This is a genomic window from Stenotrophomonas sp. IS26, from assembly GCF_054188265.1.
The window spans coordinates 1-42,741 of the sequence record NZ_JBSZJV010000028.1 but is presented as its reverse complement, the minus strand read 5'-3'; the positions used below and the strand labels follow the sequence as shown (position 1 = coordinate 42,741).

45 protein-coding genes and 1 pseudogene are annotated in these 42,741 nt (G+C 66.9%); 24 read left to right on the top strand and 22 right to left on the bottom strand.

Features of this window, described 5'->3' with window-relative positions:
• Both ACW6W5_RS17015 and ACW6W5_RS17010 read left to right on the top strand, forming a co-directional pair.
• A partial coding sequence (locus ACW6W5_RS17015; protein ID WP_193222865.1) for a YadA-like family protein occupies window positions 1-438 on the top strand: 438 nt, incomplete at its 5' end.
• A gap of 353 nt (window positions 439-791) precedes the next feature.
• Window positions 792-1,412 (top strand): hypothetical protein, encoded by a 621-nt coding sequence (locus tag ACW6W5_RS17010; protein ID WP_152154272.1) that lies wholly within the window; start codon window positions 792-794, stop codon window positions 1,410-1,412.
• Window positions 1,413-1,532: 120 nt separating this feature from the next.
• Here the strand turns inward: ACW6W5_RS17010 and ACW6W5_RS17005 are convergent, their stop codons facing one another.
• Together ACW6W5_RS17005 and ACW6W5_RS17000 are read right to left on the bottom strand one after the other, a co-directional pair.
• On the bottom strand, window positions 1,533-2,159 hold the full coding sequence (locus ACW6W5_RS17005; protein ID WP_193222866.1) for a hypothetical protein: 627 nt from the start codon (window positions 2,157-2,159) through the stop codon (window positions 1,533-1,535).
• Between the two features lie 169 nt (window positions 2,160-2,328).
• Window positions 2,329-4,713 (bottom strand): ATP-binding protein, encoded by a 2,385-nt coding sequence (locus ACW6W5_RS17000; RefSeq protein ID WP_193222867.1) that lies wholly within the window; start codon window positions 4,711-4,713, stop codon window positions 2,329-2,331.
• A 247-nt stretch (window positions 4,714-4,960) separates the two neighbouring features.
• On the opposite strand from ACW6W5_RS17000, the gene ACW6W5_RS16995 reads away from it, so the two are divergent.
• The 13 genes from ACW6W5_RS16995 to ACW6W5_RS16935 all read left to right on the top strand — a co-directional run bounded on the left by ACW6W5_RS16995 (window position 4,961) and on the right by ACW6W5_RS16935 (window position 14,942).
• Window positions 4,961-5,596 (top strand): LuxR C-terminal-related transcriptional regulator, encoded by a 636-nt coding sequence (locus ACW6W5_RS16995; protein WP_193222868.1) that lies wholly within the window; start codon window positions 4,961-4,963, stop codon window positions 5,594-5,596.
• A gap of 153 nt (window positions 5,597-5,749) precedes the next feature.
• Window positions 5,750-8,380 carry a fimbria/pilus outer membrane usher protein gene (locus tag ACW6W5_RS16990; protein WP_152154281.1) on the top strand — a complete coding sequence of 877 codons (2,631 nt, stop codon included), beginning with the start codon at window positions 5,750-5,752 and terminating at the stop codon, window positions 8,378-8,380.
• Window positions 8,377-8,934 (top strand): fimbrial protein, encoded by a 558-nt coding sequence (locus ACW6W5_RS16985; protein ID WP_121036918.1) that lies wholly within the window; start codon window positions 8,377-8,379, stop codon window positions 8,932-8,934. The genes ACW6W5_RS16990 and ACW6W5_RS16985 overlap by 4 nt, the downstream gene beginning before the upstream one ends.
• Before the next feature lie 3 nt (window positions 8,935-8,937).
• Window positions 8,938-9,471, top strand: a complete 534-nt coding sequence (locus ACW6W5_RS16980) for a hypothetical protein (protein ID WP_121036917.1) — start codon at window positions 8,938-8,940, stop codon at window positions 9,469-9,471.
• A gap of 5 nt (window positions 9,472-9,476) precedes the next feature.
• Window positions 9,477-10,019 (top strand): fimbrial protein, encoded by a 543-nt coding sequence (locus tag ACW6W5_RS16975; protein ID WP_193222869.1) that lies wholly within the window; start codon window positions 9,477-9,479, stop codon window positions 10,017-10,019.
• A gap of 8 nt (window positions 10,020-10,027) precedes the next feature.
• Window positions 10,028-10,558 carry a fimbrial protein gene (locus ACW6W5_RS16970; RefSeq protein WP_183073632.1) on the top strand — a complete coding sequence of 177 codons (531 nt, stop codon included), beginning with the start codon at window positions 10,028-10,030 and terminating at the stop codon, window positions 10,556-10,558.
• 7 nt (window positions 10,559-10,565) lie between these two features.
• Window positions 10,566-11,096: a fimbrial protein gene (locus ACW6W5_RS16965; protein ID WP_152154286.1), complete on the top strand. Its 531-nt coding sequence runs from the start codon at window positions 10,566-10,568 to the stop codon at window positions 11,094-11,096.
• Window positions 11,097-11,134: 38 nt separating this feature from the next.
• Entirely contained in the window at window positions 11,135-11,629 is a 495-nt protein-coding gene (locus tag ACW6W5_RS16960) for a fimbrial protein (protein WP_193222870.1), read from the top strand.
• Window positions 11,626-12,168 carry a fimbrial protein gene (locus ACW6W5_RS16955; protein WP_152154289.1) on the top strand — a complete coding sequence of 181 codons (543 nt, stop codon included), beginning with the start codon at window positions 11,626-11,628 and terminating at the stop codon, window positions 12,166-12,168. The genes ACW6W5_RS16960 and ACW6W5_RS16955 overlap by 4 nt, the downstream gene beginning before the upstream one ends.
• Window positions 12,169-12,244: 76 nt before the next feature.
• Window positions 12,245-12,763: a fimbrial protein gene (locus ACW6W5_RS16950; RefSeq protein WP_152154291.1), complete on the top strand. Its 519-nt coding sequence runs from the start codon at window positions 12,245-12,247 to the stop codon at window positions 12,761-12,763.
• Window positions 12,764-12,842: 79 nt separating this feature from the next.
• Window positions 12,843-13,583: a fimbrial biogenesis chaperone gene (locus ACW6W5_RS16945; protein ID WP_183073630.1), complete on the top strand. Its 741-nt coding sequence runs from the start codon at window positions 12,843-12,845 to the stop codon at window positions 13,581-13,583.
• 50 nt (window positions 13,584-13,633) lie between these two features.
• Complete coding sequence (locus ACW6W5_RS16940; RefSeq protein ID WP_152154295.1) at window positions 13,634-14,548, top strand: fimbrial protein; 915 nt, start codon at window positions 13,634-13,636, stop codon at window positions 14,546-14,548.
• 148 nt (window positions 14,549-14,696) lie between these two features.
• Window positions 14,697-14,942, top strand: coding sequence for a hypothetical protein (locus ACW6W5_RS16935; RefSeq protein ID WP_121036908.1), 246 nt, complete (start codon window positions 14,697-14,699; stop codon window positions 14,940-14,942).
• Window positions 14,943-14,950: 8 nt separating this feature from the next.
• Here the strand turns inward: ACW6W5_RS16935 and ACW6W5_RS16930 are convergent, their stop codons facing one another.
• From ACW6W5_RS16930 to mdcA, 9 genes are all read right to left on the bottom strand, one after another.
• A complete protein-coding gene (locus ACW6W5_RS16930; RefSeq protein WP_121036907.1) occupies window positions 14,951-15,670 on the bottom strand; it encodes a GntR family transcriptional regulator in 720 nt (239 codons plus the stop codon).
• A gap of 75 nt (window positions 15,671-15,745) precedes the next feature.
• A complete protein-coding gene (locus ACW6W5_RS16925) occupies window positions 15,746-17,089 on the bottom strand; it encodes an SLC13 family permease (RefSeq protein ID WP_019184589.1) in 1,344 nt (447 codons plus the stop codon).
• An 87-nt stretch (window positions 17,090-17,176) separates the two neighbouring features.
• Window positions 17,177-18,094 (bottom strand): malonate decarboxylase subunit epsilon, encoded by a 918-nt coding sequence (gene mdcH, locus ACW6W5_RS16920; RefSeq protein WP_152154297.1) that lies wholly within the window; start codon window positions 18,092-18,094, stop codon window positions 17,177-17,179.
• A complete protein-coding gene (gene mdcB / locus ACW6W5_RS16915) occupies window positions 18,091-18,957 on the bottom strand; it encodes a triphosphoribosyl-dephospho-CoA synthase MdcB (RefSeq protein ID WP_152154299.1) in 867 nt (288 codons plus the stop codon). Before mdcB ends, mdcH begins: the two co-directional genes overlap by 4 nt.
• The gene (mdcG, locus tag ACW6W5_RS16910; RefSeq protein WP_152154301.1) at window positions 18,954-19,592 is read right to left on the bottom strand and encodes a malonate decarboxylase holo-[acyl-carrier-protein] synthase; all 639 of its coding nucleotides are present in this window, start codon (window positions 19,590-19,592) and stop codon (window positions 18,954-18,956) included. Before mdcG ends, mdcB begins: the two co-directional genes overlap by 4 nt.
• Window positions 19,593-19,595: 3 nt before the next feature.
• Window positions 19,596-20,300, bottom strand: a complete 705-nt coding sequence (mdcE, locus tag ACW6W5_RS16905) for a biotin-independent malonate decarboxylase subunit gamma (RefSeq protein ID WP_121036903.1) — start codon at window positions 20,298-20,300, stop codon at window positions 19,596-19,598.
• Window positions 20,291-21,187, bottom strand: a complete 897-nt coding sequence (locus ACW6W5_RS16900) for a biotin-independent malonate decarboxylase subunit beta (RefSeq protein ID WP_152154302.1) — start codon at window positions 21,185-21,187, stop codon at window positions 20,291-20,293. Before ACW6W5_RS16900 ends, mdcE begins: the two co-directional genes overlap by 10 nt.
• Window positions 21,184-21,504: a malonate decarboxylase acyl carrier protein gene (gene mdcC, locus ACW6W5_RS16895; RefSeq protein WP_121036901.1), complete on the bottom strand. Its 321-nt coding sequence runs from the start codon at window positions 21,502-21,504 to the stop codon at window positions 21,184-21,186. Before mdcC ends, ACW6W5_RS16900 begins: the two co-directional genes overlap by 4 nt.
• Before the next feature lie 10 nt (window positions 21,505-21,514).
• Window positions 21,515-23,158 carry a malonate decarboxylase subunit alpha gene (gene mdcA, locus ACW6W5_RS16890; protein ID WP_152154304.1) on the bottom strand — a complete coding sequence of 548 codons (1,644 nt, stop codon included), beginning with the start codon at window positions 23,156-23,158 and terminating at the stop codon, window positions 21,515-21,517.
• 240 nt (window positions 23,159-23,398) lie between these two features.
• Between mdcA and ACW6W5_RS16885 the strand changes: the two genes are divergently transcribed.
• Window positions 23,399-23,566, top strand: a complete 168-nt coding sequence (locus tag ACW6W5_RS16885) for a helix-turn-helix domain-containing transcriptional regulator (RefSeq protein WP_226956713.1) — start codon at window positions 23,399-23,401, stop codon at window positions 23,564-23,566.
• A gap of 39 nt (window positions 23,567-23,605) precedes the next feature.
• Here the strand turns inward: ACW6W5_RS16885 and ACW6W5_RS16880 are convergent, their stop codons facing one another.
• From ACW6W5_RS16880 to ACW6W5_RS16855, 6 genes are all read right to left on the bottom strand, one after another.
• Complete coding sequence (locus ACW6W5_RS16880; protein WP_121036898.1) at window positions 23,606-24,211, bottom strand: DUF2894 domain-containing protein; 606 nt, start codon at window positions 24,209-24,211, stop codon at window positions 23,606-23,608.
• Window positions 24,201-24,848, bottom strand: a complete 648-nt coding sequence (locus ACW6W5_RS16875; protein WP_121036897.1) for an OmpA family protein — start codon at window positions 24,846-24,848, stop codon at window positions 24,201-24,203. The genes ACW6W5_RS16880 and ACW6W5_RS16875 overlap by 11 nt, the downstream gene beginning before the upstream one ends.
• A complete protein-coding gene (locus ACW6W5_RS16870; protein WP_152154306.1) occupies window positions 24,845-27,250 on the bottom strand; it encodes a DUF802 domain-containing protein in 2,406 nt (801 codons plus the stop codon). The genes ACW6W5_RS16875 and ACW6W5_RS16870 overlap by 4 nt, the downstream gene beginning before the upstream one ends.
• Window positions 27,251-27,260: 10 nt before the next feature.
• Window positions 27,261-27,938: a DUF3348 domain-containing protein gene (locus tag ACW6W5_RS16865; protein ID WP_121036895.1), complete on the bottom strand. Its 678-nt coding sequence runs from the start codon at window positions 27,936-27,938 to the stop codon at window positions 27,261-27,263.
• Between the two features lie 78 nt (window positions 27,939-28,016).
• Entirely contained in the window at window positions 28,017-29,201 is a 1,185-nt protein-coding gene (locus ACW6W5_RS16860) for a hypothetical protein (protein ID WP_152154308.1), read from the bottom strand.
• Between the two features lie 76 nt (window positions 29,202-29,277).
• Complete coding sequence (locus ACW6W5_RS16855) at window positions 29,278-30,402, bottom strand: MFS transporter (protein WP_226956714.1); 1,125 nt, start codon at window positions 30,400-30,402, stop codon at window positions 29,278-29,280.
• 376 nt (window positions 30,403-30,778) lie between these two features.
• On the opposite strand from ACW6W5_RS16855, the gene ACW6W5_RS16850 reads away from it, so the two are divergent.
• From ACW6W5_RS16850 to ACW6W5_RS16825, 6 genes are all read left to right on the top strand, one after another.
• Entirely contained in the window at window positions 30,779-31,192 is a 414-nt protein-coding gene (locus tag ACW6W5_RS16850; RefSeq protein ID WP_152154312.1) for a host attachment family protein, read from the top strand.
• 9 nt (window positions 31,193-31,201) lie between these two features.
• On the top strand, window positions 31,202-31,531 hold the full coding sequence (locus ACW6W5_RS16845) for a thioredoxin family protein (RefSeq protein WP_152154314.1): 330 nt from the start codon (window positions 31,202-31,204) through the stop codon (window positions 31,529-31,531).
• A gap of 280 nt (window positions 31,532-31,811) precedes the next feature.
• The gene (proP, locus tag ACW6W5_RS16840; RefSeq protein ID WP_152154316.1) at window positions 31,812-33,299 is read left to right on the top strand and encodes a glycine betaine/L-proline transporter ProP; all 1,488 of its coding nucleotides are present in this window, start codon (window positions 31,812-31,814) and stop codon (window positions 33,297-33,299) included.
• 106 nt (window positions 33,300-33,405) lie between these two features.
• A complete protein-coding gene (locus ACW6W5_RS16835; protein ID WP_152154318.1) occupies window positions 33,406-35,748 on the top strand; it encodes a GH92 family glycosyl hydrolase in 2,343 nt (780 codons plus the stop codon).
• 92 nt (window positions 35,749-35,840) lie between these two features.
• Window positions 35,841-36,182 carry a type II toxin-antitoxin system prevent-host-death family antitoxin gene (locus ACW6W5_RS16830; RefSeq protein ID WP_121036888.1) on the top strand — a complete coding sequence of 114 codons (342 nt, stop codon included), beginning with the start codon at window positions 35,841-35,843 and terminating at the stop codon, window positions 36,180-36,182.
• Between the two features lie 3 nt (window positions 36,183-36,185).
• Window positions 36,186-36,809: a hypothetical protein gene (locus ACW6W5_RS16825; RefSeq protein WP_121036887.1), complete on the top strand. Its 624-nt coding sequence runs from the start codon at window positions 36,186-36,188 to the stop codon at window positions 36,807-36,809.
• A gap of 32 nt (window positions 36,810-36,841) precedes the next feature.
• Here ACW6W5_RS16825 and ACW6W5_RS16820 read toward each other — a convergent pair whose 3' ends face one another.
• The 4 genes from ACW6W5_RS16820 to ACW6W5_RS16805 form a co-directional block, all read right to left on the bottom strand.
• Complete coding sequence (locus ACW6W5_RS16820) at window positions 36,842-37,921, bottom strand: catalase family protein (RefSeq protein WP_152154320.1); 1,080 nt, start codon at window positions 37,919-37,921, stop codon at window positions 36,842-36,844.
• A gap of 23 nt (window positions 37,922-37,944) precedes the next feature.
• On the bottom strand, window positions 37,945-38,442 hold the full coding sequence (locus ACW6W5_RS16815) for a YciE/YciF ferroxidase family protein (protein ID WP_121036885.1): 498 nt from the start codon (window positions 38,440-38,442) through the stop codon (window positions 37,945-37,947).
• A gap of 89 nt (window positions 38,443-38,531) precedes the next feature.
• Window positions 38,532-39,110, bottom strand: coding sequence for a M23 family metallopeptidase (locus ACW6W5_RS16810; protein ID WP_121036884.1), 579 nt, complete (start codon window positions 39,108-39,110; stop codon window positions 38,532-38,534).
• A complete protein-coding gene (locus ACW6W5_RS16805) occupies window positions 39,107-39,727 on the bottom strand; it encodes a DNA-3-methyladenine glycosylase (RefSeq protein ID WP_152154322.1) in 621 nt (206 codons plus the stop codon). The genes ACW6W5_RS16810 and ACW6W5_RS16805 overlap by 4 nt, the downstream gene beginning before the upstream one ends.
• Before the next feature lie 181 nt (window positions 39,728-39,908).
• Here ACW6W5_RS16805 and xth point away from each other — a divergent pair.
• Window positions 39,909-40,709, top strand: a pseudogene (gene xth / locus ACW6W5_RS16800) (exodeoxyribonuclease III); the annotation flags it as partial.
• A gap of 80 nt (window positions 40,710-40,789) precedes the next feature.
• Window positions 40,790-41,587 (top strand): AraC family transcriptional regulator, encoded by a 798-nt coding sequence (locus tag ACW6W5_RS16795; protein ID WP_152154324.1) that lies wholly within the window; start codon window positions 40,790-40,792, stop codon window positions 41,585-41,587.
• A 10-nt stretch (window positions 41,588-41,597) separates the two neighbouring features.
• Here ACW6W5_RS16795 and ACW6W5_RS16790 read toward each other — a convergent pair whose 3' ends face one another.
• A complete protein-coding gene (locus ACW6W5_RS16790; protein ID WP_458233666.1) occupies window positions 41,598-42,740 on the bottom strand; it encodes an MFS transporter in 1,143 nt (380 codons plus the stop codon).
• Between the last annotated feature and the right edge of the window lies 1 nt (window position 42,741).

Below are 42,741 nucleotides of genomic sequence, written 5' to 3'. Positions count from 1 at the left end.
GTGGTCAAGGCCGAGGGGGACAACGCCGTGGCCGTGGGCAGCGAAGGCAAGGAGCGCAGCGTCCGCCACGTGGCCAAGGGCACGGCCGATACCGATGCGGTCAATGTCCGCCAGCTCAATGACGTACTCACGCAGTCCAACGAGTACACCGATCTGGCGGTGGAGGGCTTGAACAAGCGCCTGGATGGCATGGACAAGCGTTTCAACCGGATGGCGGCGATGAGCAGTGCGCAGAGTGCGATGGCGATGAACACCGCCGGCCTGAATACCTACAACCGCCTCGGCGCGGGTGTGGGCCATTCCGATGGCGAATCGGCACTGGCGGTGGGCTACCAGCGGGTGATGAACGAGCGTGGCTCGGCCACCTTCAGCCTCAATGGCGCCTTCACCAACAGCGGTGAGAAGACCGTCGGTGTGGGCGTGGGTATCGGCTGGTAAGCGGCACGTAGCCCTGCGGCTTGTATAGGCTGCCCGGGTCGGTATGACTGCGCAGCCGGTAAGGGCGCTTGATCTGGCGCGGTTCGCTTCTGGCGGGCCGCGCCTTTTTTTTGTGCGGCGTGCGCGGCCATTTTTCATTGGTGTTGTATGGAAGTCGGGCGAGGGGTGCCATTAGCGTGATGGTGAGGCGCGCGCACTCCGCGCGATGCCCCTTGCGGTGGAGGCGCGTGAATGAGTGATCGCACCCGGGGAGTGGCCGTGGCAACCGTGGGGGAGGCCGGCCTATGATCGGTTCGCAGGCGTCTGGACGCGCCTTGGCCGGGGCTGGGCGGCCCGGTTCCGGGGGCGGGAGAGTGGACCACCGTGTCGCACTGCGTGTGGTGTCGTTCGCCATCGCCCTTGCCGGTGCATGGGCCGGTTGGACACTGCTGTCCGCCCCCAAGCTGCAGGTGACTCCCGAGGCCGCGCACGTCTGGATGCTGGCGCTGGACGACCGCATCCGCAAGCGCGCGCAGGCAAGTTACGAAGGGCCGGAGGTGCTCCGCTTTCACCAGCGCGTCGCGGGGCCAGGCACCGCGGAGGGCGCGGGCCCCGGGGCTCACCGAATACAGCAGGTCCGTGGTGTGCTGCTGGAGCCGGCCGCGTTGCGCTACCAGCAGAAACTGCTGCAGGACATCGCAGCCCTGATCCTGGCGCTGGACGAATGCGGCGAGCTGCACTGCCGTGAGGTGGATGCGTATGTTGCGATGCTGGGGGCGGTGCGCGAGCACAGTACCGATGCGGTGTGGCGCAGCGCGGCCCAGCCAGACTGGGGCGGTCCGCATGGCCATGAGGTGTGCCACATCCAGGACGTGCATGCGTACCGCGATACGCTGTGGGACATCGTCGGCATCCATGCCGATCTTTCCAGCCGCTACTATCACCAGCACCGGGCAGTGACCGTGCTGCAACTGCTGCAGCGCCGCCTGTTCTGATAGCCAAAGGGGTCCCGGTGCCCGTCTGCCTTTTGTGTATGCGTGGCAGGGCATGCGCCTCGAGAGGCGCGAAGGGTGAGCTATCGGCGGCTTGGCCGCGTCAGACTCATCAGGCAAGTGTCATATCGCGATCGCATTGGACCTCTTCGGTTCATCAGCGGATACCGGAACAACCAGACGGCCAGTACCAAGACGACACCGCCGGCGCCCCTTTTTACGGCGGGGATCAGATTTGCTGCGCCACGCTTTCCGTGGTCGGTTGGATAGCAACGAAGGTGGTACGTCAGCCGGCCAATTCTGCGTGGCACAGCGTTTCATCTCGAGTTCAACAAGGTTGATGTCCATCTTGCCCAGCACGAGCCCATAAACAGCGAGGAATGCGTCCGCATGTCCAGTGGCGCCATAGCCGGCCTCGTAGAGAACGGCATGGGTGAGCTCGTGGGCCACTGTCAGCTGGAACGGGTCTGCTCCCCACTCGACGAACTCGCGTTCACAGGCTTGGCCGATGGTGATCCTGCGGGCCTGCATGTTGAAGGTTGCTTTCCCAGAAGCCAGGCCTAGCTGGTCGAACACGAGCGTGGGCACCGATGCCGTCAATGTCCGCCAGCTCAACGACGTGCTCACGCAGTCCAACGAGTACACCGGTATGGCGGTGGAGGGCTTGAACAAACGCCTGGATGGCATGGACAAGCGCTTCAACCGCATGGCGGCCATGAGCAGCGCAAAGAGTGCGATGGCGATGAACACCGCCGGCCTGAATACCTACAACCGCCGAGGAATCACTGCTCGCGCTGCAAGGCGAGGGCGGCGGCTTCGCCGACGTCAATCACTACAGCACCGCGCTGTGGGAGATCGTGGATATCCATGCCGAGATGACCGAGGCCTTTGAGCGCGAGCACCGTTTCGTGACCGTGCTTCAGTTGGTGCTCGGAGGCACGCCGTCCACGCCATCGGCCGGGGCCGGGCTGAGACTGGCCACCAGTGCCCAGACCTGCGCATCGGCGGGGTCGCCGTTGATGGCATGCGCTTTCAGGCAGCGCTGTAGTTCGCACAGAGTGGGCACGGTGTCCACGTCGCCCACCATCGAGGCCGCGCCCTGCATGCGGTGCGCCATGGCCAGCGCACCGCGCCAGTTCTGCACACGGATCGAAACCTCCAGCCCGGTCCGGTCGAGCTGCATCTGGTGATGGTAGATTTCCATCACGCTCACGCCTTGCTGTACGGGCACGACGGGCGCCTTCGCATCACGCACCGGTGCGCCGCTGGCGGCATCGAAGGCGACCCAGTCGATGGGCTTGCCAAGATAGACATCGACCCCGGCGCGGCGGTAGGCCGCGCGGTCCATCACGTCGGTGGCGGCGGAGACAGACAGCAGCCTTGCGGGCGGCCAATCGTGGCGGCGTTCGATCGCGCGGATCTCCTGGGCGATATCGCTGCCATCGGCGTCCATCAGGTCGCCATCCACGGTGATGATGCCGAACGGCCCCTCTTGATTCATGAGGCGGATCGCCGCGGCACCGGAGCTGGCGATGACCGTCTCGAACCCCAGCCCGCGCAGCCGGCGGACCATGATGTTGGCGATCGCGGGTTGATCCTCGATCACCAGTGCGCAGGCCACCTTGGGTGCAGAGGCCCGGAGGAGGGGCGAGGTCATCTCCGGCGCGGTATCGCCGAGTTGCCCGCGTAGCGTGGCCACGAAGGTCGCACCCGATCCTGGCCGGCTGGAGACGGTCACGTTCCCGCCGTGCGCGCGCGCGATACGTCGGCACAGGGAGAGTCCGATGCCGGCGCCGTGTTTGAGCTGGCCGGTGCGGGTGGCGCTGAAAGGCTCGAAGATGCGTGCCATGTCGTGGGCTGGAATCCCGGGGCCGACATCGGTCACGCGAAGCACGACCGTTCCGGTGTTACCGACGCCAGGCAAGAAGCAGAGCCCGATCGTCACCTCGCCGTGGTCACTGAACTTGATGGCGTTGGAGATCAGGTTGCTGGCGATATGGTGCAGGGCGCGCGCATCGCAACGCGCCTGCAGCGTAGCCTCACCGTCCATCTGCAGCACCAGGTGAAGCCCCTTGCAGCGGGCCAGCGGCCGCATCGCCGAGAGGCATTCGGCCACGATGCCGTGGGCGTTGTGCAGGAAAGCGGCATCGGCATGCTCGGGCGCATCACGGAACATGAACTCCAACGCGTTTGTCAGGGTGTGCTTCAGCGCATCGGCAGCCGACCGGGCCGATTGGAACAGCCGGTTGCGTTCGTCCGGGTCCGCCTCGGCCTCCAGCAGATCGATGGCTGAAATGACCGAGGCCGCGCCGTTGCGGACTTCATGATTGACCAGGGTCAGGATGCGCGCTGCACTGGCCTGGCGTGAGGCCAGTGAGCGCGCATTGCGCTGCGACTGGGCGACGGCCAGCAGGAACGCCAGCAGGAACAGGCCGAGCAGTGTGATAGGCACGCGGTAGTGGGACAGCACCGCCCGCAGTGTGGGTGGAGAGCGGTACAGCGTGTTCAACCAGCGCTCCAGGATGTCCTGGCGGGTATCCAATGGCAGCGAGAGGAAGGTCTGGTGCGCCATGGCAATCTCGCCGGCGCGCTGCGGCAGCGAGGCCACCCGCATCTCCACCGGTGGGCCATCCGAAACCAGATGCACCTCCAGCCGCTCGCCGAAGCGCTTGCGCGCCAGCGGCGCCAGCACGGCATCCACACCGAGCGCGGCGTCGATGCCACCGCTGTCCACCGCCTCGAGCATCGCATCGACGCTGGGCAGGGGATACACGTCGATACCGGGGAAGTGCTCAGCCAGATAGCCGCGATACTCCCCATGGCCGATCACGCCCACGCGCATCCCGCTCATCGCCGACAGCGCGCGAAAGGCCGCTGTCGGGCGCGTGACCATGACCGTGGTGCCGCTGTAGAAGGACGGCGAGACCGCGGCGGTGTCGGGCAGCATCGTGGCGGTGGAGGGCAGGGAGAAGGCCATTCCGTCCACCTGCCCGTTGTGCAGCAGCAGGACTGCACGCTCGATGGAGGGCGCGGTGACCAGCTTCAGCGTGAGCCCGGACAGCGCCTCGACTGCCTCCAGATAGGCACCGGGCCCGCCTTGCGCGGCATCCCCGGCCAGGCCGTGCTGGCTGGCCATCTGCGGGCCGATGGCCAGGCTGAAGGGCGTGCGCTGTGCCGTCGGGGAGGACAGGACCAGCCAGAGCAGGCTGCCGGCGATAGCGAAGGTGGCCGTGAGCCATGCCACGCGCCACGGGCTTTGTCGCCGGCCGGTGGTGCGGAAAGGGGAGGAAGCACGCGGGTCCATGCACCAGTCATCCGACAAAAATATCCCCCACAGATACGCCGGCATCGCACGGCGGGGTATGCAACAAGTACGAAAGTTCCACCCAGCATGGCGTCTCCGCAGGCCGCGTCACAAAGCCATACCCGTCGCCTCCCGGCGTTCATATGAACCCGATTTTCATAGTGCTTGCATGGCGATGCGGTTCCCGATTCGTCATGGTGATCGAAGGACGGGGCTGGCGTCAGCGCCCAGAGGGAATGGACACTCCATGGCAACACGCATTGTGGTCATCAGTGACCACCCGCTCACTGTGTTTTCCCTTTGTTGCCTGCTCGGCAGCGTGCCGGCGTGCCGGGTGGTCGACGATGCCGGCAGCTGGTCGGCATTCCGCGAGCGGGTCGGGGAGGATGAGCCCGAGTTGGTGATCCTCGATCTGCCTGCCTGCATCCGTCAGGGTGCGGAGGCAGTGGAGATGATCGGTGCCGTGCGTGGGCAGACCAGCGCAGCGGTCATGGTGTTGACCGACAGCGCCCACTCCGACGGGTTGGCGAACCTGCTGGACGCCGGGGCATCGGCCATCGTGCAGCGCCGCGCGCCGCTGGCGGTTTATCTGGACGCAATGACATCCGTCATTGCCGGGCGCCGCTATGTGCATGACGGTTGGGCGGAACGCACCTTTGACCAGGACGCACCGCGGCAACCCCCTTTGTCGGCGTTGTCGCGATGCGAGCGGCAGGTATTGGCGCTGATCGCCAAGGGCAACTCGGTCAGCGAGATCGCCGGATGTCAGGCCAAAACCGTCAGCACGGTGAGTCGGCAGAAGCGCACGGGGATGCGTAAGTTAGGCGCTGCCAATGACAGAGAGCTTTTCGATTTACTGCGTGCGCATCCAACAGATCGCTGACTGAATGGAAACGGCGCCAGGCTGAACAATTGCAGTGACGCCGCTGTGTTTTGCAAGTTCTTGCATGTACCTGCCCGCAGGCCGCTGCCACTCTCGCCGCACTTCCGCTGACCTGGTCCCGCTTTGAGCGGGCAACACCCCGTGCCGATACGCATGAGCCCATCGCTTTCCCATCGCGCGCCGCATCGGCAGCGTCGGGGAGGCGCGCGTGTCAGCACATTGGCGGCGGCGCTGGCCGGCTGCTGGCATGGTCTGGCCATGGCCAGTGGCAATGGGGCACCGGTGGAGCTGGCATTCAATGCCGATTTCCTCATGGACGGCGCCAGCGATGCCGATCTGGAGCGCTTCCGCCACGGTAATCCGGTTGAAGCGGGCGAATACGATCTGGACGTCCACCTCAATGACAGCTTCCTGGGCCGTCACGGCATCACGTTCCATCCCGGCGCCGATCCTCTGCGTGCCGAGGCCTGCCTGCCGCGCACGCTGCTGGAAGACGGCGGCGTCAAAGCCGAGCACCTGCAGCAGGACGTGCGCGGTTGCGTGCCGCTGGTCGGCCGCGTTGAACACGCCCAGGCGCATTTCGATACCCACGCGCTGCGCTTGAACCTGAGCGTACCGCAGCAGGCGTTGGAGACCCAGGCGCGTGGCACGGTCAACCCGGGGCAGTGGGACCCTGGTGTCACCGTCGGCATGCTGGATTACGACTTCAACGCGCAGCGCAATGACAGCGGTGTGGCAGCGTACGCAGGCCTGTCCTTCGGCTTCAACCACGGGCCGTGGCGGCTGCGCCATCGGGGCACATGGCGGCGGCACGAGGGCGACAGCGGCTACCAGGCCGGGCATACGTATCTGCAGCGGGATGTGGTGCGCTGGCGCAGCCAGTTGCTGGTGGGGCAATCCATGACCACCGGCGAACTGTTCGACAGCATTGCCTTCACCGGGGCGCAGCTGTCCAGCGATGAGCAGATGCTGCCCGATGCCCTGCGCGGTTATGCGCCCCTGATCCGCGGCATGGCGCGCTCGGCGGCTACCGTCACCGTGCGCCAGAGTGGTTATGTGATCCATGAGATCCGGGTGGCAGCCGGGCCGTTCCTGATCGATGACCTGTACCCCTCCAATTACGGCGGCGATCTTGACGTGGTGGTCACTGAGGCCGATGGCAGCGAGCAGCGCTTCTCGGTGAACTTCGCCGCGGTGCCGCAGGCACTGCGGCAAGGTGCCTGGCGCTACAGCCTGGCGGGGGGGCGTCGACGCACCTCCGGTGAGCATGATGGGCTGTCCGACCCGGTGTTCTTCCAGGGCACCTGGGGCAGGGGCATGAACAACTGGCTCACCCTGCTCGCCGGTACTCAGGCCACGCAGGGCTACCACGCCGCACTGGCTGGCGCGGCAATCAACACGTCCATTGGCGCGTTCGGCGCAGACCTGACGCACTCGCAGGTAACGCTCAACGGCCATGGCGTGCGCCGGGGCAACAGCGTGCGCGTCAACTACCAGCGGCACATGGCCAGTACCGGCACCAACATCGGCTTGGCCACCTATCGCTACAGCAGTGGCGACTTCGTCACCCTGGAAGAGGCGATGCAGTGGCGCGCCAAGCCGGGCGACGCGTCCGGCCAGGCCATCCTGCAGCGCGCCAAGCGCCGCATCCAGCTGGATTTCTCGCAGCAACTGGGCACGCGCTCGTCTGCCTTCGTGCGTGCCAGCCATGTCAGCTACTGGGGCGCAGCCCAGGCACAGACCGACTACCAGATCGGCCTGCAGAGCCGTTGGCGGCGTGTCAGCTGGAGCCTGAGTGCGATGCGCGTGCGCTCGAGCACCGGCCGCCGTGATGACCAGTTCCAGGCACAGTTCGAGGTGCCGCTGGGGGGCACCGAGCGCCCGGCCTCGGTCAGCCTGTCGCTGGCGCAGCAGCAGGGAGGCACCAGCCAGTATGTCAATGTCAGTGGCCGGGCCCCCGGCTCGCTGCCGGTTGACTACGGCGCGGGTCTGTCGCGCTCGCCCGATGGCAGCAAGAGCGCCAATCTCAGCGCGCAGCTGCAGACGCCGCTGGCGCGCGTCAGTGCCGGCTACATGTACAGCGAGCACGATCAGCGGATCACCGCCGGTGCATCCGGTGCGGTGGTATGGCATCCGGGCGGCCTCAATCTGGGGCCATCGCTGGGCAACACGTTCGGCATTGTTCGCGTGGACGGTGGCAAGGGGGCCCGCGTCGGCATCAACGGCGCCAGAGTGGGCCGCAACGGCTATGCCCTGTTGCCCGGCCTGAGCCCGTACCGCTGGAACGAGGTGACCATCGCCTCGGACGGCCTGTCACTGGACCTGACGCTGCTGCAGAACAGCCGCCGGGTGGCCCCCACGGCGGGCGCAGCGGTGGCGCTCTCGTTCGAAACGCAGCAGCGGCACGCCGCGTTCGCCTACGTGACCCACCCCGACGGCAGCGCGCTGACCCACTTCGGCAGCCAGGTGTACGACAGCGAAGGCGCCGTGGTCGGCGTGGTGGGGCAGGGCGGCATTGTCCACCTCCATGCGCCGATCAACGGTTGGCTGACCGTGGGCACCGGCACCACGGTGCACTGTGTGATGCAGTTCAGCCAGGCCGAGGTGCGCAGGGAGCGCGGCCAGCGCTGGGCCGAATCGGTCTGCCAGGACAGCGCGACCACGGCCGGTGATGACCACCAGCCCCCTGCTGCACCAGCACCACCCGTAACACCCCTCATCGAGCAGGCCGCCTCCGCGGCTGATCTCACCGTTCCTCTTATTACTTCGACAGGATATCCATGACCACCACCTTCGCATACGCGGCCCGGGCGGGCACCGCGCTCATCGCCCTGGCGCTCACCGCCTTTCCGGCGGCTGCACAGAGTCGCGCCACCGCCAACTTCGCATTGACTGGCCAGATCGAGGCCGGCACCTGCGCCATTGGCGCAGTCAACCGCACCATGCCCACCGCCTCGGCCAGCGACTTTCCCAATGTCGCGGCCACCGCCGGCGGTGCGACACCCAGCTTTGATACGTTCAATCTTGCGCTGACCGGCTGCAGCGGCGTGACCGGTGCCACGATCACCTTTGGTGCGGCCGCCGATGCAGCTGATGGCCAGGCCGACGCGTTCAAGAACAAGGCAGCGACCAACCCGGCGCCGTATACCGGCCTGCTGTTGAAGGAGACCAACTGCGCCACCGGCGCAACCGTCACGCCGGGCAAGACCTTGAACCGCACTTTCGCCACCGCCACCCACAACGTGCCGTTGTGCGCGCAGTACTACAAGCTCGCGGGCGGGCTGGTCACCAAGGGCGCGATCAGTACGGCCTTCACTCTCACCGTGACGTTCCTCTGAGCCATGGCAAGTCTGCATCCGTTACTGCTGCTCGGCCTGGTGCTGCCCGGAGCCGCGCTGGCCCAGGCGGGGGGCACCGCCAGCTTCGCCATGGGCGGGCAGATCGAGGCCGGTACGTGCGCGGTGGGCTCTGTGGCCAGGACGTTGCCTGAGGTGACGGCCAACGTCTTTCCGCAGAGCGCAGAGGGAACCGCTGGTGTCCCATCCAGCTACACGGCGTTCGCACTTTCTCTTACCCGCTGTGCGGGTGTGCTGGGCGCGGAATTCGTGATGGGCACCCCTGCCGATGGCGAGCCAACGCATAGCAATCTGTTCCGGAACAAGGCGGCGGATGCAGCGCCGTTTGCCGCCATCTGGCTGAAGGCGGGCACCTGCGCGTCCTCAAGCACGATCACGCCCGGCGCGCCGTTCTCCCGTGATTTCTCCACGCCGGAGTACGAGCTGTTGCTGTGTGCGCAGTATGCCAAGTACCGCGGCGGCCTGGTGACCCAGGGCGGCATCAGCACCGATTTCACCGTGACGATTACCTACCGATGAGGGTCATGATGCGCATAGTGTGCCTCCTGCCGTTGCTGATGCTGGTGAGCGTGCTGCCTGCGCGTGCGCAGAGCACCGGCACATCCAACGTCGCGCTTACGGGCCGGATCCAGCCGGGCACCTGCACGGTGGCGGCGGTCAATGAACGCTTTCCAACCGTCATGGCGAACACGTTCAACAACAATCCCGCAAGCGAGAACAGCAATGCCGCCAGCTGGCTACCGTTCAATCTCACATTGACCGGTTGTGCAGGAGTGACCGGCGCAACGCTGGTGTTCGGGACAGCCGCAGATGCAGAGCCATCCCGCGCGTCGATGTTCCGGAACAAGGCTACGGCGGATGCCGCACCGTACGCGGCTATCTGGCTGCGGCCCACCACCGATTGCGCCACTGGCGGAACCATCGCGCCCGCCAGTACGCGCAACGAAACCATCAGTGGGTCGACCCACGAGGTGCCGCTGTGCGCGCTGTACGTCAAGCTTGCCGGCGGCGTGGTCACGCGGGGTGCGATCAGCACCCGCTTCACCGTCACGATCACCTACCAATGAGGGCGCGCATGACCCTCGCCAAGGCGCTGGTCACCGTGCTGCTCGCGGCGCCGCTGCCGGCGGCGGCACAGGAGATTTCGAGGGCGCGCATCGATCTCAACGGCACGCTCCTGGCCGGTACGTGCACCGCGACGGCCGTGTCGAAGAACATGCCCGCCGTGGGCGTGAATGCTTTCCCGCAGACCGCCGCCGGCAAGGGGGGGGCCGCGGCCAGCTATACCGATTTCACGATCAATCTGACGGCCTGCTCGTCCGTCACCGGCGCGACGTTCGTCTTCGGCACCGATGCGGACCGTCACGCCACCGAACGCGACAGCTTCCGCAACAAAGGCGCTGGTGGATCGCCCTACATCGCCATCTGGTTGCGCGGCAGCTGCAGCGCAGGGCCGACCTATCAGCCTGCGCAGGCCGTCACAAAGACCTTCACCACAGCAACCTATTCGTTTCCGCTGTGCGCCCAGTACTACAAGTCCGCCGGCGGTCTGGTCACGCAGGGCCCTGCCAGTACCAGTTTCATCGTCACGATCACCTACCAATGAGGCCGGGATGAACCTTCTCAACTGCCTTCCGCTACTGGCGATGTGTGTCTGCCCGCTGGCCGCGGCGCAGAGCACCGTGCGCGTTGATCTCAATGGGAGCATCCAGGCAGGTACCTGCACGGCGGCTGCGGTGAGCAAGACCATTCCCGCAGTGGGTGCCAATGTCTTCCCCCAGGTAGCAGGAAACACCGGCGCCGCCGCTGCCAGCTACACGAATTTCGAGATCGCCTTGACCGGTTGCTCGGGTGTTACCGGGGCGACGTTCCAGATGGGGGCGGTGGCCGATGCCAGCACCCAGGCCAATGTGTTCCGGAACAAGGCCACCAATGGCGCGCCGTTCACCGGCTACTGGATCAAGGAGGGTACCGGCCGCTGCGCCAGCGGCACCACCGTTGCCCCGGGCGCGGCCATCACCAGGAACTTCACGGGTGCCACGTACCAGCTCTACCTGTGCGCCCAGTACGTGAAGATCGCCGGCGGCCTGGTGTCGATGGGCCCGCTGTCCACCAATTTCACCGTCACCATCACTTACCGCTGAGGCCTTCCATCATGCGATTTCCTGCCTGCATTGCGATCATGGTGTCCGGGCTCCTGCTGGCTCCCGTGCACGCACAGAACGTCAGCCTGACCGGGACCGTTCGCCCGGGTACCTGCACCCTCAACAATCCCACCCACACCATGCCCCCGGTGAGTGCCGACAAGTTTCCGGCCACGGCCGGCGGTGGTGTGGCGGACAGCTACACGCCGTTCTCGCTGGCGCTGACAGCATGCAGTGGCGTCAAAGGTGCGCGCCTCACCTTCGGCGCCGCCGCCGATGCAGCACCTGCACCGAATGCCACGATCTTCCGCAACAAACTGACCACCGGCGCTGCCCCCAATACCGGCATCTGGCTGCAGGAGGGCGCATGCTCGGCCACCGGTACCACCGTGGCACCGGGCAGCACACTGGCGCGCACCTTCAGCGGTACCCATACCGAAGCGCTGTGCGCGCAGTACACCAAGGTGGGCACCGGTGAGGTCACCGCAGGTGACATCAGCAGCACCTTTACCGTGACTGTCGATTACCAATGAGCCGCACGCGCGCCAGCGCAGCGCAGCGGTGCCGCAGTGCCACCGCGCTGTGCGTGATCCTCCTGCCCTGGCCGCGGCCTGCGTTGGCCGACGGTGTGGTCGATCTGGCCGGCAGCGTGCGTCCCGGCACGTGTGAGGTACACAGCGAGGACCAGGCCAAACGGGTGGACCTGCCCAGGGTGCAGTTGCACGTGATCGGGGCGGCCACCGGCGTGGTGGCCGCCACGGCACTGGACTGGGAATTCCGCCTGGTCAATTGCCGCGGCGTGCGCCGGGTTGCGCTGGTGTTTGCCGGCCCCCCGCATGCCGCCGGTCAGCCGCAATACGCCAACCACGGCACTGCCACCGGCGTGAGTCTGCACCTGGTGGAGCAGGGCTCGGAGGCTGTGATGCCGGCCGCCGGTCACCACGCCAGCCTGGCGGTGGCCAGCGGCGCGGCGACATATCAGGGCCGCAGCTACTTCTATCGGCACAACGGCAGCCCCCTCCAGCACGGCAGCTTCAAAAGCGCCGCCACGGTCGTGGTGACCTACGACTGAAACCTACGCGCCGATCTGTCGCTTGAGCAGGCCGGACCACTGCATATCCCTCAAGCCCACTTCAAAGGAATTTCCCATGAAACGACCCATGACCGCCCTGCTGTTCGCCGCCCTGCTGCTGCCCGCGCTGGCCTCGGCCAACACCATCGATTTCGACGGCGAGCTGGTGGCCAGTACCTGCACCGTCACGGCGGCGGCGAAGGTTGACGTCAAGTTCGGCAAGCTGGATGTATCGGCACTGTCGGCCGCCGGCAATGAGACCGGCCGCGCCTCGATGCCGATCACGCTCACCTGCCCGGGCGCAGCGCCCACCGGCACGGTGGCGGTGCGCTTTGAGAGCCCCACGCTTGGGGACAACGCCACCGGCAACCTGCGCCTGACTGCCGCCAGCACCGCCAAGAATGTGCAGATCGGTATCGACAACGCCGCCGGCACCCGCCAGATCATCAATGGCCTGCCGACCGCCGATTCGTTCGTGCCGATCACCACCGGTGCGGTGAAGCTGGACTACACCGCGGTCTACGTTGCCGTTGGCGGCGCGGCCGGTGCGGGCACCGCCAAATCCAATGCCACCTTCACGGTTGCCTATCCCTGATCCCACGCAGCCCGGGGCCGCAGCTGCGGCTCCGGCGAGGCGGGCGCCCGGCCAGGCCGGGCCTGACTGGAGTTTCCTCATGCATCGCTTTTCTTTCCGCCCGCTGTTGGCCGCTGCCTTGATGGCCGGCGCATCCATGGCCATCGTTCCCCACGCCCATGCCGGCGTGGTGATTGTCGGCACCCGCATCATCTTTGATGCCAACGATAAGGACCGCACCATCCAGCTCAACAACCAGGACGATGCGCCCGCCATGGTGCAGGCCTGGATCGATGCGGGTGACGCCGACGCCAAGGCCAGTGAGATCCGGGTGCCGTTCGTGCTGACCCCGCCGCTGGCGCGCATAGAGCCGCGGCAGGGCCAATCGCTGCGGCTGCTGCATACGCCGCAGGCGATGCCAGAGTTGCCGACGGACCGTGAGTCGGTGTTCTATTTCAACGTGCTGGAGATTCCCCCACGCCGCGAGGCTGCGCCGGATGAGAATCTGCTGCAGCTGGCCGTGCGCAGCCGCATCAAACTGTTCTATCGCCCCGTGGGCCTGGAGGGCAAGCCGCGCGAGGCGGCCGCCAACCTGCGGTGGAGCAGAGGGCGCGATGCCGATGGTGAGTACCTTGAGGCGCACAACCCCAGCCGCTATCACGTCTCGCTTGCGACGGCCTCGGTGGGCGGTGCCAGCGTGACTGAGCCGGGCATGATTGCGCCGGGCAGTTCGCTGCGCATGGCGCTGGACAAGGCGCCGGGTGCAGGGCAGGCCGTGCAGTTCGACTGGATCGACGATTTTGGTGGGCACCTGAGCGCGTCGGCGGCGCTGGCGCAGTGAGCGGGTGGGCCGCGGCAGGCCTGCGATGGCGCAGCTGGCTGGCCGCCAGTGTGCTGCTGGTGCTGAGCGCGCCAGCGTGGGCGGATTGCAATGCGAGCAACCCCGGGGTAAGAGCGCTCGCCGCGCCCACCAACGTGCCTTTACCGGCGATTGGCCAGACGGTATCGACCAGCAACGGCACCAGTTTTACGTTCTCAGGGTGCTCCAAGGGGATCCGTATTCACCTCACGATGTCGGCCGGGTCCACGGATGCGGCCACCCTGGCCCATTACGATACATACAGTGCCGATGTGTTCGGCGTGCGGGTTCGGGTGAACGGCGTCCTCAGGCCTCTGGGCACCACAGACATCATGAGCGCACCCTCGTCAGGGACCTATTCGGTGGCATTCGAGGTCATCCGGCGTAATGGCACCAGGGTTACTCACGACAATCGAGCGCCCAACATCTGGGTGTGGATCTGCGAGGTCAATGCGTATTCGGGCTGCCCCAGCGTAGACAGCAGGACGTTCCGGACCGACTTTACCTTCGGCATGCTGCCGGGGTTCTGCCGCCTGGCCAATCATGCTCCGCCTTTGGCGGACGTGCGCGCGACGGACCTGGGGGCAGTGAACAGTACGGTCACTGCCAATGCGGGGTTCATCATGCCGCTGACCTGCACGGGGGCGGTCACCATGACCACCAATGTGCGCTTTACCCTGCGTGATGCCCACACCACGGGAAGCACGAGCAACCTTCTGGCGGCGATCCCGGGCAGCACCACCAGCAAAGGGCTGCAGCTTCAGCTGTTGCGCAAGAATGCCTCGGGCACTTACGTGGTGCAGAACATGGGATCGAGCTGGACGCAGGCCAAGACGGCCGCCAACGTAACTGCGCCGTTGGATTTTGCCGTGCGCTACATCCGCACGGGCGCATTGACCCCGGGCACGATCGGCAGCGCGGTGACGTTGACGATGGACTATCCGTAGTGGGGGCGTGATGTGACCTGACAGCGAGTGGACCTATCCGAGCCATGACGCCGCCGCAACGCACTCGCATCATCCTCACGATGATTCCACGCGCTGCTGCTTACCCGCCTCCTAAGCTGGAGCTCCCATCAAGACGCTTCCCCCACCCATGACCACAGCACTGCAGGATCTCGACGCACTTGAACCCATCGATATCGATGGACTCAAGGCACAGGGCGTGCCGCCGGTCGCCCAGTACCTGGTGGACCAGGAAAAGTTCGTGTTGCTCGGCGGCAAGCGCGGCATCTATCGCCTGGCCGGGACGGAGACCGTCTGCTACTTCACCAGCCTGGATCAGATCCGGCTGCATCTGCTGGGGCAATCCTTGACCCGATTGACCGTGGAGCTCGCCTAGGCGGCGCCTCAGATTCCGCCGTGGCGCGGCAACGGCGCAGGCACGTTCAACTGGCCGCCTGCGGCGACATAGGCCGCCAGCGCTTCGCCCTGGCTGAGCAGATGCCGGTTCATCCTCTGCTCGGCGGCTTCGGCATCGCGGTTGCGGATGCATTCCATCAGTGCGCGATGCTCGGCCAGTGACTGGGCCATGCGGCCCGGGGTCAGCAGTTGCCGGCCGCGGTGCATCTTGAGGATGCGATGCAGATCGTGCGTCACCCGGATCAACCACGGGTTGCCCGCGTGGTTCTGCAGGCTTTCATGGATCAGGTAATTGTTGCGGTAGTACTCGGCAAGATCGCCCGCGGCGGCGGCGACCTCCATCGCGTCATGCAGGGCCTGCAGCTGCGCCACGCCGTCCGCATCGATACGCTTGACCGCTTCATGCACGCAACGGCCTTCCAGCATCGCCATCACCGGAAACAGCTGGTTGAGGTCTTCCAGGGTGAGCCGGGTGACGCGGCTGCCGCGGCCGGCATCGAGCTGGACCAGCCCTTCGGCGGCCAGCAGTTTCAGGCTCTCGCGCAGTGGGGTACGGCTGATGCCCAGTTCCTCGGCGAGCATCGGCTCATCGATCCATTCACCCGGCGGCAGTTCGTAGTCGTAGATCTTCTGGCGCAGCTGCTCGGCCACCTCTTCATAGAGCGGCACGCGTTTCTTCGACAGGCGGGGACCAGGGGCCAGGGGCATGGCAGGGCTTCATGGGCAGGTGTGCAGCATTCTACCGGGTCATGGCGGGCCCGCCGTTGCGGGCCCGCCATGGGGTCACATCCAGCCCGGTACCACGAACAGCAGCCACGCCAGCAGCGGGCCGAAGGCGACGACCAGCCCGCTGTAGACCAGGAAGCGGCGGAACAGCGCTTCGCGCTCTTCCTTCGCGGCCGAGGCCACCACCAACGCGCCGTTGGTGGAGAACGGGCTCACGTCCACTACGGTGGAGGAGATCGCCAAGGCGCAGATCACCCCCGCAGCGCTCAGATGCCCCTGCATCAGGAACGGCACGGCCAGGGGAATCGTGGCGCCCAGCACCGCCGCCGAGGACGCGAACGCCGACACGATGCCGCCGACATAGCAGACCAGCAGCGCGCCCAGCAGGGGGATGCCGATCGCCCCCACGCCATGCCCGATGTAATCCACCGCGCCGGCCTGCTGCAGCACGGCCACGTAGGTGACCACGCCGCTGATCAGCAGCACGGTCGACCAGCTGATGCCATCCACCGCGCCCTTCTGTGAGTTCGGCGAGAGCAGGGCCAGCACCACCGCGACGGTGATCGAGACCAGGCCGACGTTGAGGTTGTAGACCAGTGCGGCGATGCCCAGGCCCAGCAGGCCGATCAGGGTGAACACGCGCTCACGGTTGATGCGCACGTCATCCAGCGCGTCCGGATCATTGGAGAGCGTGCCACCACCGGCCGAGACCAGGGCACCGTGACCTTCGATCGCAAACTGGCGTGAGGAGGCCTGGCTGCCGGCGACCAGCGGTTCGGTCGCCGTCGGTGCGCGACGCATCAGCGCCAGCCCGCCAAAGGCGAAGAAGCAGATGATGCCCATCAGCAGGTTGAAGCCCAGGCTGGTCAGGAACACGGCCATTTCCGTGACTTCCAGGCCGGCCTTCTGCACCACCTGGTTGGTGATGCCGCCATACACGCTGATCGGCGAGAAGCCACCGGCCTGCGCGCCATGGATCACCAGCAGGCCCATCATCAGCGGGTTGATCTTGTACTGCTTGGCAAAGCGCAGCGCGACCGGACCGATGATCGCCACCGCGGCCGGGCCGAGCGCGCCGAAGGCGGTCAGCACCGCGGTGACCACGAACATCACCCACGGGATGGCCACGATGTGCCCGCGCACGGCCTTGACTGCCCAATGCACAAGCAGATCGATGGTGCCGTTCTTCTGTGCGATGGCGAACAGGTAGGTGATGCCGACCAGGGTCAGGAACAGGTCGCCCGGGAAGCCGGCCAACACCTCCTTGCCCTCCATCCCGACGAACAGGCCGCCGATGATGAAGGCCAGCGCGAAGGCCACCGCACCCATGTTGATGGGCAGCGCGGTGGCCACGATGAACATGATCACCAAGCCGATGATCGTTGCGATTTGCGGACTCATGCGCCCTCCCGAGACACTTGATACGCGTGCAGCATGATGGCGACCCGCCATCCGGGGTTACGTGGTGCTGCGGTTACCGGCAGACCTTCATGCGCGTGCGCATGCACCGTCCACCCACTCCAGAACGCCCTCCAGCGTCTGGAAATCCTCCACGGAACGCGCCTCGAGCTGCGGATGCAGCTCGCGTGCACGACGGCTCAACGCCGCGCCCGGGCCCAGTTCCAGAAATACGCGCCCACCGCGCTCGACCGCCTGCTGCAGCACGGTCTGCCACTGCACGGACTGGGCGATCTGCGCCGACAAGGTGCTCACGACACGCCCAACATCGCTGACCAGGCGGCCGTCGATGCCGGCCAGCAGGCGCAGATGGGGGGCGTGCAGTGGCAGTGCGCGCAACGGCTTCTCAAAGCCCTGCGCCGCTGCGGCCAGCAACGGGGTATGCGCGGGCACATCCACTGGCAGCGGGACGGTGCGGGCACCGTGGGCAGCCACGTCGGCGGCGACGGCCTCCAGCCCAGGCCGCAGGCCGCCAACGACCACGTGGTCGGGCCCATTGACGATGGCCAGGAACACGCCGTGCGTCGCGCACAGATGTGCGATGTGAGCCTCGTCCAGCCCGATCACCGCCAGCAAGCCGGCATCGACCGGCGCCGCAGCGTCCATCAACCGGGCGCGCTCGCGCGACAGCGCCAGACAGGCGGCCGTGTCGAAGCTGCCCGCCACCGCGTGCGCGGCCAGCTCGCCGGCGCTGTAGCCGGCGACGGCGGTGATGGCCGGCAGCTGCGTCTGCAACGCCGCCCAATGTGCCAGCGCCGCGGCGCAGACCAGCGGCTGGGCCACTGCGTTGTGGAAGCGCGACGCATCGGCCGCCATCTGTGCGACGGGTGCGCCGAGCAGCGTGCTGGCCAGATCGAGCACCGGCTGCGCCTGCGCATTCGCGCGCACCCGCTTGAACATATCCGGATGCTGGCCGCCTTGACCGGGGCAGAGCAGGACCAGGCTCATGCGCGCTCCTGCAGGTGCAGGAACCACGCGCAGGCCAGCAGATCGGCGCTGCCGCCCGGGCTGAGTCGACGCGCTTCGAACGCGTCGCACACCGCCCCGAGCCGTGCCCGCCAGCCGGACTCGAGCGCGCCGCCCTCGGCAAGGAAGCGACGTGCCTGCTGCTGTGCAAAAGCCAGCCCGCGTTCGCCGCCGCGATGCAGGAGGTTGAGATCGGTAGTGACCGCGACGAGCGACATCAGTGTCTGCACCATCGCGGTCTGCCGGTCACCGGTGGCGCGCAGGGTGGCCTGCAGGGTGGGCAGGGCCACCTCGCGCAGCAGCGGGAATCCCTGCGCCGCCTGTTCGCGCACGCCGGGCACGCCATGCCGCTGGCGGGCGCGCTGGCCAAGGCTGGTGCTGTTCAACGGTGCGGCGAGCAGCGCGGACGCCCAGTGCCCGCGCACCGCATGACAGACCGCAGTGCCTTGGGGCGCAGCATGCTCGACATGACGCAGACGCGCGGACGCGGCGACCAGCAGGCCGAGACTGAAGATCGCGCCGCGATGGGTGTTGATGCCACCCGTCGCCCGCAGCATTGAGGCTTCCGCCTCGATGCCGAGCATGCGCAGATCATCGAACGGCACGTTGTGCGCACCGGCGGCGGCGACCGCCACGAAATAGCCACGCAGCGCGAACAGGCTGCGCAGGAAGGTGGCCGCGTCCATGTCATCGTGGCTGCCGCGGCTCCACGGTGTGACCAACCCGGGTTTGGGGGCGCAGGCCAGTTCGGCATGCAGGCTGGTGATCGCCATCCGGGCCAGCCGATGCGCAGCCGCCGTGGGGGAGGGCGGTGGCAACGGGGCGGGGCGCGGCACGGCGTTCATGCGGCCACCGGCTGCGTCAGCAGGGCATCGCGTGTGGACAACCAGCAGGCGTCATCCGATTTGACGAGGAGGCGGGCGGCACCGCCGGCGTACTCGCGCCAGCTTACGCATTGCCCGCCGGGGAAACGCAGCTCGCCATCGATGCGCAGGCCGTGCTCGCGTTCCCAGCGGCGCATGCGTTCGGTGAGCGCCGCGGCGTGCGTGTGCTCGGTGATCTGCCACAGCAGGTCCAGATCGGAGCCGGCGTGCAGATACGGCAGGCCGGTCAGGCTTTGCCAGGCGAAGCTGCCGAACACGCGGGGCGGTGGGGTGGGCTCGGGCAGGTCGGCCAGCAAGGGAGGCAGCGCATCGCGCCAGGGGGCGGCCAGTGCTTCGGCGACCTCGGGCAGCAACGGCGGCGGCGCGGTGCGCTGCACGTGGGTGCGTTCGATCCGCAGCGACAGCCGCTGGCGCTGCTCGGCCAAGGGCAACGGCACACCCAGCCGCAGCTGATCGCCATCAGTGACCGGATCGCGTCGCGCCACGACGAAGGGCAAGCGTGCTTCGGCCCACGCCCGCAGGCGCGCATCCGCGCCCGGGGTCAGCACCTGCCACGGTGCCTGCGGAGCAAGCCAGACCAGGTCGTGGCGGCGCATGGTTCAGGCCTCCCCTGCGGCCACGGCAGCGGCGACATCGCGTGCCAACCGGCGGCCACCGCGCTCGGCGCCCCGTTCGCGGCGTTGATCGCCGATGACCTGCGCCTGCAGCGCATCCACCAGCGCCTGCGCGAGGTCGCCCTCCCAGATGGCCTCCACGGCGCCCATGCTGACGTAGTTCTCCACCCCCGGCGCGAACACCGGCGAGCTTTGGCTCAGTGCCTGCAGTTTTTCCAGCGGTTGTTTGGTGACGCGGGCCATCGCGCGCAGATCCATCACCCGCACCTGCGCTTCGGGCAGGGCGAAGATGCGATCAGCCATCAGCCCGAACGACAGGAAGCCGCCGCTCACGGACTCGCCATACACCAGGCTGACCAGTGGCGCGCCGCGGCGGCGGGCCAGATCCAACGTGCGCGCCAGGTGCGCGAAGTAACTGTTGATGCCGAGCATTTCATCGCGGCGCGCCAGGCGCTGACCGGCGGTGTCCACCAGCATCACGATCGGCCGCTGCGGATATGCGCGGGTGCTGGCCAGCACGGTGGCGGCCAGCGCCAGTGCGTGATCGACGCCCACCTCCAGCTTGTTGGCGGTGCCGATCACGGTGACCTCGCCGGCGGCGGTGGTGGCGGTGCCGCCCAGCACATCGTCCTTGCGGGTGACCGCGTGGCCGAGCGGGAACAGGGCATCGAGCAGGGAAGTCAGTTCCATGGCAGGCTCCGGTCCTTGACGGCGTCAAGGAAGTCAGCGGTCTCCAGCAGCGGCAGCTGCTCGGCATCGGCAATGCCCTGCAGACGCCAGACCTCCAGGCCATCGCGGCAGCCGCCATAGGTGGTGATTCGCGCAGCAAGCCGGGCGTGCGCCTGATCAATCGCGTCCAGCGGATCCTGCGGCTCGACGTGTGCGGCTATCAGCGCCGTTGCGGCATCACCGAATGCCTCGATGCTGTCGGGCACCAGCTGCACGGCGTCGCCGATCAGGTAGCGGTGTTTACCCCCGGTCACGCGCCAGACCAGGGCGCGGTCGCGCGAGTCGAACTCCTCCACGCCGCGCACGGTCTCGATCACTTCCGGGCCGGACAGCGAGAGACGACCCTCTTCGGACATCACTACCGCCGTGCAGCAGCGGGCGACGATACCCATGCCACCGAACGCACCGTTGCCGCTGCCGATCAGCGCGAACACCGGAATCCCGGCGGCGCGCGTGGCCAGCACCGCACGCATGATTTCGGAAATGGCGATCAGGCCGGCGTTGGCCTCATGCAGGCGCACGCCACCACTGTCGAGCAGCAGCAGCACCGCCTCTGGACGCACCGCAACGGCACGCTCCAGCAGGCCGGTGAGCTTGGCGCCGTGCACTTCGCCCACGCCGCCGCCCATGAATTGGCCCTGCTGCGCGGCGATCAGCACGCTGCGACCGTTCAAACTGCCCGTGCCGACCACGATGCCGTCATCGAACGCGCCCGGTTGATCCAGCTGGGCCAGGTGCGGGCTGATGATGCGGCGGGCCGGGCCGACGAACTCGCTGAAGCTGCCGGCATCGAGCAGGCCGTGGATACGCTCGCGGGCATCGGCCTCGTAAAAGCTGTGACTGCTCACGCGGCGTCTCCTTCCTGCAGAGTTTCCAGCGCCTGCTGCAACCGCAGGCTGACCACCGCCGGGGTCGCACCGGCATCGTTGATCGACAACCGCACATTGCGCAGCGGGTGGCGGGCGGCAAAATCGGCCAGCACGGCCTGCCAGATGGTGTCGAAGCCGGTGGCCGAGGTGATCACCTCGATCTCCATTGCGCCGTCCAGCGGGGTGGGTTCGATCAGCACTTCCAGATTGCCCGAGGCGACCACGCCGACCAGCGCGTGGTGATCTCGCTCGGTGAGATCGTGCTGCCCGGGGAAGCGATAACGCAGGGTTTCCATGGCGTGCCCCTTACCAGTTGCGGAAGCGTTTGGGCGGGTTGTACAACCCACCGGACCAACGCACGAGATCCTTGACCGAGCGCGCGGCGAGCAGGTCGCGGCTGGCATCGCGGGTGCGGATGCCGAGGTCTTCGGGGCGGCGGATGATGCCGCGGTCGCGCAGGTTCTCGACCATCGCGCGGTCGCGGCCCAGGCCGACCGCGGTGTAGCCGGCCACGCCGCGGATCGCCTGTTCGCGTTCCTCCGGGCTGCGGCACAGCAGCAGGTTGGCGATGCCTTCTTCGGTCAGTACGTGGGTGACGTCATCGCCATAGATCATCACCGGCGGCAGCGGCATCTTGGCGCGCTCGGCCAGGTCCCATGCATCCAGACGCTCCACGAAGGCCGGCGCCATGTGCTCGCGGAAGGTTTCCACCATCTGCACGACCAGCTTGCGCCCGCGCGGCATCTGCCCGGGCAGGGCCGCTTCCTGGCCCGCCTTCAGCCAGGCCGGGCTGGCATGGCGGCGGCCGCGGGCATCCGAGCCCATGTTGGGCGCGCCGCCGAAGCCGGCGATGCGATCACGGGTGGCGGTGGAACTATTGCCCTGCAGATCGATCTGCAGGGTGGAGCCGATGAACATGTCGCAGGCGTACAGCCCGGCGGTCTGCGAGAACGCGCGGTTGGAGCGCATGCTGCCATCGCTGCCGGTGAAGAAGACATCCGAGCGCGCCTCGATGTAGCGCTCCATCCCCAGTTCCGAGCCGAACGAGTGCACCGACTGCACGAAGCCGGATTCGATCGCCGGGATCAGCGCGGGGTGCGGATTGAGCGCCCAGTGCGTGCCGATCTTGCCCTTCAGGCCCAGCGATTCGGCATAGGTCGGCAGCAGCAACTCGATCGCGGCGGTATCGAAGCCGATGCCGTGGTTGAGGCGCTGCACACCGTACTCGGCGTAGATGCCCTTGATGGCCATCATGGCCATCAGCACCTGGATCTCGGAGATCTGTGCCGGGTCGCGGGTGAACAGCGGCTCGATGTAGTTCGGGCGAGGCGCCTCGGTGACGAAGTTGACCCAATCGGCCGGGATATCGACGCGGGGGAGGGTGTCGACGATTTCGTTGACCTGCGCGATCACGATGCCGCCACGGAACGCGGTGGCCTCGACAATCACGGGGGTGTCTTCGGTGTTGGGGCCGGTGTAGAGATTGCCGTGGCGGTCAGCGGCCTGGGCGGCGATCAGCGCGACCTGCGGGGTGAGATCGATGAAGTAGCGGCCGAACAGTTCGAGATAGGTGTGGATCGCCCCGATCTCGATCCGGCCTTCGGCAACCAGATTGGCGAGCCGGCCGCTCTGCGGGCCGGAGAACGAGAAGTCCAGGCGCTGGGCGATGCCGCGCTCGAAGACATCCAGGTGCGAGGGCAGGGACAGCACGGACTGGACCATGTGCAGGCCGTGGACCTGCGCCGGATCGAGCTGGGCCAGGCACTCGGCCAGGAAATCGGCCTGCTTCTGGTTGTTGCCCTCCAGGCAGACCCGGTCGCCGGGTTCCAGCACGGTGTGCAGGAGCTGTGGGACCTCGGCATGCGGCACCAGGCGCCCAAGGCCGGCATCGGTGGCCCGCTGCAGCCGTGCCTGGCGGCGATCCGCAAGCGTGTTCCAGTCTCGAGCCATCTGCTGCCTCTACATAATTACGCTGTAATTACGAAACTACCACCCAAGATTGGCGGGGGCAAGGGGGCTGGAATGAGATTGCTGGAACGGCGTATTCATGTTTGCAGCGTTGAATGCCTGCCTCGTTCAAAATGCGTGTTGACCGAGCGCCCGCGCGGACCCTGCCCAGGGCGCTTGGACGAGTTGGAGCCGGTGGGCTACAAAAGACAATAGCCCCGAATGGTTCGGAGTACAGATGCCATGGCAATGAACAAGAAAACGCGCTTGGAGACATTTGATGTGGCCGAGCACCTGCGAACACCCGACGAGATGGCGGCGTATCTCGATGCTTGCATCATCGAAAGTGACGGCGATGCGGCGTTCATCGCCAAGGCGCTTGGGGAGATCGCGCGCGCAAGGCATGAGTAAAGTGGCGCGTGATGCGGGTCTGTCGCGTGACCCTGACGATCAGCTAGGCGCCTTGCCCGCACGCGGCCGCCGCGGCTTCGCCCCCCGCGGCACCACCTTCGGGGTTGCCACGAGCACGCCCCACTGATGCAGGTGTTCCATGCCCGACAGCGCGTCCAGGTACGCCATGAAATGCGTCAGGTAGCCGGGCGAGGTCTCTTTCATCAGCGTCAGCGCGCGATGAACGAGTACACCGGAGTTCAACGGCCCACCATTGGTGGGCATCTGGGCCAGTGATTCCTTGAGCTGGCTGGCATTGCGAAGCCTGGCCCACGTCGCACGGACCTCGCCCAGCACCGGCAATTCCGGATACGCAGCACTGTGCTGCCCGGTCAATTCCGTGACCAGCGCCTGCAGGCCGATGCGTCCGGCTGACGGGCCCGGCGCGGATCGCACCGCTGTCGATGCCTGGGCAATCCGCTCCCTATAGCTCGCCATCAACGCATCCAGCCTGGCCTGCAACAGCGCCTGCACCTCGCCGTCATGCGCCTGCGCGCGGGCATGCAACGCCTCGATCACGGCAAAGCGCGTGCGGTCGATCTGGTCGAGCTTGTCCGCCCGCCAGTTCTCGAGAATCTCAGCGGTTGCGACAGGGTTACGGGGCATCCGCGGCCTTGCTCGCCTTGGGTTTCGGGATCGGGGCGATTTCGACGCGGCGGTTCTTGGCGCGGCCGTCTTCGTCGGCGTTGGAACTCACCGGCTGCTCCGAGCCAAACGCCGCGGCAAACACCGCATCGGACGGCACGCCCTCGGCGATGAGGGTACGGGTCACGGTCAGTGCACGCTCGGCGGAGAGTTCCCAGTTGTCGGCGAAACGCCAGTTGCCGTCGCGCACCTGCTGGTCGTCGGTGAAGCCGCTGACCATGAGGATTTCCTCGCGCGAGGCCAGATAGCCTTTCAACGGCCCGGCCAGACTCTTGAGGACGTCGGCACCTTCCGGCTGCAGCTGGTCCGAGTTCAACGCGAACAGCACATTGCCGCGGATGCCGATGCGGCCATCCACCAGCGTCACACGCCCGGCCGCGAGCGGGCCGGCCAAGGCCTGCTCCAGCGTCTGGCGGCGCTGCACTTCGGCCTGGCGCTGCTTGACCTCTTCATCCAGGCGATGGGTCAGCTCCAGCTGCAGCGCGACCACGCCGACCAGGATCAGCACGAACGCACCGAGCAGCACCGACATCAGGTCGCCGAACGCGGCCCAGATCGGCGCACCTCCGTCGGCCTCGACTTCGATCTCGTCGCTCATGCCGAGGCGGCTCCGGCCTTGCTGCTGCGGCGGCCGGCCAGCTGATGCAGCTCATCGATGATCTGCTTCTGCGAGAGCACGCTGAGGTCGATCACCTCACGCGCCTGGGCAACGTAGTAGGCGAGCTGCTCGTCACTGCGTGCCAGCGAGCCGTCCAGCGAGGCGGCGATCTGGGCCAACCGCTCGTTGAGGCCGTCGCTGGCCGTCCCGAAGGACTGCACGGCGCTGCCCAGCGCATCGGCCAGGCTCGCGACTTCCACCGCGCTGCCGGTGACCTGCGCGGCCACGCTGCCCAGCTTGCCGGTCTCAGCTTCGATGTGATCGGTGAAGCGGGTGCCAACCCGGTCCAGCAGTTCGGCCGAGGTCGATACCAGTGCATCGACGGCGACGCGCTGCTCGTTGGCGGCGTGGTTGACCGCATCCAGCAGGGTTTCCACGGTCGCCAGCAGACGGCTGCGTTCTTCCAGCGTGGCGGTGTCGCGGACCAGGCTGTCGGAGAGTTTGCTGCGCAGCTCGGCAACGACATCGGCCGCGGCCTTGGGCGCTTCCGAAGCGGCCTGCACCAGCCGCGAGATTTCGCTGATCGTCTCGCTGGCGTGCGCCTGGGCCTGCTGGGTGATGTCGTTGGCGGTGCGGGCGAGGGTGTCGCAGATCTCCTGCTGACGGCTGGCCACGCTGGCGCCGCTCTGCTCCCAGCGTTCGCCGAGGCTGGCGCTCATGCCGGTGAAGGCATCGGTCCACACGCTCAGGCGCTGTTGATCGCGCGCTTCCAGTGCGTCCTGCAGCTGGGTATGTGAGTGCTGCATCGCCTCGCCGAGCGAGACCGCCTGCGCCTGCAGCGTCGCGGCGGCGGCATCCAGCGCGTGCTGGTGGCGCTCGCTCAGTGCGGTCGCAGCGGCATCCTGGCGCGCGAGGGCGTGCTGCCATGCCTCGGCGATCTGCGCGGTGGTGGCCTCCATGCGGCTGCCGACCGCGTCGATCAGGCCGGTGGCCCGGGCGTCATGTGTGTCGGTGAAGCTGGACAGTGCGCTGCGCAGATCGGCAGTCAGCGCGGCATGGGTCTGCTGCTGCGCAGCCTGAGCCTCCTGCCAGCGCTGCGCGGTCGCGTTGAGCTCGGTCGAGACGGCTTCAAGCAACGCGCTGGAGCGCTCGCCATGCTGCTCGGCGAACTGGGCCAGTGCACTGCGCAGCTCGGTCGCCATGGCTTCATTGGTCTGCTGCTGTTCGGACTGTGCCGCCTGCCAACCGTCAGCGGTGCTGACCAGCTTCGCGGAGACCGCATCGAGCAGGCCAAGTGCGCGTTGATCATGCTGCGCGGTGAACCCGTCCAGCGCGGCGCGCAGGTCGGTGGTCAGGGCGGTATTGGTTTGCTGCTGGCTGTCCAGCGCGGCTTGCCAGGACGCGGCGGTGGCGGCACGGCTGGCATCGAAACCCTGAGTCAAACCGGCCAACTGGCGCTGCACCGCATCGGTCACCGTTTCGTGCATGGTGGCGTTGGCACGCGCGATGCCGGCGAGCGTGGTGTCCATCACCGGCTGCAAGGCCGCACCGACCGCACGTGCGCTCTCGGCGACGCTGGCCTTGAGCGATTGTTCGATGGCCGCAGTCAGGCGGGCATATTCCTCGTCCGCCTTGGCATGGAAACGCTGCTGGTTAGCCAGCAGGCGGTCACCCGAGGCGCTGCTTTGCTGCTCGATCGCGGTGGTCATGGCCTGCAGCCGATCCACCAGCGCCGGCATCAGTTCGGCCTGTTGCTGCAGCAAACGGAAGGCTTCATTGCGCTGCCAGGATTGCGAATGCGTGTGCAGGGTGGTGGCGATCTCCACGTCCAGCCGCTGCACCGCTTCCAGACGTTCACGCCGGCACAGGGCCGAGAGCAGGCCCAGCATCGCGGAGGTGGCGACACCGGCGATCGAGGTGCCGAAGGCGACCGCAAGGCCCTCCACCGGCGCACCCAGCGAGCCGCGGATGGCCTGCAGGTCGGTCGCGCTTTCCAGCGCCAGTCCGGTGCCGCGCAGCGTCGCCATCATGCCGAGCAGGGTGCCGAGCATGCCCAGCAGCACCAGCAGCCCGACCAGGTACGGGGTCAGGACCGGGCCGGGCAGGGCAACGCGCTCGCCTTCCACGCGCAGGCGCACCGCGTTGCGCAGGCTGGGATGCAGCTGGCCCAGCCAGGTGGCGAGCCCGGCGCTGGCGGTGCCCGCACTGGTGCTGGCTGCCGTGAGCGAGGCGGTCGCCTGCCGGTAGCGATACAGCTCGAGGCCACCGGCGAGGTAGCAGATAGCGATCAGCAGGGCGACCGCGAAACCGACCGGATTGGTGCTGGCATAGCCCGCGCCGATCCAGCACACCGCAACAAGGCCAAGCAGGAAAACAACGTAGTGAAGACTGGTTCTGAACATGACGTCCCGGTTAGTGGGTGCGAAGCGCTGCAAGCAGGCCTTCGATCGGTTGAAAACGGATATCCAGCTCGGCCAGCAGCAGGCTCTGCATGTCGCGGCGGAACACCTCGAGCCAGGCATCATCGGTGCCGTTATCGCGCAGGCGTTCGAAATGCACCCTCAGCAGCACCGGCACCTTGGCCAGCAGGCTGTACTCCCGCGCACTCAGGGTCTGCTCCATCAGCGCATCCACCTCGGCCAGGCGCGCCATCTCGGGCGAGCTGCGGGTCAGCATGTCGCGCAGGCGCCCCCGCAGACGGCTGGTGGCGCTGAGCATGGCGCGCTGCAGGCTGAGATAGCGCTCGCCGTACACGGTGTATTCGATGGGGGCGTCGGCACCGTCGGCGTCAACCACCCGGCGAGGCGGTTTGGTGGGCTCAGGTTCCTGAACAATACTCGCCTCCAGCGCCGCGCGGATCCGCTGGCATTCCGCGTCCTCGTCTGCATCGAAGTCCGGCCCCTCGACCGCGGCCGGCAGCCGGCCATCGAGCGCCTTGGACAACGTCACCGCCCGCGTCCAGTCCACCCACTCGCTGAGCCGGTCTGACAGGGCAGGGCCCGTCGAAGACAGGTTGCTCTCAGCGAGGCGGGCCAGCAGCCGGATGAAGGCCGGGCCCGGGACAGGCGTCCGTTGCGCGGTTTTGGCCATTGTTCCGGTTAAAACGATGAATTTTACACCGTAATGACCGGTGGCCGCCCGGCCCCGGGGTTCAGCCTCGGCGGGCCCTCACTTCGCCAGCAGGGGCCAATAGCCGTCCAGTTGCCGGCGCTGGCGGGCGGTGAGCTCACGGCCCAGTGCGGTCCTGAGCCGGTCCGCTTCAGCGGGCCGGCCGGCCAGGATCGATTCGCGCGCCAGTTCCAGGCGGGCGCGTTGGCGCACGCTGAGATTACCGAAGGGGTCGAACCAGGAATCCAGACGGCGCACATCCTTCACCCCGGTCCAGGTGAATCGTGCCTCGCCGGCGGCCGCCGCAATCTGTTTGTAACGCCCGATCGCCTCGGCGCGACTGATGCGGCCCTGCAGCAGGTCCAGCCGCGTCGCCAGCAACTGCAGCTCAGCGGTAGCGCTGCTGCCGGAGAGGGCGTCCACCGTTTCGCGCAGGAAGGCATCGTCGCGGTTGCCGGTCTGTGCCTGTCTGCCGAGCAGGTTGAAGCTGGCGACCGCGAAGCGGTACGCCGGCAGTTCCTGCCGCTGGATATCCGCATCGCTCGGGGCACCCAGGCTCGACGGCTGCACCACCACGATGCCGGGCTCATCGGCCAGCACAGCATCGATGTCGCGCTTGTGGAACTCACCGACCACCACGACCACGGTGCCGCCTGGATGCGCCCGCGCGGCCGCCGCGATGCGCTTGGCCTGCAAAAAGGTGCGATACAGGAACAGGCGACGCGGCAGGTCCTGCGCGGTACGTGTCGCTGGGGTGAGGCTCCATTGCGTGGAGCGCGCCACGTTCTGCGGATCGTCGGCGTGGAAAAGGGTCTGGTGCAATTGCGCCGGTTCGGGAAAGGTGAGGAACTGTTGGAAGCCCCGGATCGGCCGGATCTCAGGGATCGCCTCCAGGTCCATGCCGAAGCCCAGTTGCGCGTCTTCCGTCGAGGGATGCCAGTCGAAGGGGCACACGTCGATGTTGCGCTCCCGGGCGAACGGCACCACCACGTCCTGCACTTCGTAGGTGAACTCATAGAAATCGTTACGCGCAAATGCCTCCGGCGATCGCTCTATGCAGATCGCATCGGGTGCAGCGCGATCCAGGAACGCCGCCAGCACCGCCGGCCGATCCTCGCGCGCCACCAGTTGTGCGGCATGATCCACGCCCAGCACGATCACCTGGGTTGCCGCTTCAGGCGGAGCGCCCCTTGCCGGCAGCGATAGCATTGCCAACACCACACCCACGACCAACATCCTGTTCATTACGGCTCCTGTGCACACGTTGTGTTTCACAGGGTGGCAGGGTGCAGAGCCGAATGCGGGCGCCGGAAGTTTGTAGTCAGGTGCGTCTCTTCAGCACGGCTGCGGCCAGCTCAAGGGTGGCCAAGGCAACCAATGCCCAGATGAACACGGCCTTGCCGGCGGTGACCAGCAGCCAACCGCCGAAGGGTGGGAATCCGAAAATGCCGATGAAATAGGCGACGACAAACCAGGTCAGTGCTGCGTGGCGGTCTTCCTGGCGCGATCCATTGACCGCCCAGGTCTGAATCACCGGATAGAGCAGGCCGTAACCTGCGCCGGTGAGGACAGCGGCGGCAATCTGGAACGCCGGATGCACCGGCACCCAGAGCAGGCACACCAGCCCTGCAATCAGGCAGCCCAACAGACAGCTGATCAGCGGGGTCCGCGGCCATGTGGGCAGAAGACGTGCCAGCAACAAGCGTGCTATCACGGCGGTGCCGGCGTGAACGGCAAAAAAGGTGGTGGCACTCGCCCGTGTACCTTCGCTCAGCGATCCCTGGAAGGCCATCATGCCGGAGAAGACGGCGCCACCGAATCCGGCCATCACAATCGGACGAATGGCCGCGCTTCTGCCGAGCGTGGCGATGCTGCGCACCCACGGTCGCAGCGCGCCCTCGCGTGGGCAACGCGGTTCACGCAGACCGAATACGGCCAGCAGCAGTGAGGCCACCAGTCCGCCCACGGCTACGCCGATGAATGCAGTACTCAACGGAAACCCGCCGTGTGTCACTGCCAGCGCGAGCAGGATCGGGCTTCCGCAGATACCCGTCATCTGGAACGCGCTGAAGCGGGTGAAGGCAGTGCCACGGGCGCTATCGGTCAGCCGCTCGGACAAGGCGAGGGGCGCACCTAGATAGAACATTCCCCAGCCCAGGCCAATCAGCAGCGCAGCCAGCCCAGGCAGGTGAGCCGGTTCCAATCCGCGGAGACTGGCCAGCAGGGCATAGCCGCAGGCGAGGGTGAACGCACCCAGCGCCGCCAGACGCGCCGCATCGATCCGGCCAGCGCTCCAGCCAACCGCAGGAACACCGATCAGGGTGCCGATCAAGGCCATGCCAAGGGTGCTGCCAGCCTCGATATCGGTTCCGCCGTGCGCGCGGAACCATAGCGAGATGAGGAAGGTGGCGCCATAGCCCGCGGCGGTGAGCAGCGTGCCCAGCATGATGAACGGCGTCGATCTGGGTTGCATGGCGCATGTGCCTGAAGCAGGGTTGTCGATGCAGCGTCCGCCGTCGATGCGCTCGCTTGCGCGTTGTGCTGTCTGTCGCGACGCGCTTCGCGGGGGGGCAAAAGGCGTGTGCGCAGTTTAGAAAGGCCGGGTATCCGAACAGTAGAGGCAAATGCGTCAATAAACGGAATCCAAACCACCGCCACGGCTGGCGGATCGACCTGCATCGGCGTTCTTGCAGCGGCGAACGATGCGTGCCTGCGGGGCTGCATACAGGATGCATACATCCCTATGCACTGCGCACACATTCGGTTGCCTACGGTGGACCCAGAGTGCAACCGCGCTCGGCTTTCCCCATAAGGAGTAGATGATGAGTCAGCAGATCCCCGAAGGTACCCTCGTTGTTGTCGCCGATGGCGGCTCGGCCCGCGTGTTCACCAACGTCGGCACGGCGCATAAGCTGCAACTCAAGCAGGAGGGGGAACTGCAGCTGCAGGCCGTCAGCGAAACCGGCGCGTCCGGGCAGGGCCCGTCCGGCTCGGTGCCGCAGGAAATGACGATTTCCCAGCTCAACGAGGCGACGTTTGCCAAGCAGGTTGCGGCGCAGTTGAACGAAGACGCGTTGAAGAACCGCTACGCACATCTGATCCTGATCGCCGATCCGCAGACGCTGGGCCGTATCCGCCCGCTGCTGCACAAGGAAACGCAGGAGCGCCTGATCAAGGATCTCGCCAAGGACTTCACCAACGCGCCGCTGGAGGATATCCAGCGCGCACTGTCCTGAGGACCGCCCATGGCCTTCGTGCGTGAGTACAGCCCATCGGACATCACCCGCGCCGAGATCGATGCGGGCAGCGGATGGGTGCTGCTGGAATTCGGCACCGGCTGGTGCGGCCATTGCAGTGCCGCCCAGCCCCTGTTGCAGAAGTTCCTTGGCGGCTACGATGCGACGCACCTGAAGGTCGAGGATGGGAAGGGGCGGCCATTGGGCCGCTCCTTTGCCGTGAAGCTGTGGCCGACCGTGATCCTGTTTCGCGATGGCCAGGAAATCGCGCGGGCGGTGCGGCCGCATGAGCGCGAGGATCTGGCGCCGCTGATCGACGCGCTGGAACGCGGCCAGTAGCGCCAGGGAAACAGCTTGAAACACGCTGTTCCATGCGCCCCAGACACGCATGCAGGGGATCGAGTGCGCCAAGTGTAGTAATATGGTCCGCTTGATCACCCCCGGGCCATTGCCCGCTTCCTGGTCATCCATCCCGCAGCGTCGCTGAGTCCACGCGGCCGTCCGGGATCGTCTGTTGCAACCCCTCTTCGCGCGTCGCGCTGTGTCATCAGAGGCGGTATTTCCTGTGCCGTGCGCGGGACCTCGGGCGCCGCGATGGCCTGCTTCCAGGAGAACGCAGATGCAGGACCTGCCTGCCGCACACGCTCATTTCGGCTGGTTCAAACGCCGCCGCCAGATGCATGTCGACGAAGTCACCGTCGTTGATCGCCCCATGTTGAAGAAGGCCGTTGGCGCCGCCGCGCTCGGCAATGCGATGGAGTGGTTCGATTTCGGTGTCTACGGCTACCTCGCCGTCACCCTCGGCCACGTGTTCTTCCCCGACAGCAGCCCGACCGCACAGCTGATCGCCACGTTTGCCACCTTCACCGTCGCCTTCCTGGTGCGCCCGCTGGGCGGGTTGGTTTTCGGGCCGCTGGGCGACAAGTACGGACGGCAGAAGGTGCTCGCGGCCACCATGATCCTGATGGCCGCCGGCACCTTCAGCATCGGCCTGATTCCCTCGTACGACCGTATCGGCATCTGGGCGCCGGCACTGCTGCTGCTTGCCCGCATCGTGCAGGGGTTCTCCACCGGCGGTGAGTACGGCGGCGCGGCAACCTTCATCGCCGAGTATTCGACCGACCGCAACCGCGGCCTGATGGGCAGCTGGCTGGAGTTCGGCACGCTGGGCGGCTACATCGCCGGTGCCGGCACGGTCACCGCGCTGCACATGGCCCTGACCAGCACCCAGATGCTGGACTGGGGCTGGCGCATTCCGTTCCTCGTCGCCGGCCCGCTGGGTCTGCTCGGCCTGTACATGCGCATGAAGCTGGAAGAAACCCCGGCCTTCCGCGCGTATGCCGAAGAGGCCGAGAAGCGCGACCACGAACGCCCCGGCCTGGGCGCGTTGTTCCGCGTGCATTGGGCACAGTTGCTGATCTGTGTCGGCCTGGTGCTGGTGTTCAACGTCACCGATTACATGCTGCTGACGTACATGCCCAGCTACCTCAGCGTCACGATGGGCTATGCCGAAAGCAAAGGCCTGCTGCTGATCATCATCGTGATGCTGGTGATGATGCCGCTCAATGTGCTGGGCGGGTTGTTCAGCGATCGCCTGGGCCGCCGCCCGATGATCATTGGTGCCTGCATCGCGCTGTTCCTGCTGGCGATCCCGTGCCTGAAGCTGGTTGGCAGTGGCAATGACTGGCTGATCTTCCTCGGGCTGATGCTGCTCGGCGTGGCCCTGGTGTGCTTCACCAGCTCGATGCCGTCCACGCTGCCGGCGCTGTTCTACACGCCGGTGCGCTACAGCGCGCTGTCGATCGCCTTCAATGTCTCGGTCTCGCTGTTCGGTGGCACCACACCGTTGGTCACCGCCTGGCTGGTGGAGCGTACCGGCGATCCGCTGGTGCCGGCGTACTACCTGATGGGCGCGGCGGTGATCGGCGTGATCACCATGCTGTTCGTGCGTGAGACGGCCGGGATGCCGCTGCGTGGTTCGCCGCCAGCGGTAGCCAGCGAGGCCGAAGCCCGTGCGCTGATGCACAGCGACGAGCCGGTCACGGTGGATGCGACCCAGCCGACGCTGCCGGTGGCTGCGGTGCCGGAGGATGCGCGTCCCGCGTAGGCGCCGTCCGCTCGGCCCGGCGCCGGCAACACCCGCACCGCAACATGTCAGCCCGGTCGGCCAGTGCTAGGATCAACCTCACCTGAATCGATCTAAATTCAACGCCATGACAAAAACGGGGACGGTACGGTGGTTGGGGCTCGCGGTAGGCGCGATGTTGGTGGCCGGCACGGCCACGGCGGCACCGGCGACGCTCGGCGAACGCGCCTATGCGGCGGTCGATCCGTTCATCGGCACGGCCGGCGAGGGTCACACCTATCCCGGCGCGACCGTTCCGTTCGGGATGGTGCAGCTCAGTCCGGACACCCGCATCCAGCCACGCGAGAAGGCGTATGGATGGGCGGCGGGCTACCGGCATGACGACACCAGCATCGTCGGCTTCTCGCATACGCACTTCTCCGGCAGCGGCCATTCCGATCTGGGCGATGTGCTGCTGATGCCGGTGCGTACCGACGCCAGCCTGGAGCGGGGCGATCCGGACAAACCCGGCAGCGGCTATACCTCGCGCTTCCGCCACGATGACGAGCGCGCCGAGCCGGGCTACTACGCCGTCACCCTGGATGACCCCAAGGTGCGCGCGGAGCTGACCACCAGCACCCGCGTGGGCGTGCACCGCTACACCTATCCGGCCAACCAGCCGGCACGCGTGCTGCTGGACCTGCGCACCAGCCTCTACGATTACCCCGGCAAGATCATGTGGTCACGCCTGCGCGCCCGTGAGGACGGCACCATCACCGGCTTCCGCGAGACCCGCGGCTGGGCACCGGGCCGGCAGCTGTATTTCGCGATGCGCTTCTCGCGGCCGCTGACCGGTCACGCCTTCCACAACACCGAAACCGACATCGCCTACAAGGGCTTCCCGCCACCGGGGCATCAGAGCCCGGCCCAGCGTGCGCAGATCGAAGGCCGCCAGCTGGTGGGCACGTTCGATTTCGGCACGCTGGACACACCGCTGGTGGTGACGGTGGCGATCTCGTCGGTCAGCGAGGCCGGGGCGATCGCCAACCTGGAGAGCGAAGTGCCCGGCTTCGATTTCGATCGCGTCCGTGCCGAGGCGAAAGCGCAGTGGACGCAGGCGCTGTCGGTGCTGAATATCGACGCCCCCGAGCACGACCGCCGCAGCGCCTACACCGCGCTGTACCACAGCCTGCTCGGGCCGACCGTGTTCATGGACAGCGATGGTCAGTACCGCGGCTCGGACAACGCCGTGCACCGCGCCGAGGGCTATACCAACTACTCGACGTTCTCGCTGTGGGACACCTACCGCGCCCTGCATCCGCTGCTGACCCTGGTGCAGCCGGAGAAGCGCAACAGCGATTTCATCAATTCACTGCTCGCGCACCAGCACAACAGCGCCTACGGGATGCTGCCGGTCTGGGCGTTCCACGGTCAGGAAACCTGGTGCATGATCGGCTACCACGCCGTGCCGGTGATCGCCGATGCCTACCTCAAAGGCATCCGCGGGTTCGATGAGAGCAAGGCGTTGGCGGCGATGGTGGCCACCGCGAATTACGGCCCGTACGACGGCATCGCGCAGTACCGCGAGCTGGGCTGGGTGCCGATCGATGAAGAAGGCGAGGCCGCCAGCAAGACACTGGAATATGCGTTCGACGACTGGACCATCGCGCGCATGGCCAAGGCGATGGGCAACACCCAGGTCGCCAGCGAGTTCGAGAAGCGCGCCACGAACTGGCGCAATGCCTATGACAAGGACACCGGTTTCATGCGGGCGCGCAAGCGCGATGGCAGCTTCCGCACGCCGTTCGATCCGAGCGCCAGCGGCTACGGCACGGATTACACCGAAGGCAACGCCTGGCAGTACTCCTGGTATGTGCCGCACGACGTGGCCGGCCTGGCCGCCGCGCACGGTGGCAGCGACGCGCTGCTGGCCCGTCTGGACCAGGTGTTCGAGGCCAAGGTCGACCCGTCCATCTTCGAGCACATGGAAGACATCACCGGCCTGATCGGCTGGTACGCGCACGGCAACGAGCCCAGCCACCACGTGGCCTACCTGTATGCCCATGCCGGCCAGCCGTGGCGCACCCAGGCCCGGCTGAAGCAGATCATGGACACCCAGTACGCCGACCGTCCCGATGGCCTGGCCGGCAATGACGACCTGGGCCAGATGTCAGCCTGGTACGTGTTCACCGCGCTGGGCTTCTACCCGGTGGCGCCGGGCAGCGGCGAGTACATCATCGGCCGTCCGTTCCTGCCCAGGGCGGCGCTGCACCTGCCCAACGGCAGGACCTTCACCATCGTCACCGACGGGCTGGGCAAGGGCCACGACTATGTCGGTTCGGTGACCCTCAATGGCCAGCCGCTGCAGCGCACCTTCCTGCGCCACGACGAGATCCTGGCCGGCGGGGAGCTGCGCTTCACCCTGCAGGCCGAGCCCAACAAGGCCTGGCCGGGGCAGGGCGCCGAGCAGCCGTACTCGATGTCCCACTGACCGGCAGCCGCCCCCCCCTCTGGCCAAAATGGGATTTATGTCCAATTTGGCCAGAAGGGGTATAGTGGGCACATCCCGTCCTGGAGCGTGCCATGACCCTGCCACTGGATCTGCCCGGCCTTGAGAAGGCCACGGCCTCGTCGGTGAAAACCCGCGGCTGGCCCAGCCTGATGCGCACCGTCCGCGAGAAGCAGGCACTGGTGATCACCAACCACAATCACCCCGAAGCGGTGATCGTGGACATCAAGACCTACCAGGAACTGCTGGCCAAGGCCGCCGGCGGCGATGCCGACGAGCGCCTGGGCGAGCTGGAACGTCTGCGCGACGCCTTCGATACCACGCTGGCCAGCCTTGGCCGCGATGGCGGGTTGGGCAAGGTACTGGGGCAGCCGATCCGCCGCGGCCGCAAGGTTGCCCTCGGCAGTCCGCTCTGACCGATGGGACGCATTCTGGTGCTGGCCGGCGTCAATGGCGCCGGCAAGAGTTCGCTGCTGGGCATGTGGCTGGAAGAAGAAGGCCTGACCTGGTTCAACCCGGATACGTTCACCCGCCGCCTGGTGGAGACGGGCTGGTCGCTGGGCGAGGCCAATGCCGCGGCGTGGAACGAAGGCGCGCGCCGGCTGCGGCAGGCGATCGACGAAGGCACCGACTTCGCGTTCGAAACCACGCTGGGCGGCAATACCATCCCGCGCCTGCTACGCGAGGCCTGCGACCGCCACGATGTGGCGATCTGGTTCTGCGGCCTGCAGAGCGTGGCGCTGCACATCGAACGCGTGGCCGCACGGGTCAGCCGCGGCGGGCATGATATTCCCGCCGACAAGATCCGCGCCCGCTACGATTCATCGCGCGAGAACCTGCTGGCCCTGCTGCCGCACCTGGCTGAGCTGCACGTCTACGACAACAGTGCCCCGGCCGATGCCGATGGCGCCGAACCGCTGCCCGTGCTGCAGTTGGACCGCAACGGGCTGCACTATCCGGCCTCGGCGATCGAGCTGCTGCAGACCCCGGACTGGGCCAAGCCGATCGTGATGCGCGCCATGGAACTGCACGACATCCGCTGAGGCGCACCTCGCGCCTGCGCCCGAAGCTGGCCTCAGCCCACCGGCTCGTGGATCGGACACCCATTGAACCGCGAGCGGAACTGACGCGAGGCGGCCATCACCACGCGGCGCGCGCGATTCAAACCGCCGAGTGGACGATGCTCGGCCAGCGCGTGCCACGGCGCGAACGCCAGTGCATCCTCGATGCCGGGCGAGGTGTCGGGTTGCCACGCCTGCTGCTGCGCCACGCTCAGGCGCGCCACCGGGAGAAACGGGCTGTCGGCCTCGGGCCAGGCGACCGATGCATCCTCGATCGGCATGCGCTCCACGTCCCGGCACAGCTGCACCCGCAGCTCCCACTCCACCGGATTGGGGAGGTCGGTAAAGAAGGCCACCACCGCCTCGCGCTGTGCATCCTCGTCCGAGCCGATCTTGTCACCGGTCAGTGCGAGCAGGGCAGGTGAGACAGGGGCCAATGAGAATTTGGCCATGTACGGGCCGTAGAGGAAGGGCACCTGGGTGAAGAAAGTCTCCCCCAGCGGGTGATGCTGCGGCTCGCCGCCCATGCCCTTCAACGTGGCGCTTTGCCCGCCGAGCGCTTCAAGCGCCGCCTCCGCACTGCGCAACGTCGCCGAGATCATGCGTTTGGTGCGGGGCATCCGCTCGGTGGTGGCGGCCAGCAGTTTGGCCGCGCGCAGGAAGCCGGCCACGCCGGGTGTGTTGAAGGCCGGGCCGTTGACCATCAGGAAATCCTGCGTGTGCTGTTCTTCGGCACCTTCGGCACGTGGGCCTTCCACGCCGATCACCTTCAGCGCCATCGCGCGTGGAGTGGACACGGCATCGGGGAGCTGCTCGGCCGGCGGGGAGGAAAGGCGCACCCGTGCGTCGTAGCTTCCCGGCCGCGCGAACAGGCCGTGGCGCAGCTCCGCCGGCAATCCATCCAGCACGCGCAGCCGCCCCTTCAACAACCCCTGGCCCTTGGCATGGACCGCACGATGCGCATGGCCTTCCTGCTCGGCCACGGTCAACGCCATGCGCGCGAATACCTCGGTCAGCTCGCGGATGTGCGCGGCTTCGTCCGCGTCGGCGTGTTCGAGCGAGGCGTGGTAGAGAACGGGTGGGCGCAGCGACATGCAAGGCTCCTTTGTGGTGGCGATCAGGCCGCAGCGGCCTTGGCATTGCCGCCGCCGGCCAAGGCCAGCAGGGTCAGCTTCTCGTCGGTGTCTTTCTCTTCCTTGAGCGTTTCCAGCAGCAGTGGCACCGCCGCCTTGTAGCCCAATTGCTTGGCCAATGCGGCGATGGTGCCGTACGAGGCGATTTCGTAATGCTCGACCTTCTGCGCACCGCCGATCAGTGCGGCATCACGCACCGGGCCTTCTTCGATGCTGTCGATGGCCTCCTTGCCTTCCTCGACAAGGCCTTCCATCGCAGCGCACTTGATCCGCTTGAGCCGGATGCCCAGCAGTTCGACGACCTGATCGATGCGCTCGATCTGCCCCTGCGTTTCGTCCAGGTGCAGGGTGAAGGCGGCGGCCAGGTCCGGGTTGGAGGCGGCGCGCGCCATCCTGGGCAGCGCCTTGGTCAGCTGCTTTTCTGCACTGTAGATATCCGAAAGTTCGTGGATGAACAGGTCTTCTGCGGTCTTGATCGCCATGGAGGTGCTGCCGGTGGGTTTGAGCGTCCGACGCTAGGCGCGTGGGTGTTAGTCCGGTGCACTTTGTTGTGAAGGGGCTCTGCACGCGCTCAGGGCGCGTCTGGCCACGCTTTCAGCAAAGGCAGCGGATCGTAGGCGCCGTCGGCTCCATAGATGCCCCAGTGCAGATGCGGCGGCGTGCCCTTGGCATTGCCGGTGTCACCGACGTAGCCCAGCACGTCGCCCTGCGCGATGATGTCGCCACGCGCCAGGTCTTCGCGCCAGTCATCCAGATGGGCGTAGTAATAGCGCTCGCGCGCCGGCCCCATTACCCAGACCTGACGCCCGCCCAGGCCGCTCTCGCGGATATCGGCAACGATCCCCGGGGTGGCGCTGCGCACCTCGGTGCCCCGCTTGGCGAAGATATCCACGCCGGCATGCGTACGGTCGCGCCCGCGAGGTGCACCGAACGTATCGGCCACCTGGCGTGCGGCAACGCCGGCCACCGGCACAGGCAGGGCAGTGGGGGCGGGCATCTGCGAGAGGCGCCACAGCGCCCGGGGCGATTCGGCGATGGGGCTGTTCCACACCACCCCGGCCACCACGATGCAGACGACAAGCACGAACACCCGTACGAGCCAGCGTCGTACGCGGCGGGCGGGGGAGGTGGCGGACGGTGAGGCACTCACGATGTGGTCCCGCCCCTCTTCTTCGCCGCCGTGCGTCCCGACACATGCAGATGCGCCGGTACATGCCAGCGCCACGGAAACTCGATCGCCTTGCTGATGCCGATCCGCGGCCCGACCACCGGGGCCTGCGGTGGCGCCATCCCATCGGACACGACCCGGATGCCACGGTCATTGCGCACCAGATCCGCGCCGTCCAGGGCGTTGGTGATGCCCATCGCCTGCGACAGCCGGCCCGGGCCACTGGCCAGATCGCGCGCGCGCTTGATCGCCGGCCGCGCCTCCTGGATCAACGCCAGTCCCGCCACCGGCTCCAGCGCCCGCAGCAGCACGCCCCAGCCTTGGCCGATCTCGCCACACACCGCGTTCGAGCCCCAGTGCATGCCATAGCTGAAATATACGTACAGATGACCCGCTTCACCGAACATCGTGGCGGTGCGCGCGGTCATGCCGCGATACGAATGCGCCGCCGGGTCCTGGTCCCCTGCGTACGCTTCCACTTCCACGATGCGCCCCGCGCGACCGTCATCGCGCACCAGCAGCTTGTTCAGCAGCTCGGGCGCCACCTCGGCCGGGTGGCGCTGGTAGAAGCGCCGCGGTAGAACCTTCCACGTCTTCATGACCTTCCGCGCAATGGTTGCACCTTGTCAGCCTGGAACCAGCGCTTACTGTGACGCGGCGAGGGTCAATGCACGATCAAGGCGCCGGCATCGTCACGCCATGCTCGCCTGGCATTCGCGGCAGGTTGATTGGCGCAGGGCAATCCTCGAGGCCTGTCTCCGCCGCCATGCAGCACGTACCATGCCTGCCAGAAAGCGCCTGAAAATCGCGACCTTCAACGTCAACGGCGTGCTGACCCGGCTGCCGCATCTGCTCGCGTGGCTGGCGCGCGAACAACCGGATATCGTTGCCCTGCAGGAACTCAAGGCGACCCAGGAGGCCTTCCCGGAGGCCGCCATCCGCGATGCAGGCTACGGGTGCATCTGGCAGGGACAGCGCTCATGGAATGGCGTCGCGCTGCTGGCGCGCGGCCAGGACCCGATCGAGAGCCGGCGTGGCCTGCCTGGCGATCCGAAAGACGACCAGAGCCGCTATTTGGAAGCGGCTGCGCATGGTGTGATCGTGGGCGGCCTGTACCTGCCCAACGGCAATCCGCAGCCGGGGCCCAAGTTCGACTACAAGCTGACGTGGATGCAACGCCTGCATCGGCACGCGAACAGCCTGGTCGCGCTGCCGCACCCGGTCGCGTTGATTGGCGACTTCAACGTCGTGCCCACGGATGCGGATATCTACGACCCCAAATCGTGGCGCAAAGACGCGCTGCTGCAGCCCGAGGTGCGCGATGCGTATCAGGCGCTGCTCGGGCAGGGCTGGACCGACAGCCTGCGTGCGGTGCACGGTGACACGCAGATCTTCACGTTCTGGGATTACTTCCGCCAACACTTCGCCCGCGACCGCGGGCTGCGCATCGATCATCTGCTGCTCAATCCGGTGCTTGCGCCTCGCCTCAAGGACGCGGGCGTGGACCGCTGGGTGCGGGCGCTGGAAAAGCCCAGCGACCATGCACCGACCTGGATCGAAATCGTGGCGCCACCCAAGCCCCGATAGCCGCACCGGCCCGATATCGAAAACACGCTGGACACGCTACAGTCCTCCGGCAGGTCGTTTGCGAGGGTATTGCCATGCCATATCGGAAAAGGGACATCGCCCCAAGCGTCGGCGAAGGTAAACGCCTGCCGGCCGGCCCGGAAACGCCCGTGTTCTGCCGGGCGCGCGAGTATCCTGCCGGCACGATCATCGCGCTGCATCACCATCCGGACCGCCATCAACTGGTCTACGCCGAAACCGGCGTGCTGGTGGTTCAGGCCGGGGCAGGGCGCTGGGTAGTGCCCAGCACGCGCGCGATCTGGATCCCGGCCGGCATGGGCCACAAGGTCAGCTGCATCGGCGCGGTCGGCATGCGCAGCCTGTACATCCTGCCGCAGGCGATCGCCCACCCGCCGGCCAGCGCGTCCACCGTATCGGTGACGCCGTTGCTGGCGGCGTTGATCCATGCCGCGATGGAGGTGCCGCCAGCGTACCGGCCGGATTCGCGCGACGGGCGGCTGATGCAGTTGATTCTGGATGAGCTGCAGATGCTGCCGGTACTGCCGTTGCACCTGCCGCAGCCCGCCGATCCACGTTTGCAGGCGATCGGCCGGCAGCTGGAATCCATGCCCGACGATCCGTCCACCCTGCAGGACTGGGCCGGCCGCCTCGGCGTGGATGTCAAAACCATCCAGCGCCTGTGCGCACGCGAGCTGGGCATGACCTTCGGGCAATGGCGGCAACAGGCGCGCCTGCTGCGTGCACTGGAACAGTTGGCGCACGGCGAAAAGGTGATCGACGTGGCGCTCGCGCTGGGCTATGCCAGTCCGAGCGCCTTCACCGCGATGTTCAAAAAGCGCTTCGGCCAGCTGCCGAGTCAGTTCTTCCACTGAGGCAAACGCCTCAGTGCATCGTCGTCTTCGGCAGGAACGCCGTCGCCAGCCCGAGCAGTGGCAGGTACGAGGTGAAGTGGTAGACCCATACGATGCCATGCACGTCGGCCAGGTTGCCCAGCCCGGCTGCACCAATACCGCCGATGCCGAACATCAGGCCGAACATCAGGCCCGACACCATGCCCACGCGGCCCGGCACCGCTTCCTGCGCATACACCACCAGCGCAGCGAATGCCGAGGACATGATCAGCCCGATGGCCACTGCCAGCACGGCGGTGCCCATGAGGTTGGCGTAGGGCAGGGCGAGCGCGAACGGCGCCACGCCCAGGAAGGAAATCCAGATCACCGCCTTGCGACCGATCCGGTCCCCGACCGGGCCGCCAATGAAGGTGCCCAGCGCGACCGAAGCCAGGAAGATGAAGAGGTACATCTGGCTCTGCTGCACGCTCAGGCCGAAGCGTTCGATCAGGTAGAAGGTGAAGTAGTTGGTGAACGAGGCGATGTACACGAACTTGGCGAACATCAGCACTGCGATCACCGCGATGGCCTGGATCACCTTGCCACGGCTCAGCCCGACGCCATGGCTCTTGGCCAGGCTCTTCATCTTGGCCTGACCATGCTGCACGGTCCAACCGGTGAGGCGGAACAGCACGGTGATGGCCAATGCGGCCGCCAGCATGAACCAGGCGATCGCACGCTGCCCATGCGGAATCACGATGACGGCGGCGAGCAGCGGCCCGATCGCCGAGCCGGTATTGCCACCGACCTGGAACGTGGATTGCGCGGTACCGAAGCGACCGCCCGAGGCCATCCGCGCTACGCGCGAGGCTTCCGGATGGAAGGTGGCCGACCCGATGCCAACGATGGCCGCGGCGATGAGCAGCATTTCGTAACTCGTGGCCATCGCCATCAGCGCGATGCCGACGAACGTGGCGATCATCCCCGAGGGCAGCAGATACGGCAGCGGCCGCTTGTCGGTGTACATGCCCACCCACGGCTGCAGCAGCGAGGCCGTGACCTGGTACACCAGGCCGATGATGCCGATCTGGCCAAAGGTGAGCGAGAACTCGCTCTTGAACATCGGGTACACCGCCGGCAGCACCGCCTGGATCATGTCATTGAGCAGGTGCGCGAACGCTGCGGCACCGACGATG

Excerpts from the sequence above, each read along its gene's own strand:
- ACW6W5_RS16960 (WP_193222870.1), top strand. The coding sequence starts at position 11,135 with ATGGTGTCCGGGCTCCTGCTGGCTCCCGTGCACGCACAGAACGTCAGC.
- proP (WP_152154316.1), top strand. The coding sequence starts at position 31,812 with ATGCAGGACCTGCCTGCCGCACACGCTCATTTCGGCTGGTTCAAACGC.
- ACW6W5_RS16930 (WP_121036907.1), bottom strand. The coding sequence starts at position 15,670 with ATGCCCCTGGCCCCTGGTCCCCGCCTGTCGAAGAAACGCGTGCCGCTC.
- mdcC (WP_121036901.1), bottom strand. The coding sequence starts at position 21,504 with ATGGAAACCCTGCGTTATCGCTTCCCCGGGCAGCACGATCTCACCGAG.
- ACW6W5_RS16870 (WP_152154306.1), bottom strand. The coding sequence starts at position 27,250 with ATGTTCAGAACCAGTCTTCACTACGTTGTTTTCCTGCTTGGCCTTGTT.
- ACW6W5_RS16925 (WP_019184589.1), bottom strand. The coding sequence starts at position 17,089 with ATGAGTCCGCAAATCGCAACGATCATCGGCTTGGTGATCATGTTCATC.
- ACW6W5_RS16965 (WP_152154286.1), top strand. The coding sequence starts at position 10,566 with ATGAACCTTCTCAACTGCCTTCCGCTACTGGCGATGTGTGTCTGCCCG.
- mdcH (WP_152154297.1), bottom strand. The coding sequence starts at position 18,094 with ATGAGCCTGGTCCTGCTCTGCCCCGGTCAAGGCGGCCAGCATCCGGAT.
- ACW6W5_RS16815 (WP_121036885.1), bottom strand. The coding sequence starts at position 38,442 with ATGGCGATCAAGACCGCAGAAGACCTGTTCATCCACGAACTTTCGGAT.
- ACW6W5_RS16855 (WP_226956714.1), bottom strand. The coding sequence starts at position 30,402 with ATGCTGGGCACGCTGCTCACCGCCGCGGGCTATGGCGCCACCTTCCTC.
- ACW6W5_RS16845 (WP_152154314.1), top strand. The coding sequence starts at position 31,202 with ATGGCCTTCGTGCGTGAGTACAGCCCATCGGACATCACCCGCGCCGAG.
- ACW6W5_RS16805 (WP_152154322.1), bottom strand. The coding sequence starts at position 39,727 with ATGAAGACGTGGAAGGTTCTACCGCGGCGCTTCTACCAGCGCCACCCG.
- mdcE (WP_121036903.1), bottom strand. The coding sequence starts at position 20,300 with ATGGAACTGACTTCCCTGCTCGATGCCCTGTTCCCGCTCGGCCACGCG.
- ACW6W5_RS16795 (WP_152154324.1), top strand. The coding sequence starts at position 40,790 with ATGCCATATCGGAAAAGGGACATCGCCCCAAGCGTCGGCGAAGGTAAA.
- ACW6W5_RS16970 (WP_183073632.1), top strand. The coding sequence starts at position 10,028 with ATGACCCTCGCCAAGGCGCTGGTCACCGTGCTGCTCGCGGCGCCGCTG.
- ACW6W5_RS16955 (WP_152154289.1), top strand. The coding sequence starts at position 11,626 with ATGAGCCGCACGCGCGCCAGCGCAGCGCAGCGGTGCCGCAGTGCCACC.
- ACW6W5_RS16985 (WP_121036918.1), top strand. The coding sequence starts at position 8,377 with ATGACCACCACCTTCGCATACGCGGCCCGGGCGGGCACCGCGCTCATC.
- ACW6W5_RS17000 (WP_193222867.1), bottom strand. The coding sequence starts at position 4,713 with ATGGACCCGCGTGCTTCCTCCCCTTTCCGCACCACCGGCCGGCGACAA.
- ACW6W5_RS16885 (WP_226956713.1), top strand. The coding sequence starts at position 23,399 with ATGGCAATGAACAAGAAAACGCGCTTGGAGACATTTGATGTGGCCGAG.
- ACW6W5_RS16990 (WP_152154281.1), top strand. The coding sequence starts at position 5,750 with ATGAGCCCATCGCTTTCCCATCGCGCGCCGCATCGGCAGCGTCGGGGA.
- ACW6W5_RS16945 (WP_183073630.1), top strand. The coding sequence starts at position 12,843 with ATGCATCGCTTTTCTTTCCGCCCGCTGTTGGCCGCTGCCTTGATGGCC.
- ACW6W5_RS16850 (WP_152154312.1), top strand. The coding sequence starts at position 30,779 with ATGAGTCAGCAGATCCCCGAAGGTACCCTCGTTGTTGTCGCCGATGGC.
- ACW6W5_RS16935 (WP_121036908.1), top strand. The coding sequence starts at position 14,697 with ATGACCACAGCACTGCAGGATCTCGACGCACTTGAACCCATCGATATC.
- ACW6W5_RS16995 (WP_193222868.1), top strand. The coding sequence starts at position 4,961 with ATGGCAACACGCATTGTGGTCATCAGTGACCACCCGCTCACTGTGTTT.
- ACW6W5_RS16975 (WP_193222869.1), top strand. The coding sequence starts at position 9,477 with ATGATGCGCATAGTGTGCCTCCTGCCGTTGCTGATGCTGGTGAGCGTG.
- mdcG (WP_152154301.1), bottom strand. The coding sequence starts at position 19,592 with ATGCGCCGCCACGACCTGGTCTGGCTTGCTCCGCAGGCACCGTGGCAG.
- ACW6W5_RS16980 (WP_121036917.1), top strand. The coding sequence starts at position 8,938 with ATGGCAAGTCTGCATCCGTTACTGCTGCTCGGCCTGGTGCTGCCCGGA.
- ACW6W5_RS16950 (WP_152154291.1), top strand. The coding sequence starts at position 12,245 with ATGAAACGACCCATGACCGCCCTGCTGTTCGCCGCCCTGCTGCTGCCC.
- mdcB (WP_152154299.1), bottom strand. The coding sequence starts at position 18,957 with ATGAACGCCGTGCCGCGCCCCGCCCCGTTGCCACCGCCCTCCCCCACG.
- ACW6W5_RS16860 (WP_152154308.1), bottom strand. The coding sequence starts at position 29,201 with ATGAACAGGATGTTGGTCGTGGGTGTGGTGTTGGCAATGCTATCGCTG.
- ACW6W5_RS16825 (WP_121036887.1), top strand. The coding sequence starts at position 36,186 with ATGGGACGCATTCTGGTGCTGGCCGGCGTCAATGGCGCCGGCAAGAGT.
- mdcA (WP_152154304.1), bottom strand. The coding sequence starts at position 23,158 with ATGGCTCGAGACTGGAACACGCTTGCGGATCGCCGCCAGGCACGGCTG.
- ACW6W5_RS16835 (WP_152154318.1), top strand. The coding sequence starts at position 33,406 with ATGACAAAAACGGGGACGGTACGGTGGTTGGGGCTCGCGGTAGGCGCG.
- ACW6W5_RS16830 (WP_121036888.1), top strand. The coding sequence starts at position 35,841 with ATGACCCTGCCACTGGATCTGCCCGGCCTTGAGAAGGCCACGGCCTCG.
- ACW6W5_RS16880 (WP_121036898.1), bottom strand. The coding sequence starts at position 24,211 with ATGCCCCGTAACCCTGTCGCAACCGCTGAGATTCTCGAGAACTGGCGG.
- ACW6W5_RS16875 (WP_121036897.1), bottom strand. The coding sequence starts at position 24,848 with ATGAGCGACGAGATCGAAGTCGAGGCCGACGGAGGTGCGCCGATCTGG.
- ACW6W5_RS16820 (WP_152154320.1), bottom strand. The coding sequence starts at position 37,921 with ATGTCGCTGCGCCCACCCGTTCTCTACCACGCCTCGCTCGAACACGCC.
- ACW6W5_RS16865 (WP_121036895.1), bottom strand. The coding sequence starts at position 27,938 with ATGGCCAAAACCGCGCAACGGACGCCTGTCCCGGGCCCGGCCTTCATC.